Source organism: Dyadobacter psychrotolerans (genome assembly GCF_004349265.1).
Taxonomy (GTDB): Bacteria; Bacteroidota; Bacteroidia; order Cytophagales; family Spirosomataceae; genus Dyadobacter; species Dyadobacter psychrotolerans.
In genome coordinates this window covers 1-57,671 of the sequence record NZ_SMFL01000014.1, presented here as the reverse complement: position 1 = coordinate 57,671, position 57,671 = coordinate 1, and the positions used below count along the sequence as shown (strand labels likewise).

48 protein-coding genes (1 of these 48 running past the window's edge) are annotated in these 57,671 nt (G+C 42.4%); 12 read left to right on the top strand and 36 right to left on the bottom strand.

Annotation, left to right across the window (positions count from 1 at the left end):
- Positions 1 to 1,473 carry the 5' portion of a sensor histidine kinase gene (locus E0F88_RS27145; RefSeq protein WP_131961456.1) on the bottom strand. 1,017 nt of this gene lie to the left of the window's left edge, so the window shows 1,473 of its 2,490 coding nt (coding positions 1-1,473); the start codon lies at positions 1,471 to 1,473; its stop codon lies off the left edge, out of view.
- A 1-nt stretch (position 1,474) separates the two neighbouring features.
- Entirely contained in the window at positions 1,475 to 3,913 is a 2,439-nt protein-coding gene (locus E0F88_RS27140; RefSeq protein ID WP_131961455.1) for a sensor histidine kinase, read from the bottom strand.
- Positions 3,914 to 4,343: 430 nt separating this feature from the next.
- On the opposite strand from E0F88_RS27140, the gene E0F88_RS27135 reads away from it, so the two are divergent.
- Together E0F88_RS27135 and E0F88_RS27130 are read left to right on the top strand one after the other, a co-directional pair.
- Entirely contained in the window at positions 4,344 to 5,702 is a 1,359-nt protein-coding gene (locus tag E0F88_RS27135; protein WP_131961453.1) for an aldehyde dehydrogenase, read from the top strand.
- Between the two features lie 90 nt (positions 5,703 to 5,792).
- On the top strand, positions 5,793 to 6,899 hold the full coding sequence (locus E0F88_RS27130; protein ID WP_131961452.1) for an NAD(P)-dependent alcohol dehydrogenase: 1,107 nt from the start codon (positions 5,793 to 5,795) through the stop codon (positions 6,897 to 6,899).
- A gap of 61 nt (positions 6,900 to 6,960) precedes the next feature.
- Here the strand turns inward: E0F88_RS27130 and E0F88_RS27125 are convergent, their stop codons facing one another.
- The 9 genes from E0F88_RS27125 to E0F88_RS27090 all read right to left on the bottom strand — a co-directional run bounded on the left by E0F88_RS27125 (position 6,961) and on the right by E0F88_RS27090 (position 16,877).
- Positions 6,961 to 7,191, bottom strand: coding sequence for a hypothetical protein (locus E0F88_RS27125; RefSeq protein ID WP_131961451.1), 231 nt, complete (start codon positions 7,189 to 7,191; stop codon positions 6,961 to 6,963).
- A 7-nt stretch (positions 7,192 to 7,198) separates the two neighbouring features.
- Positions 7,199 to 7,756, bottom strand: coding sequence for a DUF4833 domain-containing protein (locus E0F88_RS27120; protein ID WP_131961449.1), 558 nt, complete (start codon positions 7,754 to 7,756; stop codon positions 7,199 to 7,201).
- Between the two features lie 116 nt (positions 7,757 to 7,872).
- Positions 7,873 to 11,661: a metallophosphoesterase gene (locus E0F88_RS27115; protein WP_131961447.1), complete on the bottom strand. Its 3,789-nt coding sequence runs from the start codon at positions 11,659 to 11,661 to the stop codon at positions 7,873 to 7,875.
- 34 nt (positions 11,662 to 11,695) lie between these two features.
- Positions 11,696 to 12,574 carry an SdiA-regulated domain-containing protein gene (locus E0F88_RS27110; protein WP_131961445.1) on the bottom strand — a complete coding sequence of 293 codons (879 nt, stop codon included), beginning with the start codon at positions 12,572 to 12,574 and terminating at the stop codon, positions 11,696 to 11,698.
- 63 nt (positions 12,575 to 12,637) lie between these two features.
- A complete protein-coding gene (locus tag E0F88_RS34400; RefSeq protein WP_229213929.1) occupies positions 12,638 to 13,171 on the bottom strand; it encodes a Pycsar system effector family protein in 534 nt (177 codons plus the stop codon).
- Positions 13,172 to 13,215: 44 nt separating this feature from the next.
- Positions 13,216 to 13,845 (bottom strand): HD domain-containing protein, encoded by a 630-nt coding sequence (locus tag E0F88_RS34395; RefSeq protein ID WP_229213928.1) that lies wholly within the window; start codon positions 13,843 to 13,845, stop codon positions 13,216 to 13,218.
- An 11-nt stretch (positions 13,846 to 13,856) separates the two neighbouring features.
- Positions 13,857 to 14,183: a hypothetical protein gene (locus E0F88_RS27100; protein ID WP_131961444.1), complete on the bottom strand. Its 327-nt coding sequence runs from the start codon at positions 14,181 to 14,183 to the stop codon at positions 13,857 to 13,859.
- Between the two features lie 36 nt (positions 14,184 to 14,219).
- Positions 14,220 to 15,194 carry an alpha/beta fold hydrolase gene (locus E0F88_RS27095; protein WP_131961443.1) on the bottom strand — a complete coding sequence of 325 codons (975 nt, stop codon included), beginning with the start codon at positions 15,192 to 15,194 and terminating at the stop codon, positions 14,220 to 14,222.
- A gap of 306 nt (positions 15,195 to 15,500) precedes the next feature.
- Positions 15,501 to 16,877, bottom strand: coding sequence for a sigma-54-dependent transcriptional regulator (locus E0F88_RS27090; RefSeq protein WP_131961441.1), 1,377 nt, complete (start codon positions 16,875 to 16,877; stop codon positions 15,501 to 15,503).
- A gap of 341 nt (positions 16,878 to 17,218) precedes the next feature.
- Between E0F88_RS27090 and E0F88_RS27085 the strand changes: the two genes are divergently transcribed.
- From E0F88_RS27085 to E0F88_RS27065, 5 genes are all read left to right on the top strand, one after another.
- Positions 17,219 to 19,687, top strand: a complete 2,469-nt coding sequence (locus E0F88_RS27085) for a tetratricopeptide repeat-containing sensor histidine kinase (RefSeq protein ID WP_131961440.1) — start codon at positions 17,219 to 17,221, stop codon at positions 19,685 to 19,687.
- Positions 19,688 to 20,183: 496 nt separating this feature from the next.
- Positions 20,184 to 21,170 carry an alpha/beta hydrolase gene (locus E0F88_RS27080; RefSeq protein WP_131961438.1) on the top strand — a complete coding sequence of 329 codons (987 nt, stop codon included), beginning with the start codon at positions 20,184 to 20,186 and terminating at the stop codon, positions 21,168 to 21,170.
- Positions 21,171 to 21,272: 102 nt separating this feature from the next.
- Entirely contained in the window at positions 21,273 to 22,049 is a 777-nt protein-coding gene (locus E0F88_RS27075; protein ID WP_131961436.1) for an alpha/beta hydrolase, read from the top strand.
- 35 nt (positions 22,050 to 22,084) lie between these two features.
- On the top strand, positions 22,085 to 22,612 hold the full coding sequence (locus E0F88_RS27070) for an HD domain-containing protein (RefSeq protein ID WP_131961435.1): 528 nt from the start codon (positions 22,085 to 22,087) through the stop codon (positions 22,610 to 22,612).
- 172 nt (positions 22,613 to 22,784) lie between these two features.
- A complete protein-coding gene (locus E0F88_RS27065) occupies positions 22,785 to 27,113 on the top strand; it encodes a sigma-54-dependent Fis family transcriptional regulator (protein WP_131961433.1) in 4,329 nt (1,442 codons plus the stop codon).
- A gap of 239 nt (positions 27,114 to 27,352) precedes the next feature.
- Here E0F88_RS27065 and E0F88_RS27060 read toward each other — a convergent pair whose 3' ends face one another.
- Positions 27,353 to 27,544, bottom strand: coding sequence for a hypothetical protein (locus tag E0F88_RS27060; RefSeq protein ID WP_131961431.1), 192 nt, complete (start codon positions 27,542 to 27,544; stop codon positions 27,353 to 27,355).
- Positions 27,545 to 28,120: 576 nt separating this feature from the next.
- Between E0F88_RS27060 and E0F88_RS27055 the strand changes: the two genes are divergently transcribed.
- On the top strand, positions 28,121 to 30,757 hold the full coding sequence (locus E0F88_RS27055; protein ID WP_131961430.1) for a TonB-dependent receptor: 2,637 nt from the start codon (positions 28,121 to 28,123) through the stop codon (positions 30,755 to 30,757).
- Positions 30,758 to 31,082: 325 nt separating this feature from the next.
- Entirely contained in the window at positions 31,083 to 31,298 is a 216-nt protein-coding gene (locus tag E0F88_RS27050; protein ID WP_131961428.1) for a hypothetical protein, read from the top strand.
- A gap of 298 nt (positions 31,299 to 31,596) precedes the next feature.
- Here the strand turns inward: E0F88_RS27050 and mobC are convergent, their stop codons facing one another.
- The 20 genes from mobC to E0F88_RS26950 all read right to left on the bottom strand — a co-directional run bounded on the left by mobC (position 31,597) and on the right by E0F88_RS26950 (position 50,282).
- Positions 31,597 to 33,585 (bottom strand): conjugal transfer protein MobC, encoded by a 1,989-nt coding sequence (mobC, locus tag E0F88_RS27045; RefSeq protein WP_131961427.1) that lies wholly within the window; start codon positions 33,583 to 33,585, stop codon positions 31,597 to 31,599.
- 19 nt (positions 33,586 to 33,604) lie between these two features.
- A complete protein-coding gene (locus E0F88_RS27040; RefSeq protein ID WP_131961425.1) occupies positions 33,605 to 34,852 on the bottom strand; it encodes a relaxase/mobilization nuclease domain-containing protein in 1,248 nt (415 codons plus the stop codon).
- Complete coding sequence (locus E0F88_RS27035; RefSeq protein WP_131961424.1) at positions 34,843 to 35,244, bottom strand: hypothetical protein; 402 nt, start codon at positions 35,242 to 35,244, stop codon at positions 34,843 to 34,845. The genes E0F88_RS27040 and E0F88_RS27035 overlap by 10 nt, the downstream gene beginning before the upstream one ends.
- Positions 35,245 to 35,302: 58 nt before the next feature.
- On the bottom strand, positions 35,303 to 36,079 hold the full coding sequence (locus E0F88_RS27030; protein ID WP_131961423.1) for a hypothetical protein: 777 nt from the start codon (positions 36,077 to 36,079) through the stop codon (positions 35,303 to 35,305).
- 37 nt (positions 36,080 to 36,116) lie between these two features.
- Positions 36,117 to 36,935 (bottom strand): conjugative transposon protein TraN, encoded by an 819-nt coding sequence (gene traN, locus E0F88_RS27025; RefSeq protein ID WP_131961422.1) that lies wholly within the window; start codon positions 36,933 to 36,935, stop codon positions 36,117 to 36,119.
- A gap of 42 nt (positions 36,936 to 36,977) precedes the next feature.
- Positions 36,978 to 38,276 (bottom strand): conjugative transposon protein TraM, encoded by a 1,299-nt coding sequence (traM, locus tag E0F88_RS27020; protein WP_131961421.1) that lies wholly within the window; start codon positions 38,274 to 38,276, stop codon positions 36,978 to 36,980.
- 5 nt (positions 38,277 to 38,281) lie between these two features.
- On the bottom strand, positions 38,282 to 38,683 hold the full coding sequence (locus E0F88_RS27015) for a hypothetical protein (protein WP_131961420.1): 402 nt from the start codon (positions 38,681 to 38,683) through the stop codon (positions 38,282 to 38,284).
- 19 nt (positions 38,684 to 38,702) lie between these two features.
- Positions 38,703 to 39,320, bottom strand: a complete 618-nt coding sequence (gene traK, locus E0F88_RS27010; RefSeq protein ID WP_131961418.1) for a conjugative transposon protein TraK — start codon at positions 39,318 to 39,320, stop codon at positions 38,703 to 38,705.
- 75 nt (positions 39,321 to 39,395) lie between these two features.
- Positions 39,396 to 40,439, bottom strand: a complete 1,044-nt coding sequence (traJ, locus tag E0F88_RS27005) for a conjugative transposon protein TraJ (protein ID WP_131961417.1) — start codon at positions 40,437 to 40,439, stop codon at positions 39,396 to 39,398.
- An 11-nt stretch (positions 40,440 to 40,450) separates the two neighbouring features.
- Positions 40,451 to 41,086 carry a TerB family tellurite resistance protein gene (locus E0F88_RS27000; RefSeq protein ID WP_165940164.1) on the bottom strand — a complete coding sequence of 212 codons (636 nt, stop codon included), beginning with the start codon at positions 41,084 to 41,086 and terminating at the stop codon, positions 40,451 to 40,453.
- A gap of 6 nt (positions 41,087 to 41,092) precedes the next feature.
- On the bottom strand, positions 41,093 to 41,734 hold the full coding sequence (locus E0F88_RS26995; protein WP_131961416.1) for a hypothetical protein: 642 nt from the start codon (positions 41,732 to 41,734) through the stop codon (positions 41,093 to 41,095).
- A 24-nt stretch (positions 41,735 to 41,758) separates the two neighbouring features.
- Positions 41,759 to 42,436, bottom strand: a complete 678-nt coding sequence (locus E0F88_RS26990) for a conjugal transfer protein TraI (RefSeq protein WP_131961414.1) — start codon at positions 42,434 to 42,436, stop codon at positions 41,759 to 41,761.
- Positions 42,437 to 42,463: 27 nt separating this feature from the next.
- Positions 42,464 to 44,929 (bottom strand): TraG family conjugative transposon ATPase, encoded by a 2,466-nt coding sequence (locus E0F88_RS26985; RefSeq protein WP_131961412.1) that lies wholly within the window; start codon positions 44,927 to 44,929, stop codon positions 42,464 to 42,466.
- A 12-nt stretch (positions 44,930 to 44,941) separates the two neighbouring features.
- The gene (locus tag E0F88_RS26980; protein WP_131961411.1) at positions 44,942 to 45,265 is read right to left on the bottom strand and encodes a DUF4133 domain-containing protein; all 324 of its coding nucleotides are present in this window, start codon (positions 45,263 to 45,265) and stop codon (positions 44,942 to 44,944) included.
- 56 nt (positions 45,266 to 45,321) lie between these two features.
- Entirely contained in the window at positions 45,322 to 45,636 is a 315-nt protein-coding gene (locus E0F88_RS26975) for a DUF4134 domain-containing protein (RefSeq protein WP_131961410.1), read from the bottom strand.
- 68 nt (positions 45,637 to 45,704) lie between these two features.
- Positions 45,705 to 46,223, bottom strand: coding sequence for a hypothetical protein (locus E0F88_RS26970; protein ID WP_131961409.1), 519 nt, complete (start codon positions 46,221 to 46,223; stop codon positions 45,705 to 45,707).
- Positions 46,224 to 46,734: 511 nt separating this feature from the next.
- On the bottom strand, positions 46,735 to 47,022 hold the full coding sequence (locus E0F88_RS26965) for an HU family DNA-binding protein (RefSeq protein WP_131961407.1): 288 nt from the start codon (positions 47,020 to 47,022) through the stop codon (positions 46,735 to 46,737).
- 325 nt (positions 47,023 to 47,347) lie between these two features.
- Positions 47,348 to 48,880 carry an IS1182 family transposase gene (locus E0F88_RS26960; RefSeq protein ID WP_131961405.1) on the bottom strand — a complete coding sequence of 511 codons (1,533 nt, stop codon included), beginning with the start codon at positions 48,878 to 48,880 and terminating at the stop codon, positions 47,348 to 47,350.
- 154 nt (positions 48,881 to 49,034) lie between these two features.
- On the bottom strand, positions 49,035 to 49,364 hold the full coding sequence (locus tag E0F88_RS26955; protein ID WP_131961403.1) for a hypothetical protein: 330 nt from the start codon (positions 49,362 to 49,364) through the stop codon (positions 49,035 to 49,037).
- A gap of 723 nt (positions 49,365 to 50,087) precedes the next feature.
- A complete protein-coding gene (locus E0F88_RS26950) occupies positions 50,088 to 50,282 on the bottom strand; it encodes a hypothetical protein (RefSeq protein WP_131961402.1) in 195 nt (64 codons plus the stop codon).
- A gap of 559 nt (positions 50,283 to 50,841) precedes the next feature.
- Here E0F88_RS26950 and E0F88_RS26945 point away from each other — a divergent pair.
- Positions 50,842 to 51,480, top strand: a complete 639-nt coding sequence (locus E0F88_RS26945; protein WP_131961401.1) for a type IV toxin-antitoxin system AbiEi family antitoxin domain-containing protein — start codon at positions 50,842 to 50,844, stop codon at positions 51,478 to 51,480.
- Entirely contained in the window at positions 51,477 to 52,334 is an 858-nt protein-coding gene (locus E0F88_RS26940) for a nucleotidyl transferase AbiEii/AbiGii toxin family protein (protein ID WP_131961400.1), read from the top strand. Before E0F88_RS26945 ends, E0F88_RS26940 begins: the two co-directional genes overlap by 4 nt.
- Before the next feature lie 69 nt (positions 52,335 to 52,403).
- On the opposite strand, the gene recD2 is transcribed toward E0F88_RS26940, so the two are convergent.
- Entirely contained in the window at positions 52,404 to 54,884 is a 2,481-nt protein-coding gene (gene recD2, locus E0F88_RS26935) for an SF1B family DNA helicase RecD2 (protein WP_131961398.1), read from the bottom strand.
- A 551-nt stretch (positions 54,885 to 55,435) separates the two neighbouring features.
- On the opposite strand from recD2, the gene E0F88_RS26930 reads away from it, so the two are divergent.
- On the top strand, positions 55,436 to 55,651 hold the full coding sequence (locus tag E0F88_RS26930; protein ID WP_131961396.1) for a hypothetical protein: 216 nt from the start codon (positions 55,436 to 55,438) through the stop codon (positions 55,649 to 55,651).
- Positions 55,652 to 55,825: 174 nt separating this feature from the next.
- Here the strand turns inward: E0F88_RS26930 and E0F88_RS26925 are convergent, their stop codons facing one another.
- From E0F88_RS26925 to E0F88_RS26915, 3 genes are all read right to left on the bottom strand, one after another.
- Positions 55,826 to 56,410, bottom strand: coding sequence for a PIN domain-containing protein (locus tag E0F88_RS26925; protein WP_131961395.1), 585 nt, complete (start codon positions 56,408 to 56,410; stop codon positions 55,826 to 55,828).
- Positions 56,407 to 56,856: a helix-turn-helix domain-containing protein gene (locus tag E0F88_RS26920; protein ID WP_220466389.1), complete on the bottom strand. Its 450-nt coding sequence runs from the start codon at positions 56,854 to 56,856 to the stop codon at positions 56,407 to 56,409. Before E0F88_RS26920 ends, E0F88_RS26925 begins: the two co-directional genes overlap by 4 nt.
- 579 nt (positions 56,857 to 57,435) lie before the next feature.
- Positions 57,436 to 57,671 (bottom strand): integrase core domain-containing protein (locus E0F88_RS26915; RefSeq protein ID WP_165940047.1); only part of this gene is annotated, 236 nt, incomplete at its 5' end.

Genomic DNA, 57,671 nt, shown 5'->3' with positions numbered 1-57,671 from the left:
ACTATATTGCCAGGAGATGAACAGTTTGCCAGCCGATGACATAAAAGGTGAGGCTTTATCCAGATAATATTGTGTACGGGCCTTATTGCCGGTATTGGCATAAAATTTTGCTATTCCAATGTAACACGAAGGCAGTTCAAGATAGACGAAATGCGCAGGCATTTGATCGGAGAGTTTTAAAAACAAATCGAAAAAGTGTATTGCCAGTTTATCCTGACGAAGACTCGCATAGCAATCACCTTGCAGGTAGGCAACAGCCATTCTTTCCCACAGAGACTTGGGAGGATATTCTTTGATGATTGGCATTATCAGGTCCAGTCCTCGTTTGCCACCATAGAAAGTGATAGTAGCCTGTGCAGCATTAACAAAGCTTTTGTACCAGACCAATCTTGTCTGTTTTGATTTATTTTCAAGAGCTTTCAGGTAAATGTCCAGGCCCTCTTTCTTGTCCATATGAAGATACAAAAGTGCAAGGCGGGAATAAAAGAGAGGTGCAAACTTGGTGTCTCCGGTCTGCTCCATGGTTTTAACAGCCTGTAAAGCACTGGTTAAGGCGGGGATGTAATCACCTCGCATATCGTCAATGAAGGAGATTGTATTCAAAGAAACGTGTGTATGTCTGTAGCCTGATGCATTTTGTAGTGCGACAAGTTCGAGCAGTTTTTTCTTGGCCACATCAAAATTAGAAATGAAATACTCAATGGAAATGTGAGAAAGTACTTCGATTTCTTTGTCTTTTAATCCTTGCTGCTTACAGAACAGCTGTGCTTTTTCTAACAAGCTAAGTTTTTCGGGGGTTCCAACCGGAAGGTTAATGCCTTGGTTGGCCATAGCCAGTGCAATACCTTTATTGTTGTTTTCGATTTTATTTGATCCTACAACTTCTGAAAACAACTTTTGACTTCTTAAAATATCACCGCTTTGCAGATAGAACTTAGCAAGTAAAGTAAGGCTTTCATTTTTCCAGAAAGTTTTACCGGATGAAGCTGCAAGCTTTTGGGCTTGCCGGATATAAAGCAGAGACTGATCAAGGTCTGTCTTGTTATTTCCCGGTTTAAACAAATAATAGGTGCCTAATTCCAATGCCAGACGTATTTTGTCGTCATTTTTTTGTTTATCGAGCAATCGTTTAGCTTCATTTATGTTCCCCGAATCAATCATAGTTCTGCCAACAGAAACAGATCCGTTGTCATATCCCTCAGAATAAGGCAGGAGTCGGCTGAAGTTGTAAGCCTGGCAAGACATTAACATGGCGCTATCCAGGTCTATTTGTCCCTCGAGAATCATGTAAAGGTTAAGTGCTGTGCTGATTGCCAGGAGACGTTTTTTATTGATATCATACCGGCCAATAACCTGTTCGGACAAAGATTGGCTATGAACCGGCACGTAACTGGTCAGAAGCAAAAGCCATAAAAGACTGTAAGCTTTAAATTTCCGTCCAAACGTTTTAACTATTTTTGAAATCTGGCCCATTTTAAGAAATTTTATCGTAATATTTTGCTTTCTGATTTTGAAAGAATACAAGAGATATTGATGTACCGCGGATGGTATTAATATTTAAGTTAGCCTGCATTTTATTACAAAGCTCATTCATTAACCTTATACCATGTAGCGTATCTTCGTCTTGGAAATTGTTTGGTCTGAAACCGATACCATCATCGGTAATTGAAAGGGTAAAACGTCGGTTATCGAGGTGTTTGAAGGCAATCGAAATTGAGCCCGATCTGCCATCAGGAAAAGCGTATTTGAGGGCATTGGTTAATGCTTCGTTCAAAATAAGTCCCAAAGGTATTGCCTGGGCAACATCAAGTTCTATTGGATCAACTTCCAGCTGAAAACGAATTTTTTGTGCATTAGCAAAGCTATCACGAAGATAACCAACCAGTTCCCGGATATATATGGACACCTGTATGGTGGTAATATTGTCAGATGCATAAAGCTTTTGATGTATCAGCGACATCGCCTGTATCCGGTGTTGACTGTCCTGAACCGCAGACAACGCATCATTTGCCAGAAAGGCAGCTTGTGATTCCAGCAGGCTCATCACAGTATGTAAATTGTTTTTGACCCGGTGATGAACCTCCTTTAATAGTCCCTGTTTTTCCTCTAAAAGTTGTTCAAGCGATCTGTTTTTTAAGTATACTTCAAATCGCTGGAGTTGCAACTTTTCATTACTACGTTTGTTTTCAAGGAACTGATAGCAGAGCAGGCCAGCGATTACCAGAAGCAAAACGACTCCACCAGAGGCGACAATCCGGACATATTGACTTCGCCTTAACTCAACCTGTTTAAGTTCACCCTGTTGAGTGAGAGAGTTAATACTTGCATCCTTATTCCTGGAATCATATTGAACCTGCATAAAAGTAATTTGTTTTGAGGCTGCAAGAGTTAAATTGGAATCGGATTTTTCCTTAAATAGCTGGTAGTTTTTGATTGCAGATTTGTAATTTTTATTCAGGGAATCTAATCTAAAGTTAATCAAATCCAATTTACATAAAAAGTACATATTTCCCTTCGAAGGTAAAAAAGGTTTCACCTTGGCAAGATATAATTTTGTTCGGCTCTGGTCTCCCAGTCCGGAATAAAATTCTGCGATTCTGAGGTAGGCAAATGGTATTTCAGCATATATAAATTCGGGCGGGAATTGCTTAGCCATTTCGGTAAACAGGTCGAAAAAATAGGAGGCACGTCGATCTTGTTTTAAATCGGCGTAACAATAACCCCGGACAAGGTACAGGTTCATTTTGTCAAATAAGGTAAGCGGAGGGAACTTATTCTGGATTGGAGTCAAAAATTCCAGTGCCTTCTTGCCTCCATAATATTTAATCATTTCACCCGCGCAGGCAATGAAACTTTTATACCAAAAAAGCTGAGTTTCTTTTGACCGGTTATCAATTGACTTCAGATAGTATGTCAGGCCTTCTTTTCTATCCATGTGAAAATAAATGCTGGCTAACCTGGGGTAAAAAAGAGCTGAAAATTTAGTATCGCCAGTCTTTTCCATCGTCTTTACAGCTTCCAGCGAATGTGCCAAGGCAGAAACATAACTGCCTTGAACGTCATCGATATATCCAATCCCGTTTTCGGCGAGATGAGTGTGTAAAAAGCCTGAGGCCTTCTGCAGCCGGATCAGTTCCAAATAATTTACCCTCGCCAATTTCCAGTCTGAAATGAAGTATTCGACGATGATATTTGAGAGAATTTCAATTTCCTTGGTTTTTAACCCAGCTTGCTTACAGAGAGTCTTGGCTTTTTGCAATGAGCCTATTTTATCACTGTGTCTCATCGGCAGGTTAATGGCTTGATTAGCGGCTGCCAAAGCCGTGCCCTTTTTGTCGTTTGCACGGACATTAGCCAACACAACATTGGAGAAATACCTTTGGCTGATTAGGATCTGACCGGTCTGGGTATGGTATTTAGCTAACAGACTGAGACATTCATTTTTCCACAATGGCTTGCCTGATCGGATTGCCAGTCTTTGTGCCTGGCGGATATATCTCAACGATTGATCAAGATCTGTTCTTACAGTACCTGGTTTGAACAGATAATAGGTGCCCAATTGTATTGCCAGACGAATCTGGTCGTCACCGGCCAATCTATTGAACTGCAGTTTTGCTTTCTCAATAAGACCCGAATCAATCAGGCTCTGGCCGGAAGAAATTCTTCCGTTGTCGTATCCTTCATTATATGGCAGCAATCTGCTGAATTTGTATGCGTCACACGATAACAGCATCGCGCTGTCCAGGTCTATTTGTCCCTGGCACATCATATACAAGTTAATTCCGGTGCTGATTGCCAGCAAACGTTTGTTTGAAATATCATACTGATCAACAACCTTCTCCGATATAGACTGACTCAGACATGGTAAACAGCTGATCAAAATGAAAAGGAAAGCAGATAAACTTCGAACCATAGTTTTAAACTTTTTTTATTCCCCATTAGAATCTTTCAGATAAGAAAATCTGGCCAAAACAAAACTGTTGCCTTACGCTTAATTCTGGCTGAACGATCATTGATAATCCTACCTTAAATATATCTCTGACGGCTAATGTAGGAATTAAAAGTATTTGTTTATCAGTATGTTAGCTATAAATTTATGTGCAACTGATACCTATAAATGTACATTGCCAGACAACTTTGGCCGGAGTAGTTTTGTCTCTCAAAACGAATTCGTTCGGCGCTGAAATCGGAAGCTGATGCTAAGCACTGGTATGATTGATCCCACCTTCTGAGAAATGTTGTACTTATCTCCATGCAGTGTTGACCGACCATGAGCGGTGACACATACTGAATAGTAGTAATAACCAATCCCCACAATAAATTTTCAATTAAACAAACAAGTAATGGAAGAGTTAGTAAAACTACAGCGCAGCTACTTCAACAGTAATGCAACGAAACCTGTTGATTTCAGGATTACACAATTACAAAAGCTTTATGATCTGATCCTGCTTAATGAAGACAAACTCGGTGATGCGATTCATAAGGATTACGGCAAAGCCAAATTTGAAACATTTTTGACCGAGCTTTACATTGTTTATGACGAATTGAAGACCGCTATCAGCGAACTTAGTGACTGGGCGCAAATCAAACCCATCAAAACCAACCTTCTGAACGAGCCTGCCAAAAGCTACATCATTCCAGAGCCTTTGGGAGTAAGTCTGGTAATCGGGCCATGGAACTATCCTTATCAACTTTCCCTCGGCCCGGTTGTGGCTGCGATTGCGGCAGGCTGCACAGTCATTCTCAAGCCAAGTGAGCTCACAGCTCACAGCAGCGGACTGGTAGCAAAACTGATCAACGAAAATTTTGATCGCAAATACCTGGCGGCAGTTGAAGGAGGAATTCCACAGACAACAGCACTTCTTGAACAGAAATTTGATGTTATCTTTTTTACAGGAAGTGTTCCGGTTGGTAAAATCGTCTACCAGGCCGCTGCAAAGCACCTGACACCGGTTATTCTGGAACTGGGAGGAAAGAGCCCTGTAATTGTTACGGATGACAGTGATCTGGAAATTGCCGCAAAAAGGATGATATGGGCTAAATTTATCAATGCCGGACAGACCTGTATTGCACCAGATTATGTGTATGTGCACGAGCAGGTTCAAAAAGAGTTTCTTGATAAAGTGGCTGCGGAGATTATTGCAGCAGATTATAGTATAGCGAATGAGAATTTTGTGAATATTGTCAATGAGCGTAATACCTCGCGGGTTTCCGCGCTGATCGATCCATCAAAAGTATTTGTGGGTGGTCAGTATGATATAGAAAAGCGGTTTATCGAGCCGACAGTGATGACGGGTGTTACTTGGGAGGACAAGGTAATGCAAGAAGAAATTTTTGGACCCATTCTTCCAATTTTAACGTATGACGATCTGGATTGTGTGATCGCCGCAATAAAGGAACGTCCCAAACCTTTGGCGCTTTATCTTTTTACGAAGGATGAAACAATCAAAGAAAAAGTGCTCAGCGAAGTTTCTTTTGGAGGCGGATGTGTCAATGAGGCGCTGATGCATATTTCCAACGGTGATCTGCCGTTTGGTGGAGTAGGGGACAGTGGTATCGGAAATTATCATGGGCAAGCGGGATTCAAGGCTTTTTCGCATTACAAAAGCATTCTCGACAAGGAACTTGTATCTGACCCGGATGTGAAATATTCCCCGCATACGGAAGCGAAACTAGCGCTTCTTAAATCTGTCGTCGCCTGATTAGTAAAATTATATAGATAAAATGCAAAGCGCAATTCGACTTTAAGGCATAAGCCGAGACGGATTGCGCTTTTTGTAAATTAATAAGTTATGAAAATTAAAGCAGCAGTTTTAGAAGAGGCACATGTGCCATTTGTAATAAAGGACCTGGAACTGGATACGGAACTGCGGTCGACCGAAGTACTCGTAAAAGTAGTGGCCACAGGACTTTGTCATACGGACCTGGCTGTACGTGATCAGCATTTGCCTGTTCCTTTACCCGCAGTTCTGGGCCACGAGGGGGCTGGCATTGTCGAGAAAGTCGGAAGCAGTGTAACCAAGGTAAAGCCAGGTGATCACGTTGTACTGGCACCTTCGAGTTGTGGTAAATGTGATTACTGCCTTTCAGGTCATCCGGCTTACTGCAAGGAACTTTTCAGGTTGAATATCGCCGGGCCGCGAACAGACGGATCCTGCCCATACCACGACCATGAAGGGCGTCAGCTTGGCGGATTTTTCTTTGGTCAGTCCTCTTTTGCTACCTATTCACTAACAAGCGAAAGCAATGTTGTAAAAGTACCGCAAGATGTGCCATTGGAAATACTGGGTCCGTTGGGCTGCGGAATGCAGACAGGTGCCGGGACAGTGCTAAACGTACTGAATCCAAAAGCTGGCGAAAGTCTGGTAGTTTTTGGTGTAGGCCCTGTTGGGCTAGCCGGACTAATGGCAGCTAAAGCGGCCGGTTGCACGACCATTATTGCAGTCGATGTTCACGACAACAGACTGGAATTTGCCAGAACCGTCGGTGCCACGCATACGATCAACAGCAGGAGTCAGGAGGCCTCTGTTTTTATCAAACAACATATTTTGCCAGACGGTGTGCATTATGCGCTGGATACTACGGGTCGAAATGAAGTGATCAATCAGGCCGTTACATCATTGAAGGTACGGGGTAAATGTGCACTGGTGGCTGTTTCAGCTTCCGCAAAACTTGAAGTTGACAACGCAGCGCTCTTCGTCGGAAAATCCATTGAATATGTTTTAGAAGGAGACGGCGTTCCGGATCTCATTATACCCCGACTGATCGAGTTGTATCAAAAAGGACTTTTCCCTTTTGATAAGTTGATCCGGTTCTATGAATTGGAAGATATCAATCAGGCTGTTGAGGATTCGGAAAGCGGGATTACGCTGAAGGCGGTTATTCGGATGCCTCGTTAAGAAATTCCCTGCTATCAGCGTCACTGGTAGCAGGGAATTTCTTTGTATTGTGAATAAAAATTCAATACCTCATATTCCAAAACAAATTATTGTTATACTCCGCAACAGCCCTTCGAACTTCCTCGGTTGCTTCGGAATCATTGCCGGTTAAGGTCGTCTGAGAAGACCAGACAGATTTCCTGGCAACTTCTGATCCCTGCGCATCTTTTTCTTCGGTGCTGCCATTTTTTGTCAGCGAAGTTTTAGGTTGGTCTGTGTCCTCATCCATGTCGTTGCTGATAAAAATATTCATAGATTCCCTATACCTTCACTCTTTCTACAACCATTTTGCCCGTTGTATAATCTGTTCCCTGCAGCTCTATATATTCCACTTTGGGAGATATTGGAGTACCGCCTGTAATACGAATAAATACCCGCTGCAATGCACATTCCTTGTCATTGATGGTCGTTCTTACTTGGTACTTGTTACTATCGTTTTTCTTTAAATGTAATGTTCTACGCGGATAAGCCACGGATTTTATCTCGAAATGATCTTTGCCATCAGCTTTGACCGTAATGCCGTACGCATACTTCTTTTGAAGGTAATTGAGTTCTTTACGGCTTCCATCTCCCGCATATCTTACCCAGAATATCTTAACCGGGTCCTTTTCGTTTAAGAGTCCGTTCTTGTCCAGGTTAAGTGTGTAGCAGATCGTATTAGAGTCAGGATCTCGTTGTAAATAAAATAAGAGGTTCGGTATTTCTCTGGGAACCGGTAAGGTGTCCATCAGAAAGGATTTCGCCAGATTTTCCTTTGGCAGTACGTTGTAACCCAAGCCGTAAATGGATAACAAACCTATCATGATTAATGCTTTCATGGTTTTTACATTTAAGATTTATTAAAGGTCTGAAATAACCGGAAAGGCCGAAATAGACAAATGAGGTCTTTTGTTGTATGATTGTAAGGTAGTTACTGATATTTCGCCCGGTCTAATCAAAACTCAAAACCAAGTCTTAAAGTAATTCTGGGAGATTCTTCGTCATTTTCTTTCGGTATGAATGCACCCACCGAAAAGATAAGAATATCAATCGGAGCGAAGTAAATGCCACCACCATAGCTGTAATGCCAGTTGCCTGTTTTGTCATTGTCCAGCCATACTCTGCCATAGTCAAAACTGCCATAGCAGCCGAAGGTGAACGGTAAGGTCGGATTATAACTGCTGCCGAACTTCACACGAAGATCCGTGTTATGCCAAAGTGTACTTTTGCCGTAAAATCTTTCCGTTCGGTATCCCCTTACACCCAGCTGGCCGCCAATTGTAGGCATCTGGAAGAATTCATAACCTTTTCCAAAATTCAATCCGCTGCCCACGCGTGAGGCCAGTATAAAGTTTTCCCTGGCATCCAGACTTTTGTAGAAAGTTAATTGTGTATTTAAAGAGGTGAAGTTTTTATTTTCTTTCAGGTTGGCGGTCCAGTTTGCATCTGAATGAAAACGGATACCTGTATGAGGAGCGAAGAAATTATCTACATTGGTGAAATCAAAAATGAATTTTGCCCCGCTGTAATATTTGGTTTTAAAAATGTCATTAGAAAGTCCGGTTTGATCACTGGTGATATATCTTCCGGATGTTGATTCAATATCCGAGATTTCCAGAACCGGACCAAAAGCAAAAGATCCGGTGTTGGCTGCAAAGCGTTTTTTTAAAGCAGGAAAGACTTTAAAGCCGGTTTGTCTTACGCGGTAATAATTAGGGTCCGTTACAGTCCGAACCGTTGCATTGCCCATGCCGGCATAGTTAAAAGCATAAGTAGGACCATGGTAATAGGAATCAATATAGAAATCAAATTTTTGAAAAGCATTAATGAAATCGGCTGAGTAGTGAATCTTAAATGCTTTGGTCCCGAAAGCGTAACTGCCTCCAAAGCGCTGTGAGGAAGAAAATGGCTCTTTTTTGAAACCATATTTGGTCATATTGAAGTTGGCACCCAGTAAAAAACCGTCATCGGGGTTGGCGCCAATGATTGGAACAGGTAAAGTAATGTCATATTCTGAATCGGAGCCGCGTCTGTCGTAGACATTAAAGCGGTATAAGGATGTGCGGTTGTCTTTCGTTTCATTCCCTGCTAAAACTGTATTTTGCTTTAAATCATCATAAACCAGAGTCTTTTTAATACCTGCTGAAATAGCGGAACTGTCGGCAAAAAAGTCATTGCCAGAGCCTCCGATCAGCCTGACTTTGATTCCTTTGTGAACATTTCCTGTCACGACAAACTGGTCGTTCGCGCCGTTGCCGTAAATATTGATCTCTTCTGTAACAAGGTGGTCAAAAGTCCGGTTGAAAGTTGGCTGTTTAACTGTACCGTCTTTTCTGATCTCAAATATTTTAACCAGAGTATGCTGTTCGTCAATGCGTTGTACTTCGATCCTTTCCCGTTCATCTGTGCCCAATACATTGACATGTTTTCCAATAAAGTCATAATGCGCCTTTGCGATTTCCAGCAGATTGTCCCGGCGTGCCTTAACACTTTTGATCAGATGATCTGCCGTCAGATCATATGCCTTAACCGGCCAGTTTAAGAATGCATCCTCTATATCCTTATCGGTTAGTTTGCTCTGGACATACTTAACCTGCTGCTCCCATTGCTGCCAATCCAGTTCATTCAGGAAAGTACGGTCAAAAAGTCTTGCACTCCACGTGTTCCATTTGTAGTTTTTGATCTGTGGTCCGTATGTTTGAAGCTGGTGTAAAAAAGGCATAGTGAAGCCCGCTATACCTGTCAGAAAACCATCGTATTTGGAAAACGCCTGGTCACGGTCGCGGGGAATCGGGCGATATAAATGGGAGCCGTCCGCTTGTTTGATGTCAGCCCAAACCCATTGGTCATCGTGGCGGTCCCAGTCACCGACCAGGAAATCCAAAAAGCGGGTCCTTAGCGCCCACGAGGCGTCCACTTTGTGGTTGTTATTCAGAAGCATTTTTTCGATCAGTTCCGGCGTATTAATGATATCATCCGGATTTCCAAAGTCGGGATTATTTTTCCATTTTTTTCCTGATGGACGTTCCTCCACCAAAGCTACACCGCCTGCAAACGACTGATTGAATGCCGCCAGCCCTGGCTGAGCGGGAATATAAAATAACTTCGGATTGGTATGATAAACGTCAATGGCGGCGGCTAGTCCCGGAATGGCCAAAGGTGCAAAAGGATGCGTAGACAGAAAATTGTCTTCTGCCAGATATTTGGCCGCGGTCATTTTGTTAAAAGGAAATGGCAGCAGGCGGCTTACGTCCTTGGTCATGCTACGGAAGACATATTCTTTCCCAATCGAATCACGGACACGCAAAGAATTGGTCTGGTTGCCGCCGCCTTGTTTCAATGGTGTCAAGCCACCCTTATAAGTGGCCAGATCAAGAACAGGGAACGGATATTTCTCCAGATATAATTTTCGGTTGTGTTCTCCAAGCATGAAATTGTGAAACCTGCCCGAAGGTTTTACCTTATTGATAGTGATGGGTTGCGATGAAGAATCGGAATGCATCTCATACTGTGCAAAGCTTATCTGCGAATCTTCTTTCACACTTGGCAAGGCATTCTTTATTTTCTTTTGAAAAACCATTTTGGCCTTCGTTCCATCTTTATTTACATGCCAGAACCGGGTCCAGGTTTCGCCGTTCTTATAAAAGACAAGTGTGCTAAAGCCTGGATTACCTGAAACGAATTCAGCTCCTTTTCCCAGCCTGACCGGACTTACCTTTGATCCGCTGCCGCTAACGATAAACTTTTGACCGGATCTTTCGATGTATTCCAGCGCATGTTCGTGTCCGCTGGCAAAAATAAAGCTCCCGTTTTTGCCCGTGCCCGCCAGCAGTGATTGTCTCAGGTCCCGGTAGTGTTTGTTTGGCGAATCCTGCCTTGATCCAATCGTGCTTCTGAGCAGCACACCAAGACTACCGAGCACTGGCAGTGGAATATATAGTTTCGGATTTAAATCTACCAGTGGAAATATATGCTGGCGCAGTGTAGAACCGCCGCCGTGGGGGCCATACGTATAAGCAGGATGGTGCATCGCTATAACAACATTCTTATTTTTGTATTTGCGAACCATGTTTTCAAAAAGGAAAGTAAATGTTGCACGGTTTTTGATGGTGCAGCCCTCGTTGATTTTGTAGTCTTTGTCCCAATCGGCCAGCCACCATTGCGAGTCAATCACAATAATGACCACATTGTCGTTAAGCTCAATAGCTTCCGGACCCGAGCAGTCGTCGTCAGGTAGAAAATAATTAGTAAAGTCTTCTCCGCTTGCTTTACGTTTGTTGCTGAGATAATTTTCAATAAAGTCCTCCTGACGTTTTAAACCTTCTTTACCCCAGCCGTTCCAGTCATGGTTGCCGGGAATAAAAAGCGGTTTTCCCTTAAAGTCGTCGAGCGTTTCGAGTTGGGATACAATCCGGTACTCAGCTATTTTTCGTTTTAAAGAATCCTGGACAGCAGGCATGCCTTTATCGTAAATATTGTCTCCCATGAAAAGCAGAGAAGTGTTTTGTGTTTCTGTTGCCAGCCGGGACTTTAGAAATGTTAAGACCGGCGCTGCGTTTTGTGGTGTTTGATTTCCGGCGTCTCCGACCAGATACATCGTATGAACAGCCTCCAGGAGAGAATCGCCAGGTTGTGAATTCCAGTCTTTGGCCGCACTGCTGTACTGAGGCTTATAACTTGAGCACGAAGAAACCAGTATTAAACTGGTCAGAAGCATTGAAAGCCTGATACAAGTCTTCATCATATTTTGTAAGTAGAATGTTTCATGTGCTAAATAGTCACTTAGGTTTGCGCTCAAATTTTAGTATGTTCCCCAGCGTCAGGTCGTCCCCTTCATTTGAGATATATAGGTTTCCAATTTTGTCAAAGGCAATTCCTTCCGGCTGATTAAAAAGATTTCCCGTCAACGGGAATGCTTCTTTAATTTTCCATTTCGAATCTGTTACAATCAATAATTTATTCGAAGCGGAAATGATAAACCATTCATTAGATAGCGGGTTTTTAGCCAGGCCAGATGGTCGAAACCCTTCTTTGACTTTACCTTTGTACTCTTTTATACCCGCTACATCAATTTGAAATGGGGAAGAAACATACAATGAATCTCCAAGCTCTATAACGTAACCGGAAGTTGTGTTCCAGGAATAATCTGCATCACACTTTTTGCAGAGCACATAAAGCTGGTTATTGAACTGATCGGCAAACATGCCTTCGTACTCACCTTTGGGAAGCAAGGCTCTTATCTCCCTAACCTGATCTACCTCGTCATAAATAGCATCTGAAAAAGGGAAAGTAAACAGGCTACCATTGCTTTTCAATACAATTACATGGCCGTTTGCAATGGTGACATCTTCGTAATCTCCCTGTTTGCCAAATTTGGCATGCAGCTGCTTGGGAACATTCCAGCCTAGTCTGAAAACTTTTCCTTCTTCGTCGTTGATTGCATAAATGGTATCACTTTTTTCGTCATTAAACGCAATGCCGGATATTTCCTGGAGACTTTCGGGCATGTTAAATTTTTCCGGTTTATTAAGGTCAAAGTTTGCCAGAATACCAGTTGAGTTTTTTTTGTCTTGCTTTTCTTTCCCCTTCTTTTTTAATTCACAACCTACTAACGAAAGAGAAATTAATAGTGAAGTAAGCAGCAAAACCTTTCTCATAGAATATTTATTTTAATCGATTTACAACTAACCTCAAATCATATACGCAGTGTTGAAATCGCTTTACACGTTGATTGCCGCAATGAGAAATGCGATGACGGCAGCAATAATTCCAAACATGAATGTGCTGTAAGCTGCGCGCAGATGCTTGTATTTTTTTCCTAACACAGTTCCCTGAGCATAAATGTCCCGAATCAAATTGCCATACAAAAATTCCCGGTTATTCATCATCATCTGCATGGCGTTTGAATACGTATCGAAATCCATTTTGAAGAAATTTCCGAAAAACAGCAGATTCACTTCTTGTGATTCAATTTGCTGTGGCGAAAAAACTCCTTTGGGCATTGACGGCCTTGTCGCCAGGATTGAAAACACCATACATGATACACACACAGCCAATAAAATCAGAGTCGGTATTATAAATGTCGGATTATCTTCAAGCTTACGAAGCAGAATACTGAGCATGACCGAAATGATAATTGAATTAGCTGTGATCATGATATGAGCCTTATTATCGGCCATGTCGCTCAATCTCTGATGATTGTTGGAGGTGATCCTAAACATGGTTTCAATACCTCTTTCGGGGCGTTTAGACATTACTTTTCTAGCTTTCCAGTCACTTATGTCCGTATTTTTCACCATCAAACTATTTTCATCGTTTTTTTTTTCGCGTCCTTGAATGCTTTCTTCTTTAGTTTATCAAGATTGTTTCGTTTGCCCTCTGCCAGTAAGTGCTGACAGAAGGTTGTTTTGAATTGGTGAGATTCCAGGAAGGTGATAGTCTGCTGCTGCCAATCGCCCTTTGATATTTTTTTTCCAGAGACCCACTCGGCTTCCTTTCGCACCAGTTTGTTTTGGTCAAAAAAATCTTTTGTTCCCAAATGGTACAAATCAGCGTCACAAATGATCTGAGACAATAGCTCCTGTGGCTTCTCCCTTACCGAGGTTGCGGATATGCACTGTGCAACCGACTCTACAGTTTGCTCGCTAAGTCCTTTTTTGAGCAGATACACCTTTGCCTTCTCAGCTCCCCGATTCTCATGGCCTTCCACCGGGCCGGACAAGTACCCGGAATCATGAAACCATGCTGCAGCCATTACAATAAAATGCTTGTCAGCCTCCAGTTGATAATGTTCACTGATTCGGGCCGTATACTTAACCACCTTTTTGGTATGATTCAGGTTGTGAAAAATAAGTCCCTGTGTATTGGCATGCCGAAAGTCTTTGGCAATTTTCTTCTTTACTTTGTCCAACAGTTTGATAAAGTTCATATGGTTTTGGATCACGCTCTTGCCGTGGATAAGTTTATTGCTGTTCTACGGAGGATACTGCGGAATTCTTTTGCTACCCGGTTTATTTCTTTTTTGCTGATACCTGCGTATTCGAGTTCAAGAAGTTTACGTTGTGATGGGTCCAGCGTTTTTAACTTCCAGTATTTGGGGTGACTATATCCTATTGATGGCCGGAATTGAGCTTCGTTTGGATCTTTGATGAGTACATTCAATTCTACTTCAGGATCAGTATTGGTACCCGTTGTCATTTCGCAGGCGGTAACTTTCACGAACCGCCCGGTTTTTAAGGTCAGTATTGTTTCATGTAACATTTTCATGGGATATCTGTTTTAAGTGAACGAAGACCAAGGCCATTATTCTAAAATCGGCCGTTTTACAAAATCGGAAATGTATTGAGCGACCAGCTGTGGATATTGATGCTGAGGACCGTGGCCTGCCTGAGGAACAACGATGAGCTGAAGACTTGGGATCTGACCGTTTAGTGCAAACCAATTTTCAGCCGGGCAGGCAATATCCCGCGTTCCTGACACAACCAGGATGGGTGTTTTAAGGTCTTTCAATTTTTCCAGCGTACCGGTTTTATCTTTTATATATTCGCCTATTCCCAGGAAATATCGGCTCCAAACCTTTTCGGGAACAGCGACATCGCGGTCTGTTGTTCTCTGCTGAATTCGTTGTCTTGATCTTTCGGCGGTAGCGCGGCTTAAAGCAGATGTGGGTTCAAAAAATAAAACTGTCTCATCCTTTAATTCGTAGACAGGCTTGGAGGACACCTCCATAAATAAATCCGCAGTCGCTTTTACTGGTTTTCCGGGAGGGGAAGTCCCAATGAGTACCGTATGTGTGACAAGGTCGGGGTAAAGAACGGAACATACCTGCGCGATCATTCCTCCATATGACCAGCCACCAATTGCGAATTTGTTAAGTTTTAGAAAGGCTGCGAGATCTTTAATGTCATCGGAGATGACTGCAAAATCAGTTGATAACTCCCCGGGCGATAAGCCAACGCCAATATAATCGAATGTGATTACCTGAAAGGTTTTAGCCAGCTCATCAATAAAAAGCGGATCCCAATCATCGAGAACAGCCCTATATCTGGTACATAATATAAGTGGGGTTCCGCTACCCACGGACCGGTAGGCAATTTTCTTATTATTAATTTCAGCAAATTCAGTTTTCGCGTCCACTGCTTTAATAACTTGGTGAGATGACGACGAGTCGGGCACCGACTCTATCTTATTTTCACCGGTTGACTTGCAATGCTGGAGTAAAGTGAGCGATAAAAGCGTTATCGCGACTTGGCTCGTCAATCTTAAAATCCTGTTCATGATTTGTACTTTTAATGACTGGATCAAAAGTAGCGGAGTGTAGCAAGCGGTTCAATGTCTAAATGTTTAGAGATGTTGTACAAATCATGCTGGTTTGTGGAAGTGAGCGGTTTAAGTAACAATGACTGCTTTATACGAGCCTGACAAATGGTGCAAATTTTGCCGGAATTATGAAATTGTTGAAAGGGTGATTAGATAGTTTTTAAATGATATTCTTGTCGAAGAATTCAATCTTTACACTTTCCAAACGACTGACCTATGAGATTACTTCTGACTGCTTCGAAAATTACACCAAACACATTTTAGTTAGTCAACATTTTTAATTCCCAGTTTTCTGATCTTTGAAACCAAGGTGGAATATGGTAGATTAAGCATCTCAGCTGCACCTCCGGGACCGGAAATTTTTCCCTTGGCTAATTTCAAAACCTTCGTGATATGATCAATGTCATTCTGTTCCATTGTTTTGATTTTCTCGGTAGGCTGATCCTGTTGAATAGTTGTTGACTGATGATAAGGCAGTTCAACGGATTTAATGGTTTCATCAGGGGCAAGCAACACGCTTCTTTCTACCAAGTGTTCCAGTTCCCGCACGTTACCCGGCCAGCTATATTGAAGTAATTCTGCCATTGCCTTTCCGGTAAATCCTTTGATATTTCTATTCAGTTTTTTATTGAAATTGGCAATGAAAGATTCTGCCAGCAACGGAATGTCATCTTTACGCTCGCGCAGTGGCGGTACCGTTATGGGGAAGACATTTAAACGATAAAAAAGATCCATCCTGAAATGGCCTCTTTCGACTTCTGCTTCCAGGTTCTTATTTGTTGCAGCAACTACCCGCACATTGACTTTAATACTGGCTTTACCACCCACCCGGTCAATTTCTTTTTCTTGCAGTACACGTAATAGTTTAATCTGAAGGTCCGATGTCATTTCACCGATTTCGTCAAGAAAAATTGTTCCGCCAGATGCCTGTTCAAATTTGCCAATCCTCTTTTCGTAAGCTCCTGTAAACGCGCCTTTTTCATGACCAAATAACTCCGAATCGATAAGTGATGCTGGCAATGCTGCACAGTTTATTTTAATCAGGGGTTTAGATTTTCTGGAAGACATATTATGTATACAGTCCACTACCCGCTCTTTTCCGGTACCGCTTTCACCTAAAATTAGCACAGAAGTATCCGTGGGTGCAACTACCCGAATCATATCCAGTGTATGCTGCAGCTTCAAGCTTCTTCCGATAATTCCTGGCAAAACTTCGGGTCGCGAAAACAGTTCCTGAGATAATATTTCCCTCCGCGCGGCAAGCTTTTGTTTCTGTTCATGTAGATATGCCGCAATATCAAGAGTAATTAGTACGTCTTTTTCACGAAAGGGTTTTACCAAAAAGCCGTAAGGCTCCGTTTTTTTTGCTTGTGAAAGAATTTCCTGGTTTGAATTGGCAGACAAATAAACGAAAGCAATATTCTGTTCGCGAAGCCAGTAAGCCAGGTCAATGCCGGTTTGAGGTCCTTTTAAAAATATATCTATCAATACCAGATCAGGACGGGTTTGCTCTGCGGTTTCGATCGCCTCTATGACCGACATAGCAATTTCAAGAACTAAATAACCTGCCTTTAGAAGTATTCTTTGGAGATTACTCGCCTCAACATAATTATCCTCAACGACTAATATTGTTTTATTCATAGGGTTATGTAGTAATCTCAGGTAAGGGCAAATATCGAAAAAATGAAAATACGAAAGCTCTAATGCTTTTGTATTCAGGAAATTTCATAAATTTATTTGTCGAATTTATTCTTTATCATTCAAATTTGCAATCTATCATTATATAAAGATTGCAACAATGTCACCGGAAATATAAAACTGAATGAGGTCAAAAGAATATTAGTGATCAGGCTCAGCAGAAAATATTCAAAGGCATTCCAATTTGATTAGCAAATGCCTGACGTAAAAGTGCGCCGGATCGCATACGATTTAAGTAATAGACTTTACCAGTCCGTATTTGAAGACCTCCAAATTTTCTCGCAATGATTCGAAATCTCAAAAGAAAAATCACACTTCGGAATCTGGTATCGATATGCCTGTTCATCGCACAAAGCTCATCTATAAACGGTCAGGCATTTCGAAATGCCAACGTTGATTATTACAGTACGGAAATGAAACGATTGCTGGCGCTGGAAACAGGATATTATATCAATGGAGCCACTCAGGGCCAAGTTGATGTAGATAGTGCAATGATCATGGCTTGTGAAATGTATAGTCTCAGCCGGTTGCTTCCATACAACGAAGGATATGCCAACGTTGGAGATTCTCAGGGTGAAAGGCTTATTTCCGCCGGTAAGATTCACCAGGCAAAGAAGCTTCTGAAATCAGAAACCGGGCCAGACAAGGTGCGACTGCTTTTCGACCTTGCAAATTATTATCTTTTCAGGCCGGGCTCTTCCAGTGGTGATCTGGATAGCACGCGCGTATACATGGATCAGGTTGATAAAATTACATCAGAAAATAAATATAAAAACTGGTACAACGAAGTTTTGAAACTGAAAGGAAAGTTTTATTACCAAAGCGGGAATATTTCCGAAAGCCAGAAATATTTTGAAGAAATAGTAAAATCCTGCAAAAATTCGAATGACGTCCCCGGATTGGCAAATGCCTTGATGAACCAGGGTGTATTTCTTCCTTTCAATGCTCCTGGTAAGCTTGCTTTGTTTCAGCAGTCTTTGGCCTTGTGCCAGAAACACAAGCTGAAAACTCTGGAGTTACAGGTAATTGCCCGAATAGCAACCATACATTTTGTTACTGATCTGGCAGCCTCGGAACAGGATTTACTGGCGTTCCTGAAACTGGGACAACAAGTGGGATTTCGACATCTTCAGTACACGCACAATGTGCTTGCGTATTTATATATTCAAACGACAGACTATGTAAAGGCAATGGACCATGCCCAACAGTCCATAAAATATATGCGCCAAACAGGCGATTGGGTTTTGCAAAGTTTTTATTATATGCGTATCGGAGATGTGCTTGTCAGGCTAAACCGAACCAAAGAGGCGATGGCCTGGTTTGAGAAATCTCTTGAAGGACCCCTTACAAGGCAAACACAGGTTTTTTGGTACAAAAGCTTTTTGTCCAAATCCAGACTATTTCTTTACGAGAACCGTCCGGCCGAAGCGGCGGCATTTGTTAACAAAATCACTGCGTCTTTCCCGCCGGCCAGTATCTTTGACCACATGCAACTGGCATTTGTCAAAGCGGAATTTAATGCCTCGCTGAACAGGATACCTGAAGCTGAGCAAGAATATAAACGCTTTCTGGCTGTTGCCGACAAATTTCCTGCCGAGCACATTCATAACGAGTTCCCCAACGTGTTTATCCATCTTTCGCGCTTTTATTTCAACCAGAAAAACTATGGGCAGTCGCGTTTGTTTGCTCAGAAGTGCTTTGATCTTTCAACCAGGCAACAGTCCGTTGGAAATCTTTCTTTAAGCCATCTGATGTTTTTCAGGCTGGATTCGGCCGCAGGAAATTATGTCTCTGCTATCAGAAATTATGAAAAATATAAGATGTTGGCTGACTCGACTTCAAATATTCGCCAGCGGGAAAAATATGATGAATTATTGGTAAAATATGAAACGGTAAAAAAAGATCAGAACATAGAATCATTACAGCAGAGCGGTGTTGTTCGCGAAGCTCGTCTTCGTCAGTCTGACTTTGAGAAAAAGCTGACTTTGGGCGGCATTTCCATACTGTTGATTTTTTCCGGGTTATTATTCAGGCAGTTCCGCGCTAAACAGAAAAGTAACGTCAGATTAGAGCGACAGCAAACGGAGATAAGTCAGAAAAATGATGCACTGCACCAATTGGTGGAGGAAAAAGAATGGCTTTTAAAAGAAGTTCATCACCGGGTAAAAAACAACCTGCATACGATTGTAAGTTTGCTCGAACATCAGTCTGATTTCCTGACAAGCGATGCGCTGGCGGCAATCCGCGACAGTCAGCACCGGGTGTTCTGCATGTCGCTGATTCATCAGAAGCTTTACCTGAGTGAGAACGTGACCACCATTAGATTTCCTGAGTATGTAGGCGAGATGGTCGCTTACCTGGCCGAGAGTTTTAAAACACAGCATCAGATTATTTTTGATGTTAAAGTAGATTCAATAGATCTGGAAGTTGGAATTGCAATTCCGCTCGGGCTGATTTTGAACGAAGCGGTGACGAACTCGATCAAATATGCGTTTCCATCCAGGAGTGGAAAAATAGAAATCATAGGTACTTCTATGGCGGATTTTTACCAGCTCATTATTTCGGATAATGGAAACGGGCTACCTGACGGTTTTGACGAAACAAAAAGCAACTCGCTGGGATTCAGGCTCATGCGCGGATTAAGTAAAGAGATTGACGCAGCGTTTGAGGTATGCTCCGGCTTTGGAACCAAAATAATGATTACCCTCAGTCCCGAAACAATTGATTCACGTGTATTAACGCCAAAATTATAACCTTACCTGCTTATCTGAGTGCGAGCAACTGCAAATCCTGCGTCTCTTTGAAAGGGATTGCCTATCAGCCTGGAACACGGGTCAGGTGTAGTGTATAAATTTTTCAACAGTAAAAGCTGGAATGAAATGCTCCTGTACAAAAAAAATTTTGACAGCTTTCGGGCTTATTAAACGGCATCGCCATGGGGAACGTATATTATTTATCGTTGATTCGGAAATTGTCGTTGAGAAATAACATATAACCAAAAACTGTATTTGACATTTGCTTACCAAACATACCTGGAAGCGATGATCAAGTATTCAGCCACATGTTTTTGCCAGGTTGCCTCAATTGTTATTTCGATAAAGATTTCGCCAATTGTTGAAATAGCAACAAATTGATTTATCTAAGAATTTATTAAAATGCTGTCTGTCAGTGCTTTGAGTATTGGTATGGAAATGGTATATGAAGACTTGCGTCGACGTAATATTTTCTATCATCTAAACTTCCACTTGTATGAATACCGACAATTTGGTGCCTGTTGCCATTGATTATGCATTTGATCCTAACCTTTCGATCGCGGTTAAAGAATTTCTGAAGCCTTTGAACGGCGATGGTCCGGGGTTGGAAATGCTGGGTGTCGATACTGCCCGTAATGTGCTTGTGAATGCGCAGGCAGCTTCCGAGGTCGATCTTTCAGGAATTATTGAATCAGAAAGGACGATCAGTCAGGATGGATATTCCATCACTTTAAACATCGTCAGACCGGAAGGTACAGAAGGAATGTTGCCTGCATTTATGTTTATTCACGGAGGTGGCTGGGTTCTGGGCGATTATCCGACGCATAAACGTATGGTACGTGACCTGTCGGTTCTGACTGGCTATACAGGGGTATTTGTAAATTATTCACGTGCTCCCGAAGTGAAGTATCCCCAGCCTGTTTACGAAGTGCATGCAGCCGCAAAATGGCTGGCAGCAAACGGAGCGGAAATCGGTGTGAATGGTAGTAAACTGGCCATCGTTGGAAACAGCGCAGGTGGAAATCTGGCTACGGCAGCGACACTTCTTGCGAAAGAAAAAGGCGGCCCGGAATTCAAAGTACAGGTTCTTTTCTGGCCGGTGACCAATGCCTATTTTGAAACAGAATCATATCTGATGTATGGCAAGCAGCGTTTTTTGACATCTTCGCTGATGCAATGGATGTGGGATCAATATATAGAACCCGAAAAACGAGGTGAGATATACGCTTCTCCTCTCCGGGCTACTCTTGAAGAATTGAGAGGTTTGCCGCCAACATTGATCCAGGTTGCTGAAAATGACATTTTAAGAGACGAAGGTGAGGCTTACGGTCGCAGATTGGGAGATGCAGGTGTGACTGTAACAACCGTTCGGTATAACGACGTCATTCACGATTTCGGACTGCTTAATGGTCTGGCAGAAATACCTCAGACCAAAGCTTTGTTTATACAGGCAGCTGCGGAATTGAAAAAATATCTCAAATAATACATGATCACATAATATGTTGCAGTCGGCTATCAGCTTTCGGCAGTCGACAAAAGCACTAAAAAAGAACCTGCATCACTTTTAATTATTTAATTTAAAAACATGTCTACGAAAACCGTTTTGTTTGTTACCGGTGCGTTTGTTACGCACCACTGCTGGGATGAGTGGAAGGCCTATTTTGACCTTCGGGGATATAAAACGATAGCACCGCCCTGGCCCTTTAAAGATGCCACGGCTGCCGAACTTCGTCAGCGTCAGCCTCATGACACAGAGCTGGCAGATCTTACATTGTCCGAACTGATCGATCATTATGCAGATATTGCCAGGGCACTACCCGAAAAACCAATTATAATCGGTCATTCACTAGGTGGAATGATTACCCAAATCCTGCTTAATCGCGATTTGGCGGCAGCAGCTGTGGCGATTCACTCCGTGCCACCGCAGGGAATTATTCCTTACGAGTTTTCCTTTCTGAAATCAACCTGGGGAGCTCTTGGTCTGTTCACTTCGTTAAAAAAAACGTATCTGATGCCTTTTGGTACCTGGCAGTATGCGTTTGTCAATGAAATGCCTCTTGCCGAACAAAAAAAAGCGTACGACCAGTTTACCGCACCCGAATCAAAAAGGGTAGCACGGGGCGGACTGACCAGTGCGGCGGCGTTGGATTTTGAGAAGAAGCACGCTCCTTTGTTGCTTACTTCGGGAAGTCTGGACAATATTATACCGGCTCACCTGAACAATCGTAATTTTAAAAAATACAAGAGAAACGGTTCCGTACTTGAGTATAAGGAATTTCCAGGGCGAAATCATCACGTGCTGGCTCAGCCGGGCTGGCAAAACGATGCAGATTATGTCTTGAACTGGATCAATAAATACTGAGACCGTAATCTGGAAGGCCCATATCAGAACATTGTATGGAATATTTTAACAAAACCATTGAAGACTTACTGGAGAGTTACAGGCCTGCCATTGGCGCGGATTATGACAAATATAAAAATCACGTTTATCGCGTTTTTCTGAACTGCATTTTAATTGATCACGAAAGGGGAAATGTAGAGAAGTACGCCATTGCTGCAGTGTTTCACGATATAGGAATTTGGACAGATCGCACGATTGATTATCTATATCCTTCTATTGATCAGATGGAATTTTTTTTGGAAAATAATGGAAAGAGGGAATGGAACAATGAGATAACCCTGATGATTTACTGGCATCACAAGACAGGTAGGTACGACGGAAAATGTCAGCAGACGGTAGAAACATTCCGCAAAGCCGATTGGATTGACGTTTCCCTGGGATTGATAACTTTTGGTGCTGAAAAACATCAGATCAGGCAAACTCGAAAAATGCTGCCCAACCTGGGTTTTCATGTTTTTCTTGCGAAGAAGATATTCAGGAATTTTTTTATGCATCCGCTTAATCCTCTTCCGATGTTTAAATAAGCAGTCAGCTTTTCGCTATCAGCGGTTGGCAGTCAGCTTCAGCTTTGGGAAATATACAGTTACACTTAGTGGAAATATTTGCACTGGAATTGTCTGACAATCCGCGATGCCGAAAGCCGATCGGCTACTACCGATAGCCCGTAATTAACCGATTCTTATTTATGACAAAAATATGAGTAATAACCAATTTCTTAATGAGATTCCGGATCTGGGACAGCAGATAGCTGATCTGAAAGGGATCGTTGCCGAGAAAGAATTGATGTTGTCGCTGAGTTCTGATATTTCCCATATTAAGGCAAAAAAAGAACTGATGCAGCTGATCCGGGAGAAATTTCAAAGATTGTTTTATTTCCATCACTGCACCATTGTGGTCAACAGCGATGATAAAAGCACTTTCAAAGCTTTTCTTTTGGACCCGAACTCGAAGATGAAGACCCATGGAAATTATAACCGGATCATTACCACGGACTATAAAACCGAGGACGGACTTGTGGACGTTATCCAGGCCTCCGAAACACCTGTGATCTTTAATCTGGATCATATGGTGGCTTCTGGCCGGGCTCCTGAATACATCAATATCATGCACAATTCGGGGATAAAACAGCTGATGGGCATTGCTTTGCAGAATGAAGGTCAAATGATTGGTGTACTGAGCTTTTATTCCGATTTAGAAGAAAACTTTAATCCAAAAATGTTCCCGGTTATTCGCGGTATTGTTGGTCAGATTTCCCTGTCTGTTGTCAATATTATGGCAGCGGAGACACTGGAAAACAGAATCAAAGAACGGGACATTCTTCTGTCGATCAGCAGCGCTATTGCCAGCGTCAAGGACAGGAACTCGCTTCTTGAAGTCATCAACAGTAATCTCAGACAGCTGTTTTATTTTACGCACAGCGTCACGCTTCAGGTCAGCAGCGACGAGCAGTATATGACCGCATTTTTACTCGACCCGTCTTCACTGAGTAAAACGGAACCCAATTATAATGAGGTTGTCAGCAGTCGTATCGCAGTTCACGACGGCATTATTGATAAGCTGCTAGAAAATCACGTACCCTTGTTGTTTGATATACAACAGGAAGCTGAAAGACCTGATGCACCGGACTATATCAAAATGAATCACAATGCAGGATTAAAAGAACTCTTGTCCGTAACGCTGCGAATTGCTGACAGAAAACCACTGGGGATAATTTGCCTATATTCCGACAGAAGAGGTTGTTTCGAAAATGAGGTGCTCAGTCTGGTTCAGGGCGTTGCATACCACATCTCGACGGCGATGGCGAATATTCTGCACCATGAAGAGATCAGGATTCGGGAAAATGAGAAATCTGTGCTGCTGTCATTAAGCAATTACATGGCGCAGGCCCGTAAAAAAAATGACCTTGAGCAAGTCATGCAAAGGGAACTCAAAAAGATCTTTTATTTTTCGCATAGCAGTATTGTATTGTTTTCAAATGACAAAAAAACATATCAGAATTTTGTCGGCGACGACAGGATAGAAAAAGAAGATAATCTTTTTGACGCAAATACTCAAAACAGCAGCTATCCTTTTGATTTCAATTCATGTTCTGTTTTGCATGCAAGCCGCCCAATATTGCTTGACCTTTTTGCTCTGGAACAATCGGGTAAGCTTCCTGAAGTTTTAAGAACGCATTATGCATCAGGAATCAGACAATCGATTTCAGTGGGATTAAGAAATGAAGGCGAGATATTCGGGATGCTCACTTTTTACTCAGACAAAAAGGAAAGTTTCTGTGAAAATCACATTGAGATAATTAACGGAGTAGGTAGCCAGATTGCGATTGCTGTGGCCAACATTATCGCTAATGAAAATATTGAACGTAAAGAAAAAGATACACAAATATTGCTGACGCTGAGTGCTGATATGGACAAGGTCAGGGACAGAAACGATCTTTTGCATATTGTTAAAGGTAAATTGACGGAGTTAATTTCCTTTGCCGATGTTGCTATTACGCTTTACAATGCCGAGAGCAAAACATACCAGGTTTTTGCACATCAGGTCATGGACAAGCGGGAAAATCATCCAAAATTTCAGTCTGTAATTTCCCCTTCTTATCCTGTTTATGATGGTATTCATGAAGTAGCGCTTCAGGCGGACGGTCCTGTTATGGTAGCAATTGAAGATGCCATGAAAAGTCCCAATAAACACCAGGGAACACAATTTATTTACGAATCCGGAATAAAGAAAATGTTACTGGTGAAGTTGACTAACAACCAGGAAGTGATTGGGTTTATAAATATTCTTTCTGAAAAAGTGAATGCGTTTGATGAAATTAATCTGACCATATTAAAAGGAATTACAGATCAGTTGTCAACTGCGATTTCCAATGTATTGTCGCTGGAAGAAATCAAAAGGCGCGATCATGAAAATGAGATTTTACTTGGTATCAGCAATGCGCTATCGTCGGTCAGGGAGAAGAAAATGCTGATGTCTGAGATCAAGCAGCATCTTCGAACATCGCTGACTTTTGCCGACATATGCATTTCTTATTACAACACTGAAAGAGGCACATATACAATTTTTGCCCGCGAAAATGAAAAGTCATCGCAACATCCTGATTTTGAAGAAATTGTGGCCGCTGAATTCCCCATTCAGGATGGAATGCACAATGTAACCATGATTTCAGATTGCCCGGTGGTCTTTGATTTTGAAAGATTATCGGCGATGAAAATGCCGCATATCGATTTTATTATCGACACAGGGATTCGGGAAGTGGCGTGCATCCGGCTTAAAAACAAGGACGAAGTGATCGGCGCGTTGGTGCTGCTTTCGGATAAGGACCATTCATTTTCGAAAAACGACGTTAGTTTGATTGAACGTGTTTCCCACCATTTAGCAACAGCTGTCTGCAATATTCTGGCCAACGAAGAATTGAAAGAAAATGAGCGCGAAAAAGCGTTACTGTTGTCGGAAAAATCGCAATTACTCTCCTTCAGCAGTGACATTACATCGGTCAGAGATAAAAGCGAGCTTTCAAGGATCATTTTTGAAAGGCTGCGTGAAATGATCAGTTATGATGAATTTGTGATAGCTATGATGGACGAAAAGGGTTTGTCTCATTATCCCTATCTGCATGTTTTTGCCGATGAGAGTAAAACACATCCGATGTATCCCAGAATGTCGACCGTGTATTTTCCGGTAAATGACGGCTTTTTCGACCAGGTGATTAAAGCGTCGAATCCGATTGTTTTTGATCTTTCAGTACTTGTTGAAAGTGACAATGCGCCTGAATATCTACGATTCGATTATGAGAATGGCATCCGCGAAATTGTAGGTGTGCCGCTGGTAGACGGCAATAAAATTTTGGGTGCTTTTTTTATTTTAGTGAAAGAACCGGGAAATTGGAATGAGCCTGTATTACGCCTTGTCCAAGGAATTTCATATCAACTGTCCATCGCCATTGCGAACCTGCTGGCAAATACAAGAATTGAGTTGCAGCTGGCCGAGATTAATAAATACAAACAGCAGCTGGAAGAAGAAAAGCTCTATTTGCAGGAAGAGGTGAGTTTGGGTTACTCCTACAAAGACATTATTGGTTCCACACCGCAGATGCAAAGGGTATTTCACCTGCTTTCTCAGGTTTCTTTTACAAATACCACGGTTCTGTTATTGGGAGAAACCGGTACAGGAAAGGAACTGATTGCAAGAGCTATACATAATTCTTCTTCCCGAAAGGACAAGCTTATGGTGAAGGTAAATTGCGCCGCGCTTCCCGCAAGTCTGATTGAGAGTGAGTTGTTTGGACATGAACGGGGAAGTTTTACCGGAGCAACTGAGCGCAGGTTAGGAAAGTTTGAACTTGCCAACCACGGGACTTTGTTTTTGGACGAAATAGGTGAAATGCCTCTTGATCTTCAAGTAAAACTGTTACGGGCCTTGCAGGAGCGGGAAATCGAGCGGGTAGGAGGCAAGTCGACGATAAAAGTCGATGTACGCATTATTGCGGCCACCAACCGCAACTTACAAAAAGAGGTGAATGAGGGAAAGTTTAGAAGTGATCTGTATTACCGGCTCAATGTCTTCCCGATCACCCTGCCTTCGCTTCGGGAACATAAGGATGATATCCCGGTGCTGGCTTCACATTTTCTTAGCAAGTATGCAAAAAATAATGGAAGAAAAGCCATTCAGATATCAAGTAATGCCATGAAAGAACTGAAAGCTTACAACTGGCCAGGAAATGTCAGAGAGTTGGAACATCTCATTGAACGCAGTATACTGATGAGCACCGGTAACACGGTTCGTGAAATGCATTTGCCCAAGTTGAGGAGTGAGGAAGCGCAAATACGATCGGAAGATATTTATCCAAAGACTCATGTAGAGAACGAAAGAGACTACATTATACAAGTACTAAACCGATGTAATGGTAAAATTTTCGGTTCTGGCGGCGCGGCCGAAATCATGGATATGAAAGTGGGTACACTAAACTCCAAAATGAAAAAACTGGGTATCAAAAAAGAGCAAGCAGTTTTCAAAAAGGCGTAAATTGGTCAAAATGTAATTGAGCTGAATCAATTTTAAAAACCACCGTGATGTCCGACCGTTAGTCATGTCTGAATTCAGTATTACCCTATATAAATTAACTGTCCAGGAAAGGAAAAAGGTGTGCAAAGACGCCTCCGATCAATCTCTTTGGTGAATGGACCCCAGTGCCTTGTGATGTTTCGTCATTCAACTTTTTTAAAATCTTAAAAATGATGTTTAAATTTCAACTACCCTGAAACCTATATAATCAAAACCTGTGTTTGAAGTGTATTTTCCCTAATTGTGATCTTAAAACGCTGAGCAGTATTATGCCAGCTACCTCCACGGACAATACGAAAAAGGCTGTTGGTGTACCCTGTGCGGCTCGAAACTGTACCTCTTGGATAACGTCCATAAGTGACCTGGCAAAATACAACTACGTTTCCGCTCATATCCACACCTTATCCATTTGTGTACTTCCTTCAAACAGGGTGGGTTCTGCTATTGCTTTTTTCTGAAAATCAAGCCATATTTTCGATCTTGCCAGAACCGCTGACAAGGAACTTTTCCTCGTTACTACCTCCTTGCGCCGCAAACTCCCATTGTTTTTATAGATTTTGCCAGGCCCGTACTTTACGTCTGGATCTCAGGAACTGATGCTTTTTTATATCTTTTGCAGGATGCAAATTTTGCCTCCGACTGAGTTGATAATAAGGAATTATTGCGCTGTCAAATGTCGTTAAACGAATTGTAAGAGGAACATTTTTTGCTCCAAGAAGATATCAAGTCTAAAAATAAGAAGGAGGCTGTTAAAACCCTTAGGCGAAGCTCGTTATGCTTTTACAAGTAAGTAATAATAATTATGGTCTTATTATTGTGTAAATCTGAATAATTTTTAGTGTAATCAAGATCATTGTTAACTAAATATCAACTGGTTACTGTATTTTTAGTTCGGGGATTTTTGAACATTTAGGTCAAAGCTAAATCGGGCAACTATTTTCGGGCAAACTCTCTAAATAACCCGGTGGATGGGAATAAAATTTTACCCTCAATTTTACTGCATTTTAACAGCTTATCTGTTACTGGCTGGGCTTGATGGATTTGCCCAATCCAAAAAAACGGTAAGCGGACGCATTCTCGATTTTGAGACCAAACAACCTGTAGATTTTGCCACGGTCGCGTTGCAGGATAAGGTCGGAAAGATCCTGGATGGTGTTGTATGCGACACCCTTGGGAAATTCACACTCAGACAGGTTTCTTTCGGTAATTACACACTGTCAGTCAGCTTCATAGGTTATAAAACCAAAGTGTATTCATTCGTTGTTTCCGGTAAAGCCACAGAAGTAAACCTGGGCGATATTGAACTGTCGGCGGATAATAAATCCCTGGACGAAGTGGTGGTCAGAGCCGTGAAGCCTATGGTTGAAGAAACCGACGACGGGTTTGTTTACAATGCTGAAAACGACATCAATGCTTCGGGCGGAACGGCGTCAGATCTGCTTAAGAATGTGCCGGGGGTGTCTGTTGATATGGATGGAAACCTGGAAATGCAGGGGACAACAAAAATAAAGATAATGATCGATGGCAAACCTTCCGCCATCATGGCCGGTAATATTGCTGAGGCCTTGCAGCAGATACCTGCGAATATGATCGAGAAAGTGGAAGTTATTACTACGCCTTCAGCCAAATATGCCGCGGAGGGTGCAGGAGGGGTTATAAACATCATTACAAAAAAAAGTACAAATCTGGAAGGTTATAAGGGGGGGATTACTATCACCGGAGGCAACCGGGCCAATAGTATGAATGGAAACTTCACAACCCGCATCGGGAAGCTTGGACTTCGGAGTAGTGTCGGTGGAAACCTGAACAGGAATTTTGGCAATGGCGAGAGTGAGCAGATTTATTATGCCCAGCGGCAGGTGCTTCAAAACAGTGAATTCCGCAACGACGGACAGGGGTTGAATGGCCTGTTAGGCGGCGATTTTGATTTTAATGATAAAAACAGCCTGACAGGTACACTTCGGTTCAGTAAATATCATGCTATTAATGACCGGCAAAACAATAGTTTGGTGACTTCTACCATTCCTGAAAGTTTTGGCAATATTATTTCCAATGATCGGAATAACACAGATAGCAAAAGTGCATCCGGAAGCCTTGATGCGAACCTGGACTACACCCGTAAGTTCAAAACAAAAGGTCAGGAACTTAATGTACTGATGCTGTATAGTCTTAACAACAGAGACGGAGATAACTACACCATCAGACAAAATAGGGAAGGCGTGGTCAACCAGCGGCTGCAAAACAACAATGATGCGTCTGTCAGAGAGGTTACCTTCCAAGCTGATTATGTTCAGCCCCTGAAAAAATGGGGCAAATTGGAATTCGGAGGGAAAGCGATTCTCAGAAATAATGGAAGTAACTACCAGCTGGCGAGCGCTTCGTCATCCGAGGGTGCCATGGTAATAGACACAAGAAGGACAAATATTTTCACATACGACCAGGATGTGTACTCTGCTTATTTGAGTTATAACTTTCAATTGAAGAAAAAATACAACTTCCGGTTTGGAGGGCGCTATGAGTACACCAATATTTTTGCCGATTTTGTTTCAAATGATACGACGCTTAGGAAGCCTTATCCTGCACTGATGCCAAATGTCACTATTTCCGCTCGCCTCAAAAAAGAACAGCGGATATCCATAAATTATTCGACGCAAATTTTCCGGCCTCAGATAGAATACCTGAACCCTTATCTGGATGATTCCAACGAACGCAGTATAAAGGTGGGTAACCCAAATCTGCTGCCGGAACTGACGCATAATTTGCAGCTGACATACAGCAAATACCTTAAAACACTAAGTATAAACGGCTCCGTCTACTGGCGTCAGACAAATGATGACATTGGGCAGTACCGCACATGGAATCGCGTTCGGAGCCGGTCGGCAGACAATGATTCCAATATTGCCAACGATTCGATTGACGCCATCACGACCACCTATCTGAATCTGGGCAGCAACCTTACTTACGGAACCAACATATCAGTCAGTGGACGGCTCAGTAAGCTTATCCAGCTGGGAGGGAATTTTAGTGTTTTTTACAATGAAATTAACGGATTTGTCTATAGCAGTCAGTTGAAAAAAGGTGTAACCCTGTCAAGAGGCGGCTGGATGTACAGCATTAAATTAAACGCAGGTTTTCAGGTTCCCAAAACTTTAAAAGGGCCTTTCAAGGAAGTGAGCGGACAGATCACTTCCTCTTTATCATCGCCCAGATTGACACTCCAGGGTAAAACCTCATCACTCCAGCAGTATAACATCAGTTTAAAAAAGGATTTTATGGTTCGCCAGGTAAGTAAGGACCGGGTAAGCCTGAATTTCAGTATCGAAAACTTTTTCAGTAAAGGCAATCAAATCCGTACGACAACCATTACCGAACAATTCGGTTCAACCAGTATCCAAAACTACTACAACCGTGTTTTCCGCGTGGGACTTACCTACAATTTTAGCCGTATGGAGTACAAAATAAAGCCGGATAAGGAGCAAAAAAATCATGAAAATGATGATCGCAGGAAGATAGATAACGGTGAAGTAAAAGACATTAAATTTGAGGCAGGGGACAACAGCAAAAAACCTGGCAAGAAATCTGCTCCCGCGCTTAAAAAGAATTGAGATTTGCATTTCTGGACAGTAACCGGATAAAGTTATTCTTCGTGCCTAAGCGAAATAGACCCGGGTACTGTATACGATTTGGCATAAAATTTCACCTTTCCTTCGCTCTATTGTTGCTTGGCTGATTTGCTTGGCCGCTTCCGCGCTAAAATGATAAGATATGGTAAAAAGTCAAATATACCGTCTAGTTTATTGATCCTTTTAAATGGTTAGTCACCATACTTCTTATCAAAATAATCTTTAAAGCAAGCTTTAATTCGGTTTTCAGTTTCTTGGCCGGAGCATTTAACTGTGGCCTGCAAACCTTTTTTGCATCTCCGAGAAAATGACTGTCGACCTGGTGACCGTTACGGTTGTTTTGTCTGACGAATCCAGTCAACGTCCTTATTTCGTCATCGGTAGTCTTATTCATGAACGTTCCAATGTCAAAATCTGGGCCGCCATCAGGCTTTCGATACGGGTAGGAATTCCGTATTCTTATTTTGACCAGTCTGTGATGATACTGTTGTTAAACAGGATTTATTTACCCGCAAACAAATAGCATATTATCCAATTAAGACGAAAGTTGCTTTGTGATATACAAAAATGTGTGCCGCCTTTGGGAACCACCTTAGAGGTTTTTTGAATGGTCATGCCGAAAATTGACATATAGCCCTATGATCTGGACGTTGCTTTCGATTTTCGCATTATTTAAGGCAAGATGATCATTAGCTGTTTAGATCTGCATTTTTATGATGTTGCCTATCAGTACGCTTTTAGAAAAAGCAACGCAGCGTCACTGGCGGTAGTAAAGGGTTTCAATAAGACTCAGCAGTCGCTAATGATCCTGTGATGGCTGTTCATTTCTTCTTTTTGATCACAAGATGATGGCGCATCGGGTCTGAAAGAAGTTTTTCAATCTCCAAATTCACCATATCCTTGATGTCTTCCTTAATACGCAGGTAATTACTGTATATTACAGAATCATCAACTTTACGAATGATGGGCAGCGGTTTATAGGCGTTTTGCTGTTTTTTGATGGCCTTGTGATCATTAAGAATCCGGCAGTGAAAACTTTTCAATTCCATGCGTTGATTGGGATTGTCCGCAGTAATTCCGACAAATTCACCAGCGCTTAAAGCGGCAATCTTTGAGACCGGAATGGCAGCATCGAGCTGTTTGGAACGGTTAATTGACGTATCGTGACGGTTAATGGAAAAACTTGTACGATTTTGCTGGATTCTTCCAAAGCGATCAGATAATTGTCTGGCGCTCTCACCACTGACCTGGCCGCTGATGATGTTTCCCATCACATTCATAATTACATCTGCCTGCTCTCTTCCATAGTCCTTTTTAAGCTGGCTTAGATCCTGCACGGCAATGGTTGTGCACACCTTGTTAGATCTGGCCGTAGCGATCAGCGAATCGATTCCATTGAGATACACCGTTGGGAACTCATCGAAAATAAGACTGGATTTTAATTTATCTTTCTTGTTGACCAATTTGACAAGTCGGTTGACGTACAAAGAGAGCACAGCTCCGTAAATTTGTATTTTTTGCGGATTATTTCCCATGCAAACTATTTTAGGATCGTCTGGATTGTTAATGTCAAGACTAAAATCGTTTCCGGAAAGAATATAATATAGCTGCGGAGAGGACAATCGGGCAAGGGCGATCTTTGCTGAGGCGATCTGGCCCTCAAGTTGTTCCATGGCATTGTTCAGATAAGCGCTAACAAATGGGTCTATTAATATTTCTATTTCCTTCTCTGTACGAAGCAGCGTGAAAAGGTGATCATATTCGATCTGTAAAAACTCAATCACATGCGGAAGTGTGCACAGGCTCCCGCCGTTATATTTTCTCAAAAACCAAAACACGGCCGTCAAAAGGTTTATGGGTGATTCAACAAAAAAATCGCCCTGTCTTTTGATCCACTCCCGGTTGAGGCCCAAAAGAATCGTCCGGGCTGACTCTGCCGCGTCGGTGATATCAAGCATGCTGCTGTGCTCGATGGGATTACAGCGGTGACTGCGGCTGAGATCATCAAAATTGACCGCATAAAACTTGGGCATTTTGCCGCTTGCTGCCTTAGAAGCCAGCCAGGCATTGTAGGCAATTGAGCTAAGATCATCGTATTTAAAATCATACACAAACATGGAAAATCCCTTGGCAATATGCTGTGTGATGATATGGCGTATGATAAAGTAGGATTTTCCTGATCCGGGTGAGCCCATGACCAAAATACCTCGGAAAGGTTCAATAAAATTTACCCAGCTGCTCTTGATTTTTCCTTTCAGCTCATATTCGGCTGGTAGATTCACTGAGAATTCAGTTTGGTAAAGCGTTTCATTCTGCGGAAAGCTCTCGTTTTCCCGGTTGAAAATATCACCGTTATTAAAAGGAAGGTTTATGAGTCTTGAAAGGAGTGTACCGGCTGCAAGTACTGTGAGAAAGCCGGTTGTGGTAAGCGCCATATACCAAAGACAGGCAAGCTCATTATCATAGCAGAGAGAAAGAACCTGTGCGCTTAAAAAATAAAGCAAAAGGCCAAATACCAGCAAGGCCAAGGTTTGAGCCCGGCTGAGGTTTTCCTTTTTTTTACCCTGTGCTCCAAAAAGCGAAACGATCAATAGCCCCAAAGCAAGAAGCTTTGATTTTCCGAAGCCGAAAAAAAGCCCCGTTTTGGAAATCTGAGCAAGTATCCGGTCAGTAAAAACACTTGAATAACCCCAAAGATAAAACACCTGGTAGCAGAAGTAGTAAAAATGTAGCGCTAATAAGAAAATGGAAAGCATCCGGGTTAGATCCAGAATTTTTCCAAGCGCATGCTGATTATCTGAGCTGGCCATGGCTTATTCTGTCAAGAGATTAAAGTTTTATTTTTGCGGTTTTTGCAAAGGAATTTCCTTCTCTGAGTGGTAGCTGAGAAGGGCTGGCAACAGGGTGAAAAAGATCACGAATCTGCTTGTCTTGCTGTTCGATAAGATTTGGTCTGAAATCCGAAAAATCAGAATTTAACGATACTAGCTTCTTTAGATTGCTTTCTGTGGTAACAAGGGAATGGCCGTGGATTTGTTTACTGGTCAACCGCCGGCTTAAAGCATTTATCGTGTAGTCACTGCCAAGTACATTTTGATCAAATGCGCATTGACTGCGGTGATCCACATAGATGATTGTCTCAAAATGGTTGTTTTGGTCATAAATGGGTATCATTCTGATTCCTTTGCTTTCAAGACTGCTCTTCATGTCGGTTAGGGTTGTCCCTGGGTTGAGAAGGGCCAGGTCAATTTCGTTCCTGAGTGGCCGGATGAATTTTTGTCTTTCCACAGCGTTAATTTTAAAACGTACTCTCAGATTTTTTAGGGTAGGTTTTGTGGGCAGATCACTGGCTTTAATGGGTTTTCCCTGTCTTTTTCCGTTCTCCTTTAAAAAACCGTAAATCAGTCCTTTAAATTTATAAAGGTGTGAATTCGATTTTCCTCGTACTGCTTGAACATGGTAAAGGCCAAGGATTGCATTCAACTCGTTTAAGGAAGTGATTTTGTAAGTTTTCAAAACATAGTAAACTGCACTGGAGATTAAAGTGGCTGTTGGTTGTTTGCCATAGGACGGCTTAAAGACCGGATCGCCCGGCAAGAAATGTGGTCTTTCATCAAAGGGTACTGGTTTAGTTAGTTTAAAATATTCATCGAGCTGAGCACTTATTTTTATCGATTCCCTGATATGAATATTTATTGCGCTGCCATCCCGTTTGATGCTCGTAGTTAAGAGGTGGGCATGTGGATGCCCAGCATCTAAATGCTCATAAAGCAGATATGGTTGATGCTTAAATCCCATTGCTTTCAAATAGGCTGCTGCGATTTGTTTAAATAGTTTTTGATCTATCTTATCGGCAGGAGAAAAATTCAAAGACATGTGTATCATTGGGCCTTCCACTTTATCGTTCAAGCAAAGTCGGCTTTCAAAACGAGCAATCTTTTGTTTTTTGTTTAACAGTTCCGCTTCTTTGATAAAATTTTCTCCGCCGATCAATTTAGCTTTTTTATCTTTGACTTTCCTTTCATTGTAATTCAGGGCTAAATCAATACGGGCAGATCTTTGTATATTCACAACCATTGATCGGTAATTTTAGTAAGATGGATTTCGATCTGTTCGAGCTTTTTGAGTATTTGTCTTTTTTGTAATTCAGCATGTAAAAGAGAAGACTCCGATACATGTTCTCGGTCATCAAGCAGCCCAGCTATGGCTTTATCAAGCAGATCCGTCAGCCGAACAAATTCGTCCTTCAGCTCTGCTAATTCTTCTAAATAATCATCTACAGATTTATTTCTATATGTTGAGACCATGGGTTTCTCAGCCAATAATTTAGCCAGAAAGGAAGAAAAGCTGCGGCTTGTTGATGATTGAAACTGACTTTTTAGCATCTTCAACTGTTCAGCTGATAGATAAATACCGATTCTGGATGAGCTTCTTAGACTTGATTTTGTATGCAGCACATTTTGTTCCATTTCAATATTATGGTTAATACTTTGGGATATGAATTGATTGGACCGCTAGCTGAATCTCTTACATCGATAGTCCTTTTCGATTACCAGGTTTTGGTATATTTATCTCAGGTATTTTATCGCTTTTAATTTGAATGTTTTCTTTAAGCCCACTGGCCTGCTCATTTTTCATTTGCTGACCGCGAAAGACACGGTTTTCATTTTCATCGAAGACAATTACGGCTTTAAACCGCGGATTGACTTCGATAAAAAAACGATGTTCTCTTCCATTTTCTAAAAAATGAACAGCCTGCCGGTTCCCCTTTTGCAGAGATGCAAACAGCCTTGATCTTTCGAGCTGATTAGAAAGCTCTTTAATTGGCAGGGCTGAGACGGCTTTTTCCATTTCGAATCCATAACGCTGATTGAAGTGGTCCATTTTATAATTGCCATTAGGCGTAGTCTGTTTAAAATCCAGCTGCAGCCAGGCTACATACAACTTACCTTCTTGGCTTAAAAGGTCTTTGTTGACTGCCCTACCGTCTAAAAGATTGTATGCCTCTTTGAGGGTGATGTTTCCCGTTTGCTTGTTGTTGTAAAATATATGGCTGATACGGTGATTCTGGTCCTGTTTGTTCAGAGTGCTGGTAAACCGGTTAAAAAAATAGAGATCGCTTTGCGATGAGCGCTTAAAATAAAGCTCTGATTGCATCTGGTCTCTGCCAAAGCGCGTCTGGTGAGAAAGCGTAAATTCAGGTTTGTCTTTCAGAATCTGTACTTTAAGGTCTGTTTGAAGTCCTTCACCAAAGCCGGTATACTTGAGCTGATTTGTTAGAAAGTTAAAGTTTCGCTCATTCATGATTTGAATAATTTTCAGGTGACGAAAATGTTTTAGATTAAATCGCTTTTGCATTAAGCAGCTTACGGGCAGAAACAGTCAACTGCAAGTTTCTTTCACCATGGTTTTCGTTGATCTGCAAACAAAGCCGCTTGCCTTTCACAAGACCCATTTTGGTGATCGCTATGACGTAGGTCTGACTACTTTGAGCGGCGATGCTGCTGGCCTGCATGTGAACAAAGAGCGGCTTTATCTGCTGCTGCTGTTGGGCGGCTCTTTTTAGCTTTTTATTGTCGGCGACAAACAGATTCCAGTTGCCTGCATCGTAGCTTACCCTGGCCCGGTTGGTCAATGTCAGTTGAAGATAAAAGATCTCATCGGCTACGAAAATGCCGGATAGTTTTAAGCTTGCCAGTGTAGTTTTGGCTTTCACGGATCGCATGTTTGGCGCCAAGAGAGCGGCCGACTGCGCCGTTTGGCGGATGGTGATTTCATCGGCCTTACTGCCGTTAAAGATCGCTGGCTGCTCAGCCAATAGTTCGATATTAAGCTGCAAAGGATCGTCGGCATAGTTAACCAAAAATGAATGCAACTTTCCGTCGGCTGTAATGACAGTCAGATTTGTTTGATGCATCGTCGTATTTGCCGCCTTTAGCTGAAGGATGTTTTCAATACCGCTGGCTTTTTGCGCCAGCACTTCAGCACTTCCCTTATCGACACTTTTGATCGCAAAGGGGAAAATGATGTTGACAGTTTTGTGAAAGGTAATTTCAAGTGGGTATGGCTCGATGCTGTAAAGCTGAAATGGCTGACTGTACGAGATTGTCGTCAGCAATAGCAACACAGTTTTTGCCAAGCTGATCTGTAAGATTTTCATGGAGTTGGTAGTTTAAGGTTAAAATTATAAGACGGTCGGCTGTCAGATCCCATCGGCATCAAAGAGTAAAAGCTGATAGCCCGCTTTGAGATGCAACTGGGTAAGTCTGGTCTTTTTTGAAAGCAGGCTTTTGGCCGCCTGAACGCCGGCAGATGCACTTTGAGCTGCCAATGAAGGATCCATGTTACCAATGTCAAGACTCTGGATCTGCTGGCTCAATGACTGTTTGGCTGCTTCACGGCTAATTGCGGAAGGTATGTAAATACCGGGCTGACCATCCAGATCGTAAACGGACAGATTGACACTAACCACCATACTGCCGGTGTAAACAGACCGAATCTGTACTGTTAACCGGTCCTGATTTAGACTGGCAAGTCCATACAAATAGCTATCCTTTGCAATTAGCTGGCCGCCAACATTGATATCATCCGATAGTCTGATCTTTATCGTACTGCCGCTGACAAGGGTTTGGTCCTGGTCGATGAAGGCACGGATCGCTCTGGCCTTTTGCACGCTAACGGCCTGGTCAAGACTGTAAAATTCATTCTTTTCAGTTGCAGATACCGAATGCTGCAGGTTTAGTGAATCTATGGGTTGTATCTCTCCAAGAAATCCTATATCTGAGTTGGATAATTCGGTTTGAACCTTAACAGAAGGGCTTTGCTTTCCAGAAATTGCCGCATGTGACCCTGCTTCTGGTTTTGGATTTTGAATCTGAATAATCTTTTCCAGCACGGCATTGAGTTGTGTCATCTCATCATCAGGCGTGTCCTGTCCGCCTTGCTGGAGATCATCGATAAGGGCTTGAAGCTTTTGAATTTGGGCGTTGGGCTGTGCTGAGACTAAATCCAGGCCAGTCAACTGCTTTGGCTGACTATCAGTAACTTCACTGAAAGCAGGCCTTCTTGTCTCAGAGAGCGTGGCATCGAGCGCTTTGAGTTTGGTATAGATCTGTTGTTGACTTTGTGCACTTGTAGTGGTCTTGCCGCTGGATGAGAAATCACCGCTGATACCTAAAAGCGCATTGGGCTCTGTGGTACTGCTAAATCCAGGCAGATCGTTTCTGTAAGGATCTTTTCTAATCAATTCCGCCTTTTTTGTAGAATCAAGCTGAGCCTGTTTGTAAAAACTGAGCTTATTTAGGTTTTTGCTGTCTTTGAAGACTGCGTCAGGAAGCTGCACATTGAGTCCCTGCAAATTATTTTGCAAAGGCTGGGAGGCTGCGTTCTTGGCAAACAGAACCCAGTAGAGAAACGTGACAAACGGAAGTGCCAAAACCGGCAAAGCCAAATAGAACTTTCGCTGCGCTAAAAAGCGCTCGTGCTGATTGAGATGTTGCATGATTGTTACTGTTTTTGGTTGGCATGTTGTAAACTGTCATTTATAAAGGCGCGCTCCAAAGAGTCCAGATAGGTTTCAAAGCGGGCCTTTTTTGCGGCAGACTGATGGGGTCTGATTTGTTCTTGAAAAGGCTTGGAGATTTCTAACAGAAATTCTGCGTTGTCATCGCTGCTAAAAGCAGCACGTGCCAGCAGATAAGTACAGGCAAGAAAACCAATCATTCCGCTGCCGACGAATAGCACTGTAAGCTTTCTACGGCCGAGATCAGACGCTTTTTTGTTTAGATAGTCAGCCAGTTGGCGCTGAGAAGTTAGAAGCGGGGTTGAAAAATTCTTTGAGACCTCTGCTGCGGTTTGTGCGCAGTCAGCATCACTGCTGACTTTAGAAATGGGTACAATATGTTTCATCTTTTTATTGATTTTTGGGCTAACGCCTCTCAATGCTAATATCTTTGTTTTCGAGCGTCGTCCACTTCTCAATCAGAAACCCATGCGGGTTGTTATCACTTCGGGAGACATTGCGAACAAAGCCGGTGGTGACTAGTGTTCGTGAGACGATGCTACTGGGACGGATAATGCGCTGAACAGCGACGCACCTGAAAGGGTAGGGGTAGTCAGCTGTGCTGAACTGCACGCTGTCTATGCGTATCTGCTGGCTGATGTTACCTGAAATAACGGCAGCAAAATAGCCAGATTCTTTTAGGTTATCATACTGCTTTTTAGCTGACTGGTCGGCCAGGTAGAGCGCCTTGGAAAGATTTTCTTCGATGACCTTATCATCGGGATCCAGGGTGAAGAAAAGCTTGTGGAAACTGGCAATATGATCCCGCGCCTCAACGGGAATGTTCTCGCTTCGCTCTGATGCGGAGGCCTCCAAGACCTTTCCACCTGCCAGAATGTAAACTTTCTGATGGGCAGCACTTACGATCTGGTAGCTTTTATATAGCGCATAGCAGCAAAATAAGATGCTACCGGAGATGATCGTCAAGGTGAAAATCCGGATGTGGCCAAATGCAGTTTCAATGTTGCGGGCTTTGGTAAACATGGCTTAAATATTTATAGTGAACTATTTAGCAGGGTTCAATGGCGTTTCCCTGAATTATCTGCCTGAGGCAAATTACTAAGACAGCAAGCCGGTGGCTGTTTTGTTGAATGCAGATGTTGCCCTTCCAAGTAGCGAGTCACTGCCACCAGCTGAAATGATGTGGTTTGCCAGTGAGGGCACCGAGAAGTAGCCCATGATGCCAATGATGAGAAAGATTAGGTAAGAGGCATCATTGGCACTAAAAAAAGTATCGCCTGCCTGACTGATCTGGCGTATATCCAACTCGATCATTTTCTGCTGGACTCTGCCAATGATCGCTCCGAATATATTAGCAACCGGTAGCCAGAGGTAGATGTTGATGTAGCGCGAGATCCACGCCGAGAGTGTATGTTGCAGCCCATCGAAGACTGCGAGCCCGAAGGCAAGCGGACCAATGATGGCCAGCACGATAAGGTAAAAAGTGCGAATGGTGTTAATACACAGCGAGGCAGATTCAAAGATCAGGGTAAGTATTTCACTGATGCCTGCTTTCATTGTATTTTTGAAAGTATAGTATTGCTTGGACATGTAAAATTTGATGTCGTTACCCAAGCCATCCGTAAAATCTTCTGAATAGCCGTCTCCATAGGTATATTTAAGCCATTTCTCACGACTTCCCTGATTGTCATCACCCACGTACATCTGCCAGAAATCAGAGTTTTTAACTGCATCTTCCTTCATTTTTAATAGCGTGGAAATGGCTTTGTCCGAATCGGTGACCATATTTGATGTTCCCTGCACAGTCAGTGAAAGCACTCCATTGATCAAACTAATTACGGATGGGAATATGGCGATGGCAAAACCAAGCGCAAACGGGCGCAGCAGTGGGTAGAAATCGACTGGTTCGGCGTTGGCGATATGTCGCCAAACACGGTTTCCGATGTAAAATAGGGCAGCGAAACCCGCTATGGCCCTTCCGGTGGTGACTAATTTGGAGCAAAGGGGAAACATTTCTTTGTACAGATCTGCAAGTATGCTGTTCAGACCGCGTACATCTTCGGTGTATCCCTGTCCAAAGACAATTCCAGGACAAAGCAGCCAGCAAGATAAAAAGATAGCTATGGTAAATGTGCTTTTCATTTTTGTTTCCGTTAAGGTTTTGGAGTAATCAAAGCGTCAAGTATTCTGGCGTCATTTGTTTGATTGGCACGTTGCGAGGCTAGCAGGGCAGCATTGCTATTGAAGTATCTAACAAAGGTGAGCTTGTCTGAGATCTGCTCGTAAAGATTATCTATTGCTGAGAGCCTTTGATCATCGCTGGCCCTTAACACGTCATCGGTGAGCACCTGGCTTAAAGCGTCAAGGTTATCCAAACTCTCAGAGAGTAATGAGCTGTAAACCTTATCTATATACGCAAGTTCTTTTTTAGAGAAATTTTCATTTTTGGAAAATCCTGCCGAGGCTTTCTGGCAGGCTTGCACCAATTCAATTTGACAACGGATAATATCACCGACACGCTTGTAGTTTTTTATCTGCGGGCTAACCTTCAAAAGCGAATTTAAGAATGTCTGATGCAGTTTAAAATTGCCTTCGGATATATTTTTAATCGTGTTGTAACCTTTAAAAAGAATTTCGTAACCCGCTTTGAGCTCACTGAGAATTTTTCTGAGCTCATTGAGCTTCTCAATATTTAAGATCAACTGCTGCACCTCGGCGGTCTGGGCATGGCAGCTTGGAGATAATGCTGTTATCATTAGCAGCATCAAGATTGTAGTTAACTTTTTCATCTTTTTTTATTTTAAACCCTGCAAAGCCCGGACGTTATCGGTTATTTGTTTAAGCTGTTTTTTTTGTTGGGCCATCAGTCGGACTTCACTGGTAAAATTGATGGCAAATTCATAATTGGTCAGGATTTGCTTGTGGTAAAGACCTATGCGCTGCACACGCTGGCCATCAGAGATAGAAAAGCTACCACTTTTAATTTCCTGATTAAAATCCGAGAGCACCGATCCGGTATCAGAAAGCAGCAGATTAAGTGTCCTGTTGATGTGGCTCACTTGCGATCCAGTGAACATTCCACTGGATCTTATTTCAACAGATAGATTATTGCAGAGTGCAATGGTGTTCTCTGCCAGCTTCGCTGTACCGGTGGCCTGTGCATAGGACACCAATTTAGGTTTTACAATGAGCAGCGAATCAAATCGGTTTTTGTGTAGAGTAAATTCTCGGTTCTTGATGTCTGAGATCAACTCCAAACCAAGTTGCGCAGTCTGGTATCCGTTTTTTGCAAGCTCATAGTAAAGTTTAAAATGCGCGATCTGCTCGATCAGATACTGCTTTTGGGTTTTCTTTTGTCTGATCCACTCCCGGGAGCGTTGCGCGCTGACCGTTTGACTAGTCAACCCCAGCAGTATCAGTAAAATCAGCTTTTTCATATTTTCCTGATTAAATCCGTATTGCTATTGAATTCCGTAAAGCGCTTTGGTGATTTGAGCATCCTGCTGGCTCTTGGCCCGTGAAAGGCTTAGTATGCGGTTGCGGTCATTAAAACTGGTAAGCTCAGAGAAAATCGATTCGGTTTGTCGCGCTGCCTTATCAATGATTTCTAACCGCTCTACATCGCTCATTTGTGTGCTGAACGATTTCACCACAGCTGAAATCAGATCGACACTTTTTACCGTTTCCTGCAGGATTCCGCTGTAAACACGCTGCATCTGCAAACGTTCGGCGGCAGAAAAATGCGCGTCGTTTTCAATGATCTGCCATGCCTTTTGGTACTGCTCAACGATCTGCATTTGTTTTTGTGTGATTTGCTTGACGCGGAAATAGTAGGCGATGACCGATTTGACTTTTTTTAGCTCGTCGTAATACTGCTCGTACAGATCTCTTTGTTTTCCGACCCAATCAGCGATTTCTTTGAGCTTTAATTCTGACATGGCATTTTCCAGCGCTTTTTGGGCATTTTGCAGTTTGATGACCGCGTTTTGTCTTCTTTGAATCATCAAATCAACCGCTTTGACCACTTTTTTTACCGCAGCCTTGATCACCGCAGCCCACGGACCCGCGGCGTGCGCCTGCTGCACCGGACTGAGAAGCACGCAAAAAAACACCACTGAGAAGGTAATCCGTCTAATCATATTTCAAAGAATTTGATGAATGATAAACTACTTACTGTTTTGAATATCTGCTGTCAGCATTTGTATTCCCTTGCTGATACTGCCATATTTTTTAGCGTACTGAGCTACTTTAATTTTTTCTGTTTCCTCAGTGGTGTAGGCATAATACTCACTCGCACTTACCTCGGTACGGTAAACCTTTGAGAGCGTTCCCCCCAGACTGATAAAAACTTCTTTGTATTTTTTGAGCGGATCGTTCGCTTTATTTACTGACAGTACCATTGCTTTCTCTTTTTCTGTCAATCCTAAAAGCTCTTGAATCTGGTCAAATTTGTTCTGATATTTGCTCTGGTCCAAAAGGATTTTACAATCTGAGTTGTTGATAATGGCCTGTTTTACAATGGGTGAGGAGATAATGTCTTCAACTTCCTGTGTGACAACAATGGCCTCACCAAAAAATTTTCTAACCGTCTTGAAGATATACTGGAGATATTCCGCCATACCTTCCTTCGCGATCGCTTTCCAGGCCTCTTCCACCAAAATAATTTTTCTGACTCCTTTTAGTTTTCTCATCTTTGAGATGAAAACTTCCATGATGATGATCGTTACAACCGGAAAGAGAATTGGGTGTGATTTGATTGCATCAAGCTCAAAAACAATAAGACGCTCAGAGAGCAGATCCAGATTTTCGGTGGCATTCAGCAAGTAATCGAACTCGCCGCCCTGGTAGTAAGGCCGCAGCACATAGAGCAGGTTTGCGATATCAAAGTCTCTTTCTGAGACCTTGTCGGTCTTTAAAACCTGGATGTATTCATTACGCAAAAATTCGTAAAAGCTATTGAAGCTTGCCCGCTCACCGTTTCGTGCATTAAGATATTGATAGTACAATGTAATCGCATTGGAAAGCGCTACGTATTCACTTCTTTTGAATTCTTCGGAATCCTTTTTCCAAAGTGCTAAGATCAACGTTTTAATACTTTCTTTTTTTTCCGTATCCAAAATTTCGCCCGGCGCAATAAAAAAGGGATTGAAACGGATCGGATTTGTTTCCTGATAAGTGAAATAATAACCGTCTACCAAATCACAAAGTCCCTGATAGCTGTGGCCCACATCGACGATGACAACGTGTGCACCGTGCTCGTAATAGCTTCGCATCAGGTGGTTAGTGAAAAAGCTCTTTCCACTTCCCGACGGCCCCAGGATAAATTTATTCCGATTGGTGCAAATTCCTTTTTTTATCGGCTCATCTGACAGGTCGACATGCACCGGCTTTCCTGTCAGTCTGTCTCCCAGCCGCAAGCCTACCGGGCTTAGCGAGCTGTGATAGCTTGTTTCCATGTTTAGAAAACAGCATGCTTGCTCGGCGAAGGTATCGATTGTTTCATTCATGGGAAAATCGGCCTGATTGCCAGGCATTCCCGCCCAAAAGATCTGCCCGGCACCGCGCGTTTCCTGTTTGGCAGAAGCGTCCATCTGTGCAAGGGCTGAAGAAACTAGGTTTTTAATCTGTCTGCTCTCTGATTCTGAATCTGACCAAGCCAGCACATTAAAGTGAGCTTTTACCGGCAGACGCTGATCTTTGATGGCCTCATTTAAGAATTCATTGGTCGCATCCAACGCCAGGCTATTTTCACGTGAGTAAAGTGAAAGCGACTGCAGGCGAAGTCTTTTTCTCTCTAATTTTTTGAGCGTCTTTTCTGTATTTTCAATAAAAACATACTGGTTGTATATGTGATTACAGCTCAAAAGCTGGCCAAGCGTTGAGGCGAATCCAATGCTGAATTTGATTTGATCTGTTGAATACTTCTCATAATTTCTGCGGCTGGAACACTGTGCGGGCATTTCCTCCGGGTCGCTGAGCGTATAAAGCTGAGCATGCTTTTCTCCGATTTTAATACCGTCCTTTAGTTGGATATCTCGTATGATGCGCGAAGGATCTGCCATGGAAAGATAACAGTATTGTTCAATTAAGCCCACACTGCGGGCGTTGCTATGTAGCTGCGAGCCGCTAAGCTGGGCTAAGTGGATAAAACCTGAATCTTCCAAAACCTGTTTGAACTGGCCGGCAGAGGTTAAAAATTCCTGCAAAGCCTGATCTGAGAGCGCTTGTTGGGCAACCAATGTGGGACGCAGCAAATTAGATAACACCGAGCTGGAAATTTTTCTGCCAGCAGGCCTTTTGGTGAGCATGATATAGCAGTTATGATCTAAAAAAGGCCTTTCGTTAAAAAAGCGCTCGCTGCTCAGCGAAAGAAAACTGGTATCCTCTTTCTGAAAATCAGCCCGGTAAGTGCTGCTCAGGAAATAATCCTGTTTGTGAAGGATGCTTCCCGGCGGGAGAAGGCGCAATGCCTTTACCCAGCTATTGTGAAAGGCGTGGTAATCTTGGTCGGAAAGAGAGAAGATTTCTGGCAGCTGTGCCTTAAAGACAATGGTGATATCACCCTGTTTGGAAAGAATACAGTCGTGCTGCACATCCAGTATAGGAAACAGATCATCAAATAGTTTTTCCATAATCTTGGCTGTTTATTGTTTATGTTTTGGGTAGAACGATTTTCTGGAATATGATTTAATCACGCTTGGAATATTTCTAGCCGCAAACGCTTTACTTAATCCATGCTCACCGTAGACTGCACTCAGATGGTAAACCAGCGTAAAAAGTACAGCGCCTAAACAAACGATCACAACCAGGCTGATAAGAGTGTGGACATTGGCCAAATACATAAGGGCATAAATGATAAGCAATACGAACATCACTGCGCCCATATACCAGATGTATTGTGCCTTCAGACCTTTGAAGGTAATACTGCGGTTTATCCCTTTGTTAATTTGATAGATGTTGTTTTTCATATTCCCGTACTTCTCGAAAATAAAAGATCCTAACGATATTTATTATACGTTTTAACTTACAGTCCAAAAAAGGATTTTAAAACCGTAGCAACGACTACCAGAAAAATACAGCTTCCAAACCAAGCTGATACATTTTTTCCAGTATCCTGATCCCCTCCGTTCCATTTCTGGAATACTTTAATGGCCCCAACAAGGCCAAGCACTGCGCCGATCGCATACATCAGGTCCGTACCGGTGGCAAAGTAGCCCCTAACCAATGTGTTGGCTTCCTGGATACCAGCTTCACCGCCCTGCGCATTGGCCGCAGCTGCGATGAACAGACCGTTGATCGCTAAGATCCAACGGCGATTAAATGATTGTTTTGTTCTCATTGCTAAAAGATTTATAGTTGTAAAATGATTAGTAAGGTGTTTGCAAAGCCGGCTGGTAGGCTTAACATTTAAAGTTGCTGATTCCAAATCAACACTTTATCATCAGCGCTCAATTGTATCAACCCGTTTTGCTGGCAGGCAGCTTCAATGATCGTGTTGACTGTGAGCATCAGTGGCGGGCTTGATAGATCTGCATAAACTTTCAAATGACTTTTTAACTTTTGCAAAAGCTGTGGATGACTGAACTTCTCTTGTTGAGCAGTGTGAAAAAGATCTGCTAGTTGATCTTCAAGCAGAAGCAGCTGATGTAGCGTCTGCTCATTATACCATACAGGCAAAGTTTGATGATCTTGCTCGTGATCCGGTATCTGATTTGGATTGGGCGGTCCAGTAAGCAGATCTGTGTTAAATCCAGGATCTCGTGGCAATTCTTCGGGCAGGTTCTTAGGATGTGGTGGATTGCGCTTAGATGCAAACCAAGCTATCATATCCTGACGATAAAACTTCAGGCCTACAAAAAGATAGTAGGCTACAAGCAAAGGTGCGACTACCTTCAGGTAATCCGTCCAGGGGTAAAAAGTGGGCATAGTAATGGAGTTTTTCTCAGCAGACAGTAAGAGTCTGGTAGAAACTTAGCACACCGGCTGAGGTTTGTAAATTTGTTGATCTAAATTTACACCGCTGGCTAGGTACAAAAAAGTACAACATTTTTTTGACGCTGTCCGTATGCCTGATATATCTGCAAATGCAGTAGGGAGTTGGAAATCGGCTTGGCAGTTGGAGGCCTGCTTAACGCCCGAAAGGATTTCACCTGGATACTTCTTGCTCACAATAAGACCGTCCAGACAAGTTGGTAACTAAATATCCCTATTAGCTGGTCGGCTTTTTGTGGATTCGGATTTGATTCACCTTGATTTTTTTTATAGGTGCGTTCAGCGTGCCCCTATTTATGAGCCCAAACGCTTCTTAGCCAGCGTCGGGATGGTTTCGAACTTTGCCAAATTTGTAACAGGGTGCTTTTTATCGGCGCTACTATATGTAATTATCAAACAGTCCCTAAAAATCCGCGCAGAGAACTAACAGGGACTGTCTGCTCACTTAAACCAAAGCACCTTCTTTAACCTGATTGGTAAACTCTTTTGATGGTTTAAAAAACGGAATGTTATGCGCTGGAATGATCACGGTCGTATTAAGCGATATATTTCTGGCTGTTTTTTTTGCACGTTGTTTGACGATAAAACTTCCAAAACCGCGCACATATATATTATCCCCTTGACTGACGGAATTTTTAACAGTGATAAAAAACGCTTCCAAGATCTTCTCGACTTCGTCTATCTGTATGCCTGTCTTGTCGGCAATTCTGGAAATAGTTTCTGCTTTTGTCATAATCTTATCCTTTTAATGAATCTGCAAAGTTAAAAGCTTTGAATTAAAACGCATTAAAGGAATCCAGGATATAGTCAGCAGAACTGTGGTAAACCACATAGAAGACATTATCGTGTAATGGCTCAGAACGGTAGGGCGGAGCTGATGGTCGCTTTCAGTGCAGAAAAAACATAAGAGGCCGTCTCAAAAATATTGGGACGGTCTTTTTGATTTTTGACGAATTTGGAGGATATATATTTTCGAAAATGGTGAAGTCCGAGTTTTTTTAGGCTAATTCTTGAGGAGAAGCAGTTTTTTCTTGAGGAGAAGCAGTTTTTACGGCATTTTAGGCCGCCTTCTTTCTAATATTTTGAGCAATTGCAATCAAACCCCATTCTATGGCAACTTTTTCGTTGCCACGAAGCATAAATCTTTTGAACCCATGGTTGTGCTTGATATTTCCAAATATAGGCTCGACATCAAAACATCGTTTCTTTCGATGAGCAATACCATCTTCGCTGTTGAGTAGATTGTGAGCCCGCTTTTTTTGACTTTCTAGCTCTACGTTTACCTGAATGACCCTGTCACCTTTTGACTTATGGCAAGCCCCATTAAGTGGGCAACCGTAACATTTTTTAGCCTTGTATTTCCTGGATGTCTGTATAAAGCCAGTGCTGGTTTTCCTGTGATTATCGCCGATATAATCCATCTGCTGTCCCATAGGGCAGATATAACAATCTTTTTGCTCATTGTAAAATAGCTTATCAGCACTGAACGGATGCTTTTTGCCAAAGTTGGCACTTTGCTGTTTGTCAAACATGCCATACTTCACATAAGCAGTTACACCTTTGCTTTCCAGTAAACTATAATTCTCTTGTGAACCATATCCAGCATCCGCTGTAACTATCTTAGGAGCAGATCCGAAGCTTTTTTCATACTGGGCGATATGGCCGGTTAATGTAGTTGTATCGGTCGGATTGGGGTGTATTGTGTAATTGACTATGTATTGATTAGAGCTCGATATCTGAACATTAAAGGCAGGTTTTAAGGTACCGTTGCGCATATGATCCTCCTTTAACTTCATGAAGGTGGCATCAGTGTCCGTTTTGCTATAGCTATTGCGATCTCCTAAAATTGCCTCCTGCGCTTCATAACGAGCAATATTGGTAGGATAGTTTTTGGTAACATAGTTCAGTTTTGCTTTTAACTTTTTGTCGATATTCTCCTTTTTACTCAGTACTTCATTGAGCTTATTGACAGTATCCTGTACCTTTTCTTTGTCGATGGTAGTAAAATCAGGTGGATCTGGAAGGTCATCTCCGTCATTAGCACTCTGGGCATATTCCCAGATCTGAGTAAGCTGCTTCTTCATCTTCTCTTTATTGGTCTGGATCGCTTTTTTCCAAACAAACGTGTAACGATTGGCATTAGCTTCGATTTTTGTACCGTCGGTATAAACCTCCTCTATGCTTAAAAGCCCTTCATGAGCTAATAACAGAACAACTTCCTCAAATATATTGCGTAAGGCATCCTTTAATCGTACACTTCTAAACCGGTTAATCGTATTGTGATCAGGGAAGTTCATGCCACTTAACCACATAAAGTAAACACTTTCCTTGCAAGACGCTTCCAGTTTCCGGCTGGAATATATGTTGCTCACATAACCGTAAACCACCACTTTGAGTAGCATCTGAGGATGATAACTTGAGGTTCCTTTTGTTTGATAGGCTGCGTGAAGTGGCGCGATATTTATCCTGTTAATCACATCGTTGACAACACGAACAGGATGATCTTCTGGAACTAATTCTTCTAAACTTGGGGGGAGCAGCATAATTTGCTGCTGGTCGTAACGCTTGAAAGTAGGTCGTTTCGAGGACATATCTCAGGTATTTTATATACCTAAAGGTAACAAAATCAAGCGAATATGCAAAAAATTGAATGTACGAAAAATAAAAAATATACTCCTTGATCATAAAAAGAGACTGCCTTTTTGAGACAGCCTCTATGCACTTTACACAAATGAATCCTTCTTTTTACTCAAATTCCTCTTTTACTTTTTGCTGAAGGTTTTTAATGCGGGTGACCAGTAAAACGCACTGCGCAACAGAGATGTGTTCGATGGTATTGATCACAGAGCTTGCAATAATATTTCCCTCGGAATCAGTCTTAGGACCCTTGTCTTTCATTTGGCTGCATATCTGTTCCCATTCATCAGAGAGCTCATCTGAAAAATATTTTGAACTGATAATGTTGAAATAACCTGCCTGGGATTTAAGATAATCTTTGATAAGCGCTGTATCGGTGCTCAGCCCGCTGACAAGCTTGGAGAGCTCGATGTGAACAAAAATGTTTGACTTTTTCATTAACGTTGAGAAGGTAAGGTTTGGAGGATAAATAACAGAATGCTATAAACATCCCATTTTTTAGCAAATGTAAAAAAATCAATGTAAAGATACTTGCTGATAGAAGGCAAATTCCTGAAAGGATTGTCTGACCAAGCGAGCTAAATAGGCCGAAACTTATCAGAAGTCATTACCACTTAAAAAGGCCGGCCGTTGAAGGCCTATTGCCGCATTTCTGATTTGCCAAGCCAACTGACTTTACTGATCTCCTGGAAACACAATATAAGGAGGTCTGAGTATTAAGCAGGCCCTCTGCAAGGAAATATGCTCGTGTAACTTAATGTTGTATAACTTAATTTTAGCTGTCTGTTTAACTTATTATCATTAAAAGTCACTACTGATAAAGCCTGCCTGCCGAAAGCAGATCGTTGAATCACAAGGCGCCACCGCTGAGGTCACCCAGATGCACCGCTTACGCTTGGTAGAGTATAATATCAAAAATCGTTCTTCAAGCTCTTAATAATTAAATTATTGGTTCGAATTTTTAAGGAAATCAAGCGATCGGTAATACCAAACGCTCATTTTCTGACGATAGGAATTGTGGTGGATCAGTCTTAGCTTTTGTTCAATCGTATTTGTAATACCGTAAATCAAATCACATATGTGATTTTCATCATTCTGAAATTTTTGAAGCTCTTGATGGATTTCTTTCGAGCTAAATCTCATCATGGTCCAGCCTGCAGCCTAAAGATTGACATCTTTTTTTCTGCGATGAGAACGGATGCCATCACTTTCAATTACGACCTTGACAGGATTGTCAATTGATCTACCATATAACATAAAACCGATCTCATATTCAATGCCTGAGCAGCTCAAATCGTAAATGTCCTCGATCAGGACCAATTTCGCCGAGTCTGATAACATAAGGTGTGCGATCATCAGGGAACTGATTTATAATTAAAAGAAAGCCTTTTCCAGCTCTTAGCGATCAAGTTTTTCCAAGAATCTGTTTACAGTCCTGAAAGCTTCGGCTTTGCTAAATTCTTCAACAAAGTTGAGATGGTCTGTTTCAAATTTTTGTCTTAGGTCCTGAATTATTGCCCGTAGATCTTCAGGTGCCATGCTATTTGGTTAATGGATTCACTAAGGGTACAAATTGAAATTCTTGAAATCCACTGATGACAACATAAACTTTATCGCTTTCTGTTTCTCTTTTAAACTACTTGGGCCTGTTCTGCTAACATCAGTTTGTTAGCAGATGATGTGGTCATGGAGTTTATTAGTGAATGTATTGTGATGTTAAGGTTTTTTTTACCAACCCTTCAGGCCAGCCGGCGTCACTGTTCGGATCAAAAAATTAATAGTGATAAAATGTTTTATGGTTAAGACGTTGAGGGTTTTCTTCACGGCGGTTTATAATTAGGAAAGGAACTCAGTAGATTTGTTACTTTTTAATAAGATAATCGGAATTTTTCCGATTATCTTATTAAATTTGTACATGGATCTTTTGCAGAGCATACGAGAGGTTTCAAGCCAGCCGTTGACTCATCAACTGCTGAGCTCGCTTTTGAAAGAATATAAGCGCCCCAATGACAAAATTCATGAAATGATTTCAGCAGGACTTATTAATTCCGTCAAAAAAGGGATTTATATGCCCTCGTTGAAGATTACAGATAAACGTACAGAGCCGTTCCTGTTGGCAAATCACATGCTGGGACCAAGCTACGTATCTTTTGATAGTGCATTGTCTTACTATGGCCTGATCCCTGAACGGGTATTTGAAATAGCATCCGCAACGACAAAGGCTTCCCGGCAATTCGATACTGTAATAGGGACTTTCAGCTTTACACGGCTACCGCTGCCATATTTTAGCTTCGGTGTCCGTCAATTACTGATCGCAGACAAGCAAAACATTCTTATTGCATCACCAGAGAAAGCATTGTTTGACAAAGTAATAGCCAAAGGCGGCGTGAAACTGCGAAGTAAAAGTGCGGCCAGTGAATATCTGTTGGATAATTTGAGAATGGATGCAGATTCATTGAAGCAACTGGATGTTCAAACAATGGAAACTTGGCTGGAGGATTCGCCTAAACAGGAAAGTTTGAAAATGGTTATTAAACTGATCAGAGCATTATGATTAAGGATTGGCTTAAAGAGTATCAGCCTTCCAATAAGGATGAGGCAACGCAGGCACTGCGGGAAATTATGCAGGAAGTAGCCCTGGCTGGATTGTACCGAAAAGGTTTTTTTGAAAAGGCTGCTTTTTATGGCGGAACAGCACTTCGGATATTTTACGGATTAGACAGGTACTCAGAGGATCTTGATTTTTCTCTTCTGGAAGTAGATCCTGATTTTTCCATTAACGGATATTTGCCTGCCATCGTGGAAGAGTTCGAGGCGCTGGGCATGCATGTATCAATCAGGGAAAAACAAAAAGCGATTAAAACCAACATAGATTCCGCATTTCTGAAATCTGAAACAATCTGGAAAGAGCTTGTTCTGGAGAGCGTAGTACCCCAGCAGGGCCTTGGGCAAACAGCCAGTATCAAGGTTAAGCTTGAAGTGGACACGGTGCCGCCACTAGATTTTCAAACAGAGGAAAAGCTACTGCTCAAACCATTTTCCTTTTATGTAAAGTGTTTCAGCATCTCAGATCTGTTCGCAGGGAAGATGCATGCTTTACTTTTCAGGAAGTGGAAAGACAACGTTAAGGGGCGTGACTGGTATGATATGGAATGGTATATCCGCAAGGGAATCGCATTGGATCTTACGCACTTTGTGTCAAGGGCCAAAGACAGCGGTGACTGGGACGAAGAAACGATAAGCCCAGCAGCATTTCAGGATTTAATACATGCCAAAATCGACCATGTAAACTTCACTAGGATAAAGGATGATATCCGTCGATTTATACCGGATGCCCGTGTTTTGGATATCTGGAATGCGCAATATTTTCATGATCTTACTATGCAGATTAAAATCGATTCGCAGTAGACAGTCCTCCTGGGCCAGCAAGAAAGAAATGGTACAGGGGATTTTTGAAAGTATCTTAACTATCTCTGTTCACTTGCCGGTTTGGCGTAGCAGATATGCAAGTGCAGTTTGTCTGGCGGCTGTATTCTGTTTATTGACGGCCATAGCCAGTGCTTTTCTGGTCCCAACAAAAACCACCAGTTTTTTCGCTCTTGTAACTCCGGTGTAAATTAGATTTCGGAATAGCATGCCAAAATGCTGGGTGACCAAAGGAATGATAACGGTTTCAAATTCACTGCCCTGGGATTTATGGATGGTAATGGCATAGGCCAGGTCCAGCTCCAGCAGGTTTTCCCTGGAATAAATAACCTCCTTGACCTGCCTGCCGGCCTTGAATTGTACACCGAGCTGCATCACCTCATTATCAACGTGGGAAATTACACCAATATCGCCATTAAAGACGTTCAGATCGTAGTTGTTGCGCTTTTGAATTACACGATCTCCATCCCGGAAAATACGTCCTGCGACGGTAAGCTGAGCTTTTCCTGTGCCAGACGGATTAATCTTTTCTTGAATTGCCTTGTTTAAATTTGCCGTCCCAAGGGACCCTTTAGTCATTGGGGACAGAATTTGTATTTCTGTTTCGTTCCCATAGTATTTGGGAATGATTCCCTGATATAGCTTTTCCACCATATCTACAGCAGCATATCCATAACGTAAAGAGGACCACGGATGAACACGGCCCAGTACTTCTTTCAATTCGTCCGTTTGTGTACGCGCCTGCATCAAAGCTTCCAGATCCACGTGGCTGAATTTTGCAGGAATAACCAAACGATTATCGTGCTGGTAAGGATCTAAGTCAGTATTTTCAGCGCCAGGTTTACTAACTGTTTCAGCAGCCAGACGCTTTACCTTGGATATAAACCGGAGCTGCTCTGTGGTAGCTTCTTCGGAATCTATGAAAAGGCAATCCTTTTTTTCCTTCCAGGCCCCAGGCATATGAAACGGAGAGGTGATCCGGGGCACTTCGCCTCGGTTGATCTGATGCGCATAAGAAATAATTAAGGATTCCTGCGCCTGCCGAAATACTTTAGTCAGCCTCAGGCAGGGAATGGTCTGAGAAGCAATGATATCTTTCAGTACATTGCCCGCCCCAACAGCCGGCAGCTGGTCTGCGTCACCGATCAGCACGAGTTGCGTATGATCAGCTACCGCCCGAAGCAAGGCGGCTGTCAGATGCACATCAAGCATCGAACATTCGTCGACAATCAATACATCGGTTTCAAGCGGGTTATCTTCTTTTCTTTTGAAACCTCCTTTAACCGGGTCTACTTCCAACAATCTGTGTATGGTCTTTGCTTCCAGGTCAATGACCTCACTCATACGCTGTGCCGCCCGGCCGGTAGGTGCGGCCAGCAGTACCTCCTTATTCATCATCTGAAGTACACCGACCAAAGCCCTGGTGGTAGTGGTCTTGCCACAGCCTGGCCCACCAGTAAGGACAGAAACCCGTTCACGGGCTATCTTCTGAATACTTTGACTTTGCTGTTCGCTTAAAGTAATCTCGTGCTGTTCACAAAAACCAGCCAGCTCCTTTTCAAGGTTTTTCTCACGATCTGAAAGCGGTCTGCTGACCATTTGTTGAAGCCGGGTGGCAATGTACTGCTCATCGTAGTACAATGAATGCGCATAGTAACAGAGTTGTTCTTTTCCCTGCTGGTCGGGCAGTAGTCTGGTTTTAAGCTCTTCGTTTTTTTGAAGTTCATGTAGCATCACTTCAACGGGGGCTGAGTCAGTCAAAGACAACAATTCCGTTACTGCGGGCAGGATCTGGTCCAAGGTCAGATAGCAGTGTCCCTCTTCACGCGCATTTTGCAGAACATGCTCTATGCCCGCCTTGATACGTTCCGGCGAGTCAGCGGCCAGGCCTAAACTAAGCGCTACCTGATCAGCAGATAAAAACCCAATTCCGTATATATCAGCAGCCAGCCGGTAGGGATTGTTCTGGACAATCCCGATTGCATCATTACCGTAGACCTTATAAATTTTGACCGCAAACAGCGTGGAAATGTTATGTGACTGCAAAAACATCATCACATTCCGGATCTCCTTATGTTCAGTCCATGCTTTGCTGATCATTTCCAGTTTCAAAAGCGCAATGCCCTCTACCTGTGTGAGGCTTTCGATGTTGTTTTCAAATACATCCAGTGTCTTTTCTCCAAAATGCTTCACAATTCTTTTAGCCGTCACCGGGCCCACTCCTTTGATCAGTCCTGAGCCGAGATATTTTTCAAGAGCGTTCGCAGTCGCGGGCTTTCGCTCAGTAATTCTACTGGCTTTGAACTGGAGTCCGTAACTTGGATGTGTAACCCATTCGCCGTAGAAATCCATTGTGGCCCCGGCAAAAACTTTTGACTGATGCACAACAACCGTGAGTTCCTCGTTTGGTCTTTGCGCACTAGCTACTTTCAGTATTGAATAGCCGGTTTCCAAACTATGGAACGTGATGCGTATTACAATACCTGAGAGTTTTTCGAGTTGAGTTGTCGTTGAGTAGTCTGTCGCGGCCATATTCCTAGATTCTTATATCCAAAGATATGTACAATAACGGTCTGTGAGCCAATTTCAGGAATTTCCATTCCCCGGCTTGCAGTGACAGTCTGAGTTTTTTAACGTTTAAAATTATCATCGACAAATTAAGCGTGGAGAATTCGGATGGCTTGACCATGTGATTCCGTGGCAGATGGGCCACCAACAGACTATTGTTCATGAGTAATTAAAGGAATATAAATCAATGATTTACAATGGACAATTTCGACCGAAACGACATGTCCTTAATTTCCGAATTGTGGTGATCTGTGGCTCCGAATTCTCCATTATGCTGACTGAAATTAATACCCAACTAAAGAAACAGCCGTCCGGGCAGTTGCTAACCGCTCAAATCAATGGTTTAAAAAAGAATATTGAAACCATTTCGCAGCAATCCCAGGTCAGGCACCACCACCATTTTGACCTGCAATCCAGGGGTTTTATTATTTCTCAGCCGCGATTCTGTTGATTGTAGCTGCCATTAGTGTCGGCATTGCCGTCAGAAACAGGGGTGAAAACAACCGGCTCATGCGATGGATGTTAAATACCGGATGATCCGGCAGATCAATCAACAGATTGCTGCCTGGACGGATAGCATATATTACCAGAATCCGGAGCTGGCAGAGCAGGAAACAGAAAAACGGGAAGCGCATGAGTTGGTCGTAAAGGATGCGGAAGCACTTTTAAAGCAGAAACAGCAGAGGACTAAAAATGCTCAGAATCTCCTCAAAAAACTTAAAAAGGATTGATTCGGATCTTTGTTGCTCAATAATGCCTTTTATTGATCTAAATGGACGCGTTGGGCAGCAAAAGTTTATTAAAGTTCGTGTTTGGTAGGAATTGTTAACCTTTGGCCGTATTAATCTTTCAGAAATTGGATATATGTATTTCTGAATGAGACTAAGCGTAAGTCACAATTCTAATTATTGGCCTTTTTTTCTTAGCAATTCCATCAAAGTATCGGCTGTATTATCAAGTCCAACTTTCCGGAAGTTTTCAAGTACCTGTAAAACGGTGAGTGGAGGGTTTCTCAAATATGATACCTGGTTTTTGAAAGCTTGGAGTGCTGTTTCTGGATTCAAACGGATCACATTGGTTATAAATTCATCAGGATGGTGCGCTTCGATTCCAAACTGATCAAGATACTCTTTCGGAAAATCTTTAAGATTTGCGGTAACAACCACGTCGGCTTTGCAGCGTATAGCAGCTGCCAGAATATGCCTATCATCGGAGTCGGGTAGATTTATGGCTTTGATTAACGTAGCATAGCCAGAAACATTTGCGTCAGGGAATGCCCGGAACATTGCATCCACAGTCTTTTGTAACTGACCCTTTGATAGCTCAGGCCTATTTATCAGAAGGTTTCTGGTCCATTCATCGTGGATTTGATCTGTCCATTTCGGAATAAACAAACCAACGTCTGCTAAGTTTAGTAACAAATCTCTAATTGGCGCCGGATACAAAACACAAGCATCGAGAATAGCAACAAACCGGGATGAAGAAATCATTCGTAACCCAGATTTAGGTCCTGAGCCTGCTGAGCCAAAAACTCCAGGCTGCTTTTTCTTACTTGCTTTTGCTCCGTATCATAAGCCAGTAATGCGTCTAACGAAATTCTTCTATGAGTGCCGACCTTTTTAAACGGGATTACACCTGTTTCAAGAAGCTTTATTATATGTGGTCTGGACACATTCAGCATATCCGCCGCCTGCTGGGTACTTAATTCAGAGTCAGATGGGATCAAAGAAATTGTTTTCCCTTCCGCCATGCTTGATAAAATCTGCGAAAGAAACTCGAGTGCTCTTAGGGGAATAGTAAAGACTTCACTATTCTCTTCTATCTGAATATGTACAGTATCTGATTTGCGGCTAGCTACTGCCGCAGAAAAGTTGAATAGTGATTCACCTGCCATTTTTTGTTCTCGGCGAGTTGGCTTGCTCAATACTGCTCCCATCTTTATTTCATTTTTATTCAAAGATACTAAACGAAATAAACGAAACGAAAATTGTTTGAATTATAATTTACAAACGATATGGATATGGTGCTCATAAGTATTGCTTTACTGTTTCCAGGGATGCATCAACCAGGATGTCTGGGAAATTCGTTCTTTGTTCGCAAACAAAGAACAAGGCTACTGTCGTAGTAAAAAGGCGTAGGATACTTTTGAGAACTTAGATGATAGCCGAAGCGTCGCTTCTTTCCTTATATGGAGAATTCGGATGGCTTGACCATGTGATTCCGTGGCAGATAGGCCACCAACAGACTATTGTTCATGAGTAATTAAAGGAATATAAATCAATTATTTACAATGGACAATTTCGACCGAAACGACATGTCCTTAATTTCCGAATTGTGGTGATCTGTGGCTCCGAATTCTCCAAATTAAGCGGCCTCAACAAGCTATTTTTATAACAGATATTGCTGGCTATGAAGAGCACCTTTTAAATAGGATTGCAATGAAGATCTTTAATTGACGTGGTTCACTTTCGGTTTACACTTTTCGCAGGTTAGTTAAATAATTACCACTGAAATATCATCCTGTTTTTTTGTAATACAAGTTTTCAAAGGCTACTGGATTTAAATAATTTAACCCGGAATGTAACCTTCGGATATTGTAATATCCATCGATGTATTCGAATAAAACAGTTGTTAGGTTTTCAACACTTTCATAACCTCCCTTAGGCATTTCTAATTCCGCCTTGAGTCGGCTCCAAAGAGATTCAGCCCAGGCGTTATCATAAGGATCGTCAGCGCGTGACATACTCTGTT

Coding starts and splice junctions, on each gene's coding strand:
- E0F88_RS26965 (WP_131961407.1), bottom strand. CDS start 47,022: ATGACAAAAGCAGAAACTATTTCCAGAATTGCCGACAAGACAGGCATA.
- E0F88_RS26995 (WP_131961416.1), bottom strand. CDS start 41,734: ATGAAAAAGCTGATTTTACTGATACTGCTGGGGTTGACTAGTCAAACG.
- E0F88_RS27080 (WP_131961438.1), top strand. CDS start 20,184: ATGAATACCGACAATTTGGTGCCTGTTGCCATTGATTATGCATTTGAT.
- E0F88_RS26920 (WP_220466389.1), bottom strand. CDS start 56,856: ATGGGAGCAGTATTGAGCAAGCCAACTCGCCGAGAACAAAAAATGGCA.
- E0F88_RS27055 (WP_131961430.1), top strand. CDS start 28,121: ATGGGAATAAAATTTTACCCTCAATTTTACTGCATTTTAACAGCTTAT.
- E0F88_RS26945 (WP_131961401.1), top strand. CDS start 50,842: ATGGATCTTTTGCAGAGCATACGAGAGGTTTCAAGCCAGCCGTTGACT.
- E0F88_RS27100 (WP_131961444.1), bottom strand. CDS start 14,183: ATGAAAATGTTACATGAAACAATACTGACCTTAAAAACCGGGCGGTTC.
- E0F88_RS27095 (WP_131961443.1), bottom strand. CDS start 15,194: ATGAACAGGATTTTAAGATTGACGAGCCAAGTCGCGATAACGCTTTTA.
- E0F88_RS26985 (WP_131961412.1), bottom strand. CDS start 44,929: ATGGAAAAACTATTTGATGATCTGTTTCCTATACTGGATGTGCAGCAC.
- mobC (WP_131961427.1), bottom strand. CDS start 33,585: ATGGCCAGCTCAGATAATCAGCATGCGCTTGGAAAAATTCTGGATCTA.
- E0F88_RS27030 (WP_131961423.1), bottom strand. CDS start 36,079: ATGAATGAGCGAAACTTTAACTTTCTAACAAATCAGCTCAAGTATACC.
- E0F88_RS26975 (WP_131961410.1), bottom strand. CDS start 45,636: ATGAGAACAAAACAATCATTTAATCGCCGTTGGATCTTAGCGATCAAC.
- E0F88_RS26925 (WP_131961395.1), bottom strand. CDS start 56,410: ATGATTTCTTCATCCCGGTTTGTTGCTATTCTCGATGCTTGTGTTTTG.
- E0F88_RS34400 (WP_229213929.1), bottom strand. CDS start 13,171: ATGTCTAAACGCCCCGAAAGAGGTATTGAAACCATGTTTAGGATCACC.
- E0F88_RS27015 (WP_131961420.1), bottom strand. CDS start 38,683: ATGAAACATATTGTACCCATTTCTAAAGTCAGCAGTGATGCTGACTGC.
- E0F88_RS27110 (WP_131961445.1), bottom strand. CDS start 12,574: ATGAGAAAGGTTTTGCTGCTTACTTCACTATTAATTTCTCTTTCGTTA.
- E0F88_RS27120 (WP_131961449.1), bottom strand. CDS start 7,756: ATGAAAGCATTAATCATGATAGGTTTGTTATCCATTTACGGCTTGGGT.
- E0F88_RS27035 (WP_131961424.1), bottom strand. CDS start 35,244: ATGGAACAAAATGTGCTGCATACAAAATCAAGTCTAAGAAGCTCATCC.
- E0F88_RS26940 (WP_131961400.1), top strand. CDS start 51,477: ATGATTAAGGATTGGCTTAAAGAGTATCAGCCTTCCAATAAGGATGAG.
- E0F88_RS26950 (WP_131961402.1), bottom strand. CDS start 50,282: ATGATCGCACACCTTATGTTATCAGACTCGGCGAAATTGGTCCTGATC.
- E0F88_RS27075 (WP_131961436.1), top strand. CDS start 21,273: ATGTCTACGAAAACCGTTTTGTTTGTTACCGGTGCGTTTGTTACGCAC.
- recD2 (WP_131961398.1), bottom strand. CDS start 54,884: ATGGCCGCGACAGACTACTCAACGACAACTCAACTCGAAAAACTCTCA.
- E0F88_RS26990 (WP_131961414.1), bottom strand. CDS start 42,436: ATGATTAGACGGATTACCTTCTCAGTGGTGTTTTTTTGCGTGCTTCTC.
- E0F88_RS27140 (WP_131961455.1), bottom strand. CDS start 3,913: ATGGTTCGAAGTTTATCTGCTTTCCTTTTCATTTTGATCAGCTGTTTA.
- traM (WP_131961421.1), bottom strand. CDS start 38,276: ATGCAACATCTCAATCAGCACGAGCGCTTTTTAGCGCAGCGAAAGTTC.
- E0F88_RS26970 (WP_131961409.1), bottom strand. CDS start 46,223: ATGCCCACTTTTTACCCCTGGACGGATTACCTGAAGGTAGTCGCACCT.
- E0F88_RS27115 (WP_131961447.1), bottom strand. CDS start 11,661: ATGATGAAGACTTGTATCAGGCTTTCAATGCTTCTGACCAGTTTAATA.
- E0F88_RS27090 (WP_131961441.1), bottom strand. CDS start 16,877: ATGAATAAAACAATATTAGTCGTTGAGGATAATTATGTTGAGGCGAGT.
- E0F88_RS27135 (WP_131961453.1), top strand. CDS start 4,344: ATGGAAGAGTTAGTAAAACTACAGCGCAGCTACTTCAACAGTAATGCA.
- E0F88_RS27125 (WP_131961451.1), bottom strand. CDS start 7,191: ATGAATATTTTTATCAGCAACGACATGGATGAGGACACAGACCAACCT.
- E0F88_RS26930 (WP_131961396.1), top strand. CDS start 55,436: ATGGATGTTAAATACCGGATGATCCGGCAGATCAATCAACAGATTGCT.
- E0F88_RS27085 (WP_131961440.1), top strand. CDS start 17,219: ATGATTCGAAATCTCAAAAGAAAAATCACACTTCGGAATCTGGTATCG.
- E0F88_RS27050 (WP_131961428.1), top strand. CDS start 31,083: ATGACTGTCGACCTGGTGACCGTTACGGTTGTTTTGTCTGACGAATCC.
- E0F88_RS34395 (WP_229213928.1), bottom strand. CDS start 13,845: ATGAACTTTATCAAACTGTTGGACAAAGTAAAGAAGAAAATTGCCAAA.
- traK (WP_131961418.1), bottom strand. CDS start 39,320: ATGTTTACCAAAGCCCGCAACATTGAAACTGCATTTGGCCACATCCGG.
- E0F88_RS27040 (WP_131961425.1), bottom strand. CDS start 34,852: ATGGTTGTGAATATACAAAGATCTGCCCGTATTGATTTAGCCCTGAAT.
- E0F88_RS27000 (WP_165940164.1), bottom strand. CDS start 41,086: ATGAAAAAGTTAACTACAATCTTGATGCTGCTAATGATAACAGCATTA.
- E0F88_RS27130 (WP_131961452.1), top strand. CDS start 5,793: ATGAAAATTAAAGCAGCAGTTTTAGAAGAGGCACATGTGCCATTTGTA.
- traN (WP_131961422.1), bottom strand. CDS start 36,935: ATGAAAATCTTACAGATCAGCTTGGCAAAAACTGTGTTGCTATTGCTG.
- E0F88_RS27065 (WP_131961433.1), top strand. CDS start 22,785: ATGAGTAATAACCAATTTCTTAATGAGATTCCGGATCTGGGACAGCAG.
- traJ (WP_131961417.1), bottom strand. CDS start 40,439: ATGAAAAGCACATTTACCATAGCTATCTTTTTATCTTGCTGGCTGCTT.
- E0F88_RS26980 (WP_131961411.1), bottom strand. CDS start 45,265: ATGAAAAACAACATCTATCAAATTAACAAAGGGATAAACCGCAGTATT.
- E0F88_RS26955 (WP_131961403.1), bottom strand. CDS start 49,364: ATGAAAAAGTCAAACATTTTTGTTCACATCGAGCTCTCCAAGCTTGTC.
- E0F88_RS26960 (WP_131961405.1), bottom strand. CDS start 48,880: ATGTCCTCGAAACGACCTACTTTCAAGCGTTACGACCAGCAGCAAATT.
- E0F88_RS27060 (WP_131961431.1), bottom strand. CDS start 27,544: ATGAGCGGAAACGTAGTTGTATTTTGCCAGGTCACTTATGGACGTTAT.
- E0F88_RS27070 (WP_131961435.1), top strand. CDS start 22,085: ATGGAATATTTTAACAAAACCATTGAAGACTTACTGGAGAGTTACAGG.